The sequence below is a fragment of the Bradyrhizobium sp. LA6.1 genome, assembly GCF_040547805.1.
Taxonomy (GTDB): Bacteria; Pseudomonadota; Alphaproteobacteria; order Rhizobiales; family Xanthobacteraceae; genus Bradyrhizobium; species Bradyrhizobium barranii.
This window is the reverse complement of sequence record NZ_JBEPQK010000025.1, coordinates 53,994-109,318: the sequence shown is the minus strand read 5'-3', so window position 1 is coordinate 109,318 and position 55,325 is coordinate 53,994. Positions and strand designations below refer to the sequence as shown.

The window sequence follows — 55,325 nt, the reverse complement described above, 5'->3', positions numbered from 1 at the left end:
ACTTGATCGACGTCGTCAGAACCTACCTGAAGTGAATCGCATGATCGATCTGTCGCAACTGCTCCAGCAGAGCAGCGCACACACCTGGCTGTTCGTCCCCAGCGCCATCCTGCTCGGCGCGCTGCACGGGCTTGAGCCCGGTCACTCCAAGACCATGATGGCCGCCTTCATTGTCGCGATCCGCGGCACGGTCTTCCAGGCCGTGCTTCTCGGGCTGTCGGCGACGACCTCGCACACCGCCGTCGTTTGGGCGATCGCCCTTCTCGGCCTCTACTTCGGCCAAGATCTCTCCGGAGAACGCAGCGAAGCCTATCTTCAGATCGTGTCCGCGGCCGTCATCCTCGGGGTCGCCGCCTGGATGGTTTGGCGCACCTGGCATGAGCAGAACGAGGAACACGCTCACGATCATCACGACGAACCGCAGGTCGTCACGCTCGCGGGCCGGACTCTGTCGATCGAGATCTTCGAGAAAGGCGTTCCGCCGCGCTGGCGGATCCGCAGCAAGGCCGGCGGCCTATCCTCCGCCGACGTCCGGGTGACGACCGTTCGCGCCGACGGCACCGAGCAGACCTTCGCGTTCGCCGACCGCGACGGATACGTGGAAAGCCTCGGTGAGATACCGGAGCCGCAGGCCTTCAAGGCGCGCCTCGCGCTCGCCGGCGACGTCGCCGAGGTGCTGTTCGAGGAGCACGATCACGACCACATGGATCTCGGCGAACAGGACGACGCGCACGCCCGCGCTCATGCCGCCGACATCCGCAAGCGCTTCGCGGGACGCACCGTCACCACGCCGCAGATCGTACTGTTCGGTCTCACCGGCGGCCTGATCCCGTGCCCGGCGGCCATCACCGTTCTTTTGCTCTGCATCCAGTTGAAGCAGTTCAGCCTCGGCTTCGTGCTGGTGCTCTGCTTCGGCATCGGCCTGGCCATCACGATGGTATCCGCAGGCGTCGTCGCCGCTCTCAGCATCCGGCACGTCGAACGCCACTGGAGTGGTTTCAGCCGCTTCGCGCATCGCGCGCCTTATGTTTCCGCCGCGTTGATCGTCCTGGTCGGCCTCTACACGGGCTGGTCGGGCCTGCACGAATTGATGATCTGAACCGCGGCCGCGTCGATTTGCCGTGCCGAGCGGCCCCACGGGCTCGTTGCAGGAACCTTTGGTCTCAGGTATCCCCTCCCAGAGGATAGGATATCGGACCATGAGCAAGGACCACGTCCACGAAAGCCACCCGGAAATCGTCAAGCGGCTGAAGCGGGCCGACGGGCACCTCCAGAAAGTCATCGCGATGCTCGCTGATGGTCGACCATGTCTCGACCTGGCGCAGCAACTGCACGCCGTCGAGAAGGCGATTTCCGAGGCGAAGAAGACCCTGATCCACGATCACGTCGACAACTGCCTGGACGCTGCCGCCAACGGCGGGTCGGGCAAGTCGACCAAGAGCGTTCTCGCCGAGTTCAAGGCGATCTCGCGCTACCTGTAGCGGAGCAGCAAATGGTCCTGCGTGTACGGACGGCTTCCACGATTCTCGTCGTGACGCTTGCGGCGATTGCAGGCGCCATCGTGCCGGCAAGCGCGCAGTCGGGTTCCGCGAAGCGGGCGGCCATCGTCATGGACGACGAACGCATCAAGCTCGCCGGCATCGAAGTCCGTCAGGCGGGGCCTGCTTCGATTGCCAAGCGGCTGACGGTCCCCGGCACGATCGTTCCCGATGCAGGCCGGGTCGCGCACGTCTCCATCAAAGTTTCGGGCACGGTCGCGGATTTGCGGAAGAACATCGGCGACGACGTCGCGAAAGACGAAATCCTGGGCGTTCTGGAGAGCCGCGAGGTCGCCGACGCCAAAAGCGAATTTCTCTCCACCAAACTCTCGAACGAACTGCAGCAGGACCTCACCGCGCGCGACAAATCGCTATGGGAAGGCCGCGCCGTCCCCGAACAGCAGTACATCAAGTCGCGCAACGCGGCGGCGCAGATCGAAATGCGCTTCGGCATCGCTCGCCAGAAGCTGATGGCGCTCGGCGTCAGCGATGCGGAGATCGCCGGTCTACCGCAGGCGCCGGATGGGACGTTGCGCAGCCAGAACGTCCGCGCCCCCATCTCCGGACGCATCGTCGAGCGAAAGGTGGAACTCGGCACCGCGGTCGGACGAGACAGTCTGGAGACCGAGCTCTTCGTCATCGTCGACCTCAGCCGGGTCTGGGTGGAACTGGCGGTCTCGTCGATCGACCTGCCCCTGGTCAGGGAGGGCCAGGATGTCGCCGTGGCCGTACGTGGAATCGCGGAGACCGGTTCGGGCAAGATCACGTTCGTCAGCCCGCTACTCGACAAGGACACGCGCACGGCCCGCGTCGTGGTCTCGCTCGACAACGCCGGCGGCCGATGGCGCCCCGGCTCCTTCGTCACGGCGAACATTGCCGTCGAAAGGCATGATGCGGCGGTCGCCGTCCCCTTCGCCGCGATCCAGACCGTCGTTGGGCGCAAGGCCGTCTTCGTCCGGACCAAGGGCGGTTTCGAAGCGCGCAATGTCGTGCTCGGCGGACGGGACGGACCGGTCGTCGAGATCGTCTCCGGCCTGGCTGTCGGCGAGACCGTCGCCGCCTCGAACACCTTCCCGCTCAAGGCGGAGGTATCCAAGCCCGGCGACGAGGACTGAGCGATGATCGAACGCATCGTAGAATTCTCAGTGCGCCGTAGATGGCTTGTCGTGCTGATCACCTTGGCCGCGGCTGCCTCCGGCTTCTGGTCGCTGACCAAGCTTCCCATCGACGCCGTGCCCGACGTCACGAACGTCCAAGTGCAGGTCAACGCGGTGGCGCCCGCACTGACGCCGGTCGAGATCGAGAAGCAGGTCACGGTCACGCTGGAGACGGCGCTCGCCGGCATGCCCGGTCTGGAGTCGACACGCTCTTTTTCGCGCAATGGCTTCGCGCAGATCACCGCAGTCTTCGCCGACCGGACCAACATCTATTTCGCGCGGCAGCTCGTCTCCGAGCGTCTCAACGAAGCCAAGGCCAATATGCCGCCCGGCGTCGACATCCGGATGGGTCCGGTCTCGACGGGCCTCGGCGAGATCTACTGGTGGGCCGTTGAATACGAAAAGCCGGGCACCCACGCCCCGATACGTGACGGGCAGCCAGGCTGGCAGGCCGACGGGAGCTACCTCACTCCGGAAGGCGAGCGACTGACCGACGACTTCCAGCGCACCGTCTACCTCCGGACCGTGCAGGACTGGATCGTCCGGCCGCAGATGAAGACCGTGCCCGGCGTCGCCGGCGCCGACGCCATCGGCGGCTTCGTCAAGCAGTACCAGGTGCAGCCCGATCCGGCGAAGCTCGTTGGCTACGGGTTGTCCTTGAAGCAAGTCATCGACGCGATCGAGGCCAACAACGCCAGCCGAGGCGCGAACTACATCGAACAGAACGGGGAAGGATACGTGGTACGCGCCGCCGGCCGCGTCGAGAACATCGAAGACATCGAGAACATCGTCGTCGCGACGCGTGGCGGCGTGCCGGTCCGCGTCAGGGACCTTGCCGAGGTCGCGATCGGAAAAGAACTCCGAACCGGCAGCGCGAGCGTCGACGGGCGCGAAGTCGTTCTCGGCACCGCGCTGATGCTGATCGGCGGCAACAGCCGGACGGTAGCGGCCGCGGCGGACACCAAGATCAAGGAGATCGGCAGGACGCTGCCCCCAGGAATCTACGCCCACACGGTTCTCAACCGCACCCAACTGGTCGACGCGACGATTCACACGGTCGCCAAGAATCTCGCGGAAGGCGCGCTCCTGGTGATCGCCGTGCTCTTCGTCCTGCTGGGAAACTTCCGCGCCGCACTCGCCACCGCCCTCGTCATACCGGTCACGATGCTCGTCACAGCGAGCGGGATGCTGCAGGGACGGATCAGCGCGAACCTCATGAGCCTCGGTGCGCTAGACTTCGGCCTCATCGTCGACGGTGCCGTCATCATTGCGGAGAACAGCCTCCGGCACCTCGCGGAGCGCCAACGCGAGTTCGGCCGCGCCCTGTCGCTGCAGGAGCGCCTGGACACCGTGACGGCCTCCACCGTCGAGATGATCCGTCCCTCCGTGTTCGGTCAGATCATCATCATACTGGTCTACACGCCCTTGCTCGCCTTCTCCGGCGTCGAGGGCAAGACCTTCGAGCCGATGGCGCTCACCGTGATGATCGCGCTGGCCGTAGCCTTCGTCGTTTCGCTGACGTTCGTCCCCGCGGCCGTCGCCATCGCGATCCGCGGACGCGTCACCGAGCGCGAGAACGTCATCGTCCGGACGCTGAAGCGCTGGTACGCCCCGCTCCTCGCGGGCTCGATCGCAAGGCCGTTGCCCGTCGTCGCCGGCGCCGGGCTTCTCTTCGTCGGCGCCGTGCTCCTGTTCGTGCGTCTCGGCCAAGAATTCACCCCGACCCTCGACGAGAAGAACATCGTCATGGAGGTGAAGCGCGTGCCGTCGACCGCGCTCGCGCAGTCGCAGAGGATGCAGCTTCTCATCGAGCAGCAGATCAGCACGCTGGAAGAAGTCTCGTTCGTCTTCTCGCGCACCGGCACGCCCGATCTTGCCGCCGACCCGATGCCGCCGTCCTCGTCGGACACCTACATCATCGTCAAGCCGCAGGACGAATGGCCCGATCCTTCGATGACGAAGGGAGATCTGATCAAGAAGATAGAGGAGGTGACCGCAAAGCTGCCCGGCAACAGGATCGGCTTCTCGCAGCCGATCGAGATGCGGTTCAACGAGCTCATCGCCGGCGTGCGCGAGGATCTGGCCGTCAAGGTCTTCGGCGACGACTTCGAGCGGATGCAGAAGACCGCCGGCCAGATCGCCGACGTCATCCGCAAGATCGACGGCGCCGAGAGCGTGAAGACAGAGGAGACGACCGGTCTCCCGTTCCTGGATATCAATATCGACAAGGGGGAGATCGCGCGGCGAGGCCTGAGTCTGGCCTCGGTGCAGGACCTGATCGCGACCGCGATCGGAGGCACCGACGCCGGTCTGGTCTTCGAGGGCGACCGACGCTTCAAGATCGTGGTGCGGCTTCCGGACGAATTGCGGGACAGCATCCCGGCGCTCGAGGAGCTGCCGGTCCCGCTCCCGCATGCGAATCCGAACGCACCCGCGGCGTCCATCCCGCTCCGGAACGTCGCCTCGTTCGATCAGACCGTCGGCTACAACCAGATCAGTCGCGAGAACGGCAAGCGCCGCGTGGTGGCGACGGCCGAGATCCGAGGTCGGGACATCGGCTCGCTGGTGACGGAGGCGCAAGCGAAGGTCGCCGAACAGGTGAAGCTGCCGCCGGGTAGCTATCTCGCCTGGGGCGGCCAGTTCGAGAACTTCGCGGTCGCGCGCCAGCGCCTCGTCTTCGTCGTGCCCGGCGTCTTTGCGCTGATATTCATGCTGCTGTTCGGGGCCCTGGGCTCGGCACGGGACGCGGCGCTCGTCTTCAGCGCGGTTCCACTCGCGCTGACCGGCGGAATCGCTGCGCTGTGGCTTCGCGGTATGCCCTTCTCGATCTCGGCGGCCGTCGGCTTCATCGCGCTGTCCGGCGTGGCCGTGCTGAATGGTCTGGTCATGCTGACGCAGATCCGGCGGCTGATCCTCGAGGGGGTAGATCACAGAACGGCGATCCGCGAGGGGGCGCTGACCCGCTTTCGACCCGTCGCGATGACGGCGCTCGTCGCCTCTCTCGGATTCGTGCCGATGGCGCTGGCGACCGGTACGGGCGCCGAGGTCCAGAAGCCGCTGGCGACCGTCGTGATCGGCGGGCTCCTGACCGCGACCCTGCTCACGCTGGTCGTTCTACCCGCGTTGTACGCCCGCTTCGCCGTCCCCGCCGCGGGCGGGCAGGCGCAGCGGCTCGGTCGCGCCCCTCATCCACGACCGCGCAGCGGAGTAACGGCCCATGCTGTCAGTCCTTGCTAACCGCACCTACCGTCATCTGTTCGCCGCCCAGGTCATCGCGTTGATCGGGACGGGACTGATGACCGTAGCGCTGGGGTTGCTGGCGTTCCGTATCGCCGGCGAGAACGCCGGGGCGGTGCTGGGGACGGCGCTCGCCATCAAGATGGTCGCCTACGTGCTCGTCGCGCCGGTCGTAGGCGGTCTCGCAGGCCGCTTGCCGCGGCGAACCTTCCTGGTGGCGATGGACCTGACCCGTGCCGCGGTCGCGATCGCGCTGCCCTTCATCGACCAAGTCTGGGAGGTCTACGTCCTCATCTTCGTGCTGCAGTCCGCGTCTGCCGCCTTCACTCCGACATTTCAGGCGACCATCCCGGACGTGCTTCCGGAGGAGCGCGACTACACGCAGGCGCTTTCTCTGTCCCGCCTGGCGTATGACTTGGAAAGTCTTCTGAGCCCGACGCTTGCGGCCGCCTTGCTGACCCTGGTCACCTTCAACGGGCTCTTCTTCGGAACCGTGATTGGCTTCTTCTGCTCGGCCGCGCTGGTGGTCTCGGTAACGATTCCGCAAGCGCCGGCAACGCGTCGCCGCCACGGCTTCTACGACGATACGACGCGCGGCATGCGCATCTACCTGGCGACGCCCCGCTTGCGCGGCTTGTTGGCGCTCAATCTCGCCGTCGCCGCAGCGGGATCGATGGTATTCGTCAACACCGTGGTCCTGGTGAAGGGCGCGCTGGGCGGAACTGACGGCAACGTCGCGCTCGCACTCGCCTGCTTCGGCGGCGGCTCGATGGCGGCCGCGCTCCTGCTGCCTCGCCTGCTCGATCGGCTGCCCGACCGAAGGATCATGCTCTCGTCGGCGGGAATGCTGGCTGCAGTGCTGGTCGTCTTCGGATCGATCATGACGATATCCGGAGGTAACGGAGGCGTCAGGTACGCGCTTCTGCCGACGTGGGCACTATTGGGGATCGGATACTCGGCCGTCATGACGCCGTCCGGGCGCCTGTTGCGCCGGTCGGCCGGCGCTGCGGACCGACCGGCCGTGTTCGCCGCTCAGTTCGCGCTGTCGCACCTGTGCTGGCTGCTGACCTACCCTCTCGCGGGCTGGCTAGGCCCGGCGATCGGACTCGCTGGGACGTTGTTTGCGCTCGCCATCGTCGCGCTCGCCGGCGCGGGCCTCGCTTGGCGGCCCCACAGCGGATCCGGACGTGATCAGGCACGAACACGCAAACCTGCCTCCCGATCATCCGCACCTGGAAAGCGAGAAGCAGAACCACGCCCACGCGTTCGTCATCGACGATCTCCACATGCGGCGGCCGTGATCCAACGCGCCAGCGCCGGTATGTCCGCCATTGCCATGAAAAGTCAGGTGTCCTCCAGCACGATGACACCCCGTGGCTCGGCGAAATCACGTAGAGCCGATCCGGCGCCACGAAAGCCGTGGTGTGTGCTCCCGATGCCGTCGGGGTCCTAATATGTTCACCAGTCTTCGGATCGATCGTCTCGATCACGCCCGGCTCTCCGATCGCAACGTGTGCGCGACCGGAGTGTTGGTTGAAGAACGTCACGTCGGGAGGGCCGGCGATCGGCCAGACGTTCATAATTTTTCCGCAGGTGCTGTCGACCTCCACCAGGGCGCCGTCGTCGCAGGCAGCGTAGCCTGTGGTTGAAGTGATCGATATCCAATCCGTGGCGCCGCCTGATGGCAGCGGCCAATGGATGACGTCGCCGAGATCGGGCAGTCGAGCGCTCACGATCATCGATGGCTCACGGATACAGACGAAAACCCGCTCCGCAGCAGCGTCGGTCACGCACCACCGCGGGCGACCCGGCAGGTCGATCGCCCGCTGCCTGATCTCCTTCAGATCGATGAATTGCAGCGATGGACCTTGCTGGGCGTCGCCTATACAGGCCACGATCCCGATGCCCTTGCGCTTGACGAGGGCGGCACCATTGGGCCGCTGCCCTTACGGAAAGACGCCTTTAAGTTCGTGGGTCGCAGCGTCCAGCCACGTGATCGTCGCGGCACCGCGGTTGGTCGCGAGAATTCCCCCTCGTCAGCGACCGCCCCGGCGGCCCCAGGAAAGCCCGGCAGGTGGCAACGTGCGACTGCGAGTCGTGATCGATGACTTCGAGGCAGTCTCGCACGGTGTGGGCGATAAAGACTCGGCGTGTCTTCGGGGCGAACGCGGCGTGATCGAAGTCGCTGTTCAAGCCGTTCGGTATGGCGATGACGCCATGCGTTTTCAGGGGCATGTGGTTCTCTAGAACGGGTGGAAGGACAAAGGCAGCGTCGATGCGATCAACGACGCACCCGCGAACAACAGCAGCGACACGCCCGACACAAATAAGCCCATCGCAAATCCGGAAAAACCGCTAACGAGGCCGCCGACGAGCGCTGCGAGAGCAAAGACGAAGAAAAGACCATCCATTGGTCGGGCCCCCAAACGCTTGGATGGACGTCCATCCGGCGGGAAGGCTTCGAATGCGCGGTTGCGCAAATGCGCTGCGCTGACACATGAGCGGCTCGCTCGTTGCGCTACGAAAGCACGCGCGTCCAACTCGATTTATGGTCAGGGAGGTGGTCGTCCATGCGCAATCTCCTCGAATACCGAGCATTGCGCAGAGCTTGGACGGAAGCCGTCTGTCGGGGAGTCTGCCCGTCCCCGGAACTTCAAGGTAACAGTACCGGATGAGCACGGCAAGGTGCACATCGTGATCCCGTGATCCCCAGACGCGTCGCACCGAGAGAATCTTCTGCGTGAAACTCGAACAAACTCGAAACCGTTCCGTTAGCTTCAAGGACCAAGCGAGGAGATTTCCATGAAGAGTTCAATACCGACTTCGACGCTCTCCACATTCGTAGGCGCACTCGCGTTTATGGCAATGACGGTACCGACGCAGGCACAAACTGCGGTGCAACCAGCGCAAACGCCCGCGCAGGCGGATCAGGCTCGCGAACAGGACCGGAACCGCGCCGCGAACGAGACGATCGGCCGAGACTGGAAGGCGCAGGAAGGCAATCGCGACAATGTTGGGTCCGTCGGCGCGGACAAGGATCATGAGACCGTCGGCCGCGACTGGCGTGCACATCCTGATCGTCTGGATCGCTGAGCTATCTCGGCAAGCCCGGCGATGGGCCTCGATGCGAGGCGCGCCCTCCGATAACTGACAGCGGAAAGCCGAAGGTCAGACCGGCCCGGACTTCGTTCACGGGGTGCCCGTTCGTTGACGCGTGACGGATGCCCACGTCGAAGCTGAGATTGTCGCTCACTCGGTAAATTAAGCCGACTAGGCCGGATACCGTCGCCATCTTGCCGAATTCATTTTCGTAGAAGACTTCCGCGACCGGACGGACTGTCCAGCTCGAGGGTCCCTCGAGGATCGCGCCAACGAAGACATCAGCGCGATGATCGCGGGTCAACGCGGTCTCGGCGTTGAGGTGGATCGTTCCCCAGTCCCAGCGTTGGGAGACAATGCCGGCCAAGCTTGCGCCCACACCCGAAGCGCCGGTACTGTCGGGCAACAGGACACCGAACTCGGTCGCAACGCTCGGGCCTGTCTTATCCTGGAGGCTTCCCGGCACCAGTACGTGCTTCAGGAACGCTCCCGCAGCGGTCACGTTCGTTGATCCAGATGGCGAAAGCGGCGTCTGACCAATGCCTTCGAGCACGGCCTCCCAATCAGCGGTCAAGCCATAGTTGATCACAGCGGCCGGTGCGATCAAGCTGGTGCCGCTCTCATCACGTAAGCGACCGGCAGGCTGTAGCTCGATTTCCACTTCGCCCTTCGCCGCGACCGCGGCATCGGTGCCATCGAACGGACGATACGCCGATACGGGCCGGGACCACATCATCAGGCACAGCGCGGCGACCCATGCCCCTCCAAGGCCCTTCGAGGTCCGTTGCGTAAGTCGATTGCGCATGGACATGCCGAACTCCCGGCTGCCAGCTTCTTCAGGGTACCGGCTTGAAAATCCAGATCGCAGCGGGTTCAGCCAAGCTCTCTCGGACGGCCACGATCAACCGATTCAACTCCGGAATGAATAGCGACGTTCGCGCGCCCGCTGCGGTCGGAACGCGCGAGATTCTCTGGTACGCCGTGCCGTTGGTTTCAAACACATCGACGTAACCTTCGCCGCAACTAACATACGTGCGGTTGCGCCTGGCATCGACGAAGAGATCGTCGACATCTCCACAGGTGTCGACGGTCGAGATCGATCTGCCGTCGGCTAGCTCCAGAACGCCGAGCGCCGGCGGATTGCGAAACGCCAAGAGGAGCCGATTTCGCTCGAGGTCGATAGCCATCGCATAGTTGCCGCCCTTGTCTACTGGCCAGTTCGCGACTTGCTTTCCGGACTTCCGGTCCACCACCGCCACGACGCGAGCATTGGGAAGGTTAACGAAAATTCGGCCGGAGTTCGGATCGAGTTGGAAGCTTTCCGGGTGCGCTTTCAGCGATGTGCTCTGGACCTTGTTGTGGGTCGTGGCATCGAGATATGCCAATGAGCCATCGCCATAGCCGACGATGACGCGTTGCGCAGCCGCATCGATGCGGATGTTGTCCGCGTCGCTGCCCAGCTCTATTTGCCCCCTCGCTTTATAGTCATTGCCGTCGAGGACTCGGACGGAGCCGTCCCCCGCATTGGCTACAAAAAGCATATCGGTAGACGGCTCATAGCCAACACCTTGAGGCTCGCTGAACCCGGATAGCGGGCGCATCACGCTCCGCGTGGCGAGATCGACGACACCGACACTGTCGTTGCCGAGCTCGGCGACAAACAATCGTTGTCGCTTCAGATCAACCGCCATGTGATCGATACGCCCACGCACGTGGCCGAGCGGGATCTTGGCCTCAAGTTGAAGGGGGCCGCCGTCTTCCGATTGAGCGGACGTCGCGGTACCGTCGAGCACAATGCCGGTCAGCACCACGACCAATAACCGAAACCAGCGGGACATCTGTGCTCCCTTGCGCTCACCTAGTGCACCGTCACCGAAGTCGGGTTGCAGCACCGGATAGGCGATCAGGCCGACCGACCGGCAGATTGCGATAGCCTCGAGCGCCTGCCCCTTGGTCGGCCACTTTTTGCCGTCGACGAGCTCGCGCTCCATTTGGCCGACCCGGGCCACGGGACCGCCGAAGCCGAGAAGCCAAGTCGAAGGAAATAGCGCACAAGCTCGCCCATCCTACCGCGCTCGATGCTCGTCGTTGTCGTCGTCATCACCTGTCACCATCACCGTGAAATGCGGGCTCCAAGATACCGTCGAGTGGTCCGCCAAGCCCGGTCGGCGTCAATTCGAAGTGTTTGCCGCTCTGCGTAACCCGATAGCAGCTATCTTCCGTTTCTTTGAGAAAGAGGCAGAGCTCATCCTTCTCAATACGCCATTTGCCGACCTGCTTCACACCCATCGAGTAACTCCGCAGTGTCCCATCGCCCTCATAGACGAACCGATAGTGAACCTCATCCGTAAGCTGCTTTCCCGTGAAGGCCTTGCGAATCTGCCCTCCGGTCAACGTCCGAAGGGTCTCGGCCGCGACAAAGCCATCGAGGGCGACCAAGCCGCCCACACCGGTAGCGAGTGCCGCGATGAGACACGTCGTAGCCAAGTTGCTCACCGGACCGCCCTCACTTTTTGCAGGACTTGAGACACATCTGGTACTCGGTCTTGCATGCCGGTCCCGCATAGTTCTTCATGCATGCGGCCCGCTGCTCGGCGCACACTTTGCAGGTCTGCGCCTGGACAGTTTGTCCGCCTGCAAACAGAGCAGCCAGCGCGAACAGCCCTGCAATTCGATTTCGCATTAGTGGTCTCCTCATCATGTGCTTCTCAGGTTTGCCTGGTGTACTGTTCGTACAGTCCGGCAGCGTTGTCCCACCGGATGGCTTCCATGTAGACGTCGACGTAGCGCGCTGCAGCTGCGCCGAAATCCATGTGATAGGCATGCTCATACATGTCGAGCACAAGGACCGGACGACCGCCGGCGAGCGTCGTCGTATGATCGGCGGCCCACTGGTTGACGAGCCGTCCGTCGCGGGGTGAGTAGGAAAGTATCACCCACCCCGAACCCCCGCCTTCCGCCTTACCCATCGCCGAAAACTCCGCTCGCCAGCGCGCCATGCTGCCGAAGTCCCGCGTGATCGCGTCGGCGAGAGCACCGCTGGGGCTCTCGGCGCCGCCGAGCCCGTCGAAGTAGACCTCATATAGGATCATCGAGTTGGACGCGATCAGCTCTTCACGCTTCAGACCGTTGATCACGAAATTCGGCGCCTGGGCGAAGTCCAGTTCGGCGAGCTGCGCCCCGATGGCGTTTAGCCGCTTGACGGCGCCGACGTAGTTGTTTTCGTAGTGACTGACGAGCACTTTTTCGGAGATGCCGCTGATCGATTTCGGATCGAACGGCATGGGTTTGGCTTGGTAGGGCATCTTCGAATCCTCCGTTCGCTCTTTGGCTCAGCTCTTCGTGCTGGCGGTCTTGTCGAGCGCCGCGCGCAGGCCTTCTGCGAGCTTGACCGCATCATCGTTCGCCCAGAAATGCATGAAGAAAAGCCGCGGTTGCTCGTCCAGCATGTGGCTATGCAGCGCCGTCACCTCGATGCCGTGCGTCCGCAGCGCCAGGATGACTGGATTGACCTCGTCGCTGGTCAGGACGAAATCGCCGGTGATGGCCGCCTTGCCTCCCCCCGTCGGCTGGAAATTGATGCCGATGGCGACGCCCATGGCGCCGACCGGGGTCAATGGCATGCCGTCCTCCGTGATCGGATCGCGCCGCTTCACGTTGTACTGGTAGACGCCTCCATTGGCCTGACCCTTAACGCCGATGATCTGGTCGAGCTTCGCCGTGTCGAGATCGACGGCGGGCGGCGGGCTCGCCGGCGCCGGGACGGTTAGCGGCGTCTTGCTTTCGGCCAGGGCGTCGTGGATGGCCGAGGCGAGCTTGAGGGGGTCTCCATGGCCGGCGACATGCATGTAGAAGGTCGCCGGACTCGCCCGCAGCAGGTGATTATGCACGGCGGTGATCTCGAGACCGCTCGCGATCATCTTCGCCATCACGGGATTGATCTCGGTTTCGAGCAGTACAAGGTCACCCATGACCATGGCACCGCCATGTGCGGGCTTGAACGCGACCCAGCCGCCCAGCGCCAGCGCCGGCTTGATCGTCACTCCGTCCAGAGTCACCGCGAGGTCTGTGCGCGGGAAACCGAAGCGGTGGACGTCGTCCGAGATGGCGGGCTTGCGGCCGAGCGTCTCATCGACCTTCTGCCAGTCGACGTTCTGCGCATGGGCCGCCGGGATGAACGGTCCCGAAGTCGGCGCTAGGATACAAGCGCCGATGCCGATCACTGCCAAGATTGCTATTCTCATCGCGATGTTCCTTGCTCAGTCTTTTTGTTCTTTGATCTGGCCGCTGCTGTCGACGACGAGCCGCACTTCCTTACCGTTCTTCACCGCCTTCGCGGTGGTGCCTTCCGCGGTCGACTTGATGTCGCTGACTTGCGAGTAGCCGGCCGCCTGAATCTTGGCGACGAGCTCTTCCTGAGTCAGGGCATGGGCAGGCGACAGCCCCGCCATCACCACCAGCAAGGTGGCTACCCGATATATCGTCAGTGTCCGCATGTTCGTTCTCCTGGTCATGTCCCAGCCCCAGGTGAAGTCGGTCTGTGCTGCCCCTAGATGACGCCCACCAAGCGCAACAGAACCCCCGTGATGCAGGAAGCGGCCAGAACGACGAGCATCCCGACCTTGAAGCGGAAAATGGCCGTGGCTGCCGCGAGCGACAGGGCGAGCGCCGGCCAGTCGATGCTGGTCAGCACCGGCGCGTCGAACGACAGCCCGAATTCGTGCACTGCGACCGTCTGTCGAAAGATCGTGTGGAGCGCGAACCAGATCGACAGATTGAGGATCACTCCGACGACGGCGGCGGTAATGGCCGAGAGCGCGCCGGCGAGCGCCTTGTTGCCCCGCAGCGCCTCGATGTACGGCGCCCCGACGAAGATCCAGAGGAAGCAGGGAGCGAACGTCACCCAGGTCGCCAGAAGTCCGCCGAGCGTTCCCGCCAGCATCGGCGACAACCCGCTCGCCTCGCGGAAGGCGGCGATGAAGCCCACGAACTGAACGACCATAATGAGAGGCCCGGGGGTCGTTTCCGCCATGCCGAGACCGTCGAGCATCTCCCGCGGGGTCACCCAGTGATAGTATTCGGCGGCCTGCTGCGCGACGTAGGCGAGCACGGCGTACGCTCCGCCGAACGTCACCATCGCCATCTTGCTGAAGAAGATCGCGATTTGGCTGAAGACGTCGTTCGGCCCCAGCGCGATGAGGATCGCGAAAACGGGAACGAGCCAGATCGCAAGCCAGGCGGCGCCCACTCGAAGCGTGCGCGCGGTATTTGGCGTGACGTGATCAGGCAACCCCTCGCCGAGCATGCTGTCGATCACGGCGGAGTTCTTGCCGCCATGTTCAAGCGCAGCGAACTCCGGCCGGCCAAGCCGGGCGCCGACGAAGCCGATGAGGCCGGCGGCGGCGATAATCAGCGGAAACGGCGCCCCGAAGAAGAAGATCGCGACGAAGGCGATAGCCGCCAGCGCAACCATGATCGGATTGCGGAGCGCGCGCTTGCCGACGCGGACCACGGCCTGGATCACGATGGCGAGCACCGCCGCCTTGAGGCCGAAGAACAACGCCTCGACGAATCCGACATTGCCGTAGGCGGCATAGATGTAGCTGAGCCCCATGATCGCGAAAATGCCGGGCAGGATAAACAGACCTCCCGCCACGATGCCGCCCGTGGTCCGGTGTAGCAGCCAGCCGATGTAGGTGGCGAGCTGCTGCGCCTCGGGACCCGGCAAAAGCATGCAGTAGTTCAGCGCATGAAGGAATCGGCTCTCTGAAATCCAGTTTTTCTCCTCGACCAGGATGCGATGCATGACCGCGATCTGGCCGGCCGGCCCTCCGAAGCTCAGGATCGCGACCCGCATCCAGACGAGAAGCGCCTCATTGAAGGAGATGCCGTGCGCGTGCTCCTGCGCGCCGACCTTCTGGTTTGCCGCGAAATCGGTCATTGCTTCACCTTGTTGGTCGGCCAGTTGTGGGTCTCCTTCGTCGCGTCGCGACACCATCTGTAGAACGCGTCGTAGAGGAGAAAGCCGGCATTCAACTGTTCGAGGTCGTCGTCGAACATGCGCGATAGACCGAGCGAGGCTGCGAGCAACCCGGGCGCCTCCGGAGAGAGATCGAGACGTCCGGTGTCGGCGGCGCGGACCATCGTCGCGAGCCGCTCCATCGGCGGCGTCGACAGACCGAACTCCTTGACCATCACGTCGAAGGTGCAGAGTTCTCCGCAATGGCTCCAGAACACGTTCTCGACGTCGAAAGGCGTGGCGTCGAAGCGTTCGGCCACGGCGTCCACCTCTGCAGGCGTCACGAACAGAAAAACGGCGGCGGGATCGACGAAACGGCGGATCAGCCATGGGCCGGCGACCCGGTCTATCTTCGGACGAGCTCGCGTGACCCACACCGTGCGATCTCGCCCGTCTCGTTTAGGGATCTTGCTGGCCGGAACAGTCGGATGGTTCGCTTCCTTCCAGCCGACGTGGCCGCCTTCGAGGACTTCGGCGGCGACGTTGCTGCACCGCAGCCATGCCGCGGTGCCTTCACTGAGCTTCTTGCCCTTGTGGCAGACCACGACCACCGATTTGCCCGTCAGGCGAGACGCCCAATCCTGAACGTCGAGGTGCGAGCGCCGCACGGCCCCCGGAATCAGTCGCGGGTCGGCCGAAAAGTCCTCGTCGATGCGAACGTCGACAAGCGTCGGCGCCGCCGCCGTACCTATCAGTCGAGACAATTTGTCGGGTGAAATCGTGGTGTATGATGATGACATGCTGCGCCCTTGGTGATCCAGGACGCGATACTTGGGCATGTCGCCTCGCGGGGAGATCGCACATCCCCGAGCCCCGAATAAAAGCCCAGACGGCCGGACTGTCAACCCGCGTCTTCGCGAGCGCTCCGAGAATCATCGAGACGACGTCACGAAGATTTCAATCCCTATCGGAACCACGATTCGGAACAGCCTGCTGGCACCATCGAGGCCATTCGACGGCTCGCCGCGGCGGACATCTTGAAACGTCCGGACGGATTCACGTAGAGTGTCTCCGAGGGGAAAAGCAGACTCCCCGTGAGACTTCGGTCCAAGCTCTGCGCAGCACGCAATTCGTGGAGCTCGCGCATGGACACCGAAAAACGACCCTCTCCCCGACGTACCGTCGCCATCCTCTCGCGAGGAGATGCCGTCGCGCGTCGAGATACTCCCCCGAAAATCAGCCGCTTTGTTGACGTATTCGAAGCGCTCGCCGCCGTCGGCGTCGATGCGCGTCCCACGATCTACGACGAGTGCTTTGCGGACGCCGTCCGGGAACAACTGCTCACAGTGGATGGAGTGCTCGTCTGGGTCAACCCCATTCAAGATGGCCGAAACCGCGCCGCTCTCGACGCCCTGCTGCGGGACGTCGCGGCGCATGGCGTCTGGGTCAGTGCCCATCCCGATGTCATCCTGAAGATGGGCACCAAGGAGGTTCTGTACCGTACCCGCTCGATGGGCTGGGGAAGCGACACGGCGCTGTATCAAACCGCTGCGGCGATGCGCGCCGAGTTACCGACGCGGCTCGCCGCCGGTCCGCGCGTGATCAAGCGCAACCGGGGCAATGGCGGCCAAGGCGTCTGGAAGGTCGAGAGTCTGCCGGCCTCCTCCACGATAAGGGTGCTGGACGCGACCAAGGACACGCCCGAGGAACTGTCGTTGGACGATTTTCTCCGTCGCTGCGCGGAGTATTTCGAGAACGGCAGCGTGATCGACCAACCGTTCCAGCCTCGCCTGAGCGAGGGCGTCGTGCGTTGCTACATGGCAGGCGATCGCTGCGCCGGCTTCGGCCACCACAAAGTCAAAGCCTTGGTCGATTCGCCGGCCGCGCGTTCCGAGGCTGGACCACGGCTCTATTCGTCCAACGCAGACCCGCGCTTCCAGCGGCTGCGTCGGTTGATGGAGGACGAGTGGACGCCGCAGCTAACCTCGTTGCTCGATATCGCGCAAGACGACTTGCCCATGATCTGGGACGCCGACTTCATGCTCGGCCCCGTCCAGGCTGATGGGAGCAACAGCTACGTGCTCGGTGAGATCAACGTCAGCTCGGTGCATCCTTACCCGGGCGAGGCGCCGGCGGAGATCGCGAGGCGAGTTGCCGACCGCTTGCAGCGCAAGCATTGACGCCATGCTGACGGTCAGCGGGCTCAAGCGCCTGCACATCTCCGTGTCATTCGACTTGCAGGACGGCGAATGCGTCGCCCTGCAAGGGCCTTCCGGGGTCGGGAAGACCTTGCTGCTTCGCTCCATCGCGGATCTCGATCCCAACGAGGGAACTGTCAAGCTGGACGGAGCGCTCAGGGAGGCGATGCCGGCCCCCGCCTGGCGAAAGCGAGTGACCTACCTCGCCGCCGAGCCTGGCTGGTGGTCGGACATCGTGCAGGAGCACTTCACGGTCTGGGATGATGCCCTACCCCTGGTCACGCGCTTAGGGCTACCGGACAACTGCGGACCTTGGCCGATCCAAAGACTTTCGACCGGCGAGAGACAGCGATTGGGGCTTGTGCGGGCGCTCATGCTGCGATCGCGCGTGCTTCTGCTGGACGAGCCAACCTCGGCGCTCGACTCTGCATCCGCTACGGCCGTGGAATCCTTGATAGCCGAACGCATTGCGGATGGAACGAGCGTCGTTTGGAGCACCCACGACAACGCTCAAGCCCGCCGCATCGGGGCGAGAATATTTGCGATGAGTGCCGATGGTAGCATCGTGGAAAATCGGCCGTGACCTACATCCAACTGGCATACGGTGATTTGGTGCTGCCCGCCCTCCTTGTCGTCATGGACGGCGCTCTCTCGCTTGTCCTCCGCCTCAAGCTTGAAAAACAACTGGCCATCGCGACCGTGCGGATGGTGCTTCAGCTCGTTCTCGTTGGATACGTGCTGACGTTCTTGTTTGCTGCGGTGTCGCCGCTCTGGACCGCCCTCGCCGCCTTCATCATGGTTCTCTTCGCCTCGCGGGAGATCGTCGCGCGGCAGAAGCGGCGCCTACCGGCCATTTGGAGCTACGGCTTGGGCGCGGGATGCACGCTGCTCGCCGCCGGTACCGTCACGATGTTTGCACTTTTGACCGAGCTGCGCCCGGATCCCTGGTATCACCCGCGCTATGCGCTGCCTTTGTTGGGCATGATCCTGGGCAACACCATGACCGGGATAAGCCTGGGTCTGGACGCACTGACAAATAGCCTGGTGCGCGAACGAGCCGCCGTAGAAGCTTGTCTCGCACTCGGCGGCACCCGGCATCAGGCCCTGCTGCCGGTCATACGGGACGCGTTGAGAAGCGGCTTCATGCCGATCATGAACAGCATGGCGGCGATCGGCCTTGTTTCCCTGCCGGGTATGATGACCGGCCAGATTCTTGCGGGCTTCGAACCAGTAGACGCTGTTAAATATCAGCTCTTAATCATGTTCTTGATCGCCGGTGGAACAGGATTGGGAACCCTCGCTGCTGTGATGGGAGGCGCTCGCCTGTTCACCGATCACCGACATCGATTACGCCTCGATCGAATTCCCGCTGAAAAGTCCGCTTAAAAGCGCCGGTCACTCTCCCCTGCCTATTTCGCTTCGCCGTAGGTGATTTGATCGAACAGCGTCACGCTGTCGGCTTTGGTCCACAGCCCGATCTTGCCGGCGCCGGCGAAGGTTGAATCCTCGACCTCGAACAGTTGTTTGCCGTTGAAGGAGACGCGGAAGCGCGAGCCGCTGAAGTCGATGCGCAGGCTGTGCCAGGTGTCGGCCGGAACCTTGACATCGGTTCCGTATCCTCCCTTGCGGCCGACGATGTCGAGCGGGCTTCGGACGCCGTTGACGGTCTTGTAGAGAACGACGTTGTCCTCGAGGGCATTGGCCCGGGTCACGTAGTAGTTGTTCGCGTCCTTTGCCCGCCAGACGATACCGGCGGCGCGGTCCTGCGATCCCGCGACGGCCTTGAATTTGATCTCGACAAAGCCGTCCTTGATGCTGCTGTCGTTCTTCAGCAGCAGCGGGTACGTCGCCCGGCCGGATTGCCTGAGCACCTTCGATTTCGACGGCGCCGTCTCGTCGCTTTCGACCGTCCATTTTGGGTCGCCCGATCCCGTGAGGGTCGAGGTCCACCCCTCGGGGGCGGCACCCGTCTGCGTGCTCTCGAAGCTGATCGCATGGTTTGACATGTCACTCACTCCAATGAAGAAAAGCATGGTTGCGATGATGGCGCTGCGGCGTTGAAGGTAAGGCATTGGGCGGGTACCCGCGCTATCGGACCGACCGGGTCACTCGAAGAGTTTCACCGGGCCCTTGATTGCCTTCCAGGCGTAATGTCCGCCCGCCATGTACCGGGCATCAAATCCCGCCTTGCGTAGTGCCGAAGCCGTCTGACACCCGATGTGGAAGCCGTAGACGCAGAACGTGACGACGGGTTCGGTCTTCGACAAGGTGCCGATCCAATCGTCGAGGCGTTCGGGGTCGCGCCATACGGCTCCGTCCATGATGTCCTGGGCTTTCGTGGTGTAGTGCTTCGGGCGCGTATCGATGATCTGAACCGGCGTCCCCGACTTCATCATCTCCCGCACTTCCTCGACGGAGATCGACGGTACGTCGGCAAACTCCTTTTGCTCGAGGGGCCGCGGTGGCGCGACCTTGCTGGCATCCTCGTAGCGCTGCTTCACGGCGGACCAATCGATGTTGCGCATGAAGGCGGCTACGTAGGCGCCGGCGTTCGCGCCGAACGCCAGGTGGAAGGCGTGCTCGTACATATCGAGGGCGAGGATCGGGACGCCGCCAGCGATGCTTTGACTGTGTTCCGACGCGATCTAATTGATGAGCCGACCGTCTCGCGGAACATAGGTCAGCAGCACCCAACCCGAGCCGCCGGCCAGCGCGGACGCGATGCTGACGAACTCCTGGCGCCAGCGATCCACCGATCCAAAATCCTTTGCGATCGCGCTTGCAAGGTCGTCCGGCACGACGCGTCCGTCGCCGCCGAGGCTTGCAAAATACAATTCGTGCAGAAGCGTCGAGTTGAGCGCGACAATCTCGTCGCGCTTCAGCCGGGCGAGAGTCGGGTTGGGAGCGTCACCGAGATCGAGGCGCTCAATCTCCTCGGAGATGGTGTTCAAGCGATTGAGGGCCCCGCCGTAGTTGTTTTCGTAGTGGCTTTCGATGAGGCGTGCGGAGATCCCGTTCAACGTCCAGGGACGACAATGAAGCGGTGCCAGTTGGTAGCGCATCGTAATTCTCCTTTTGGTCGTCTGGATTTTTCAACTAATGGATGGTTGATACTTCGAGGCTTTCGAACAGGGTCATGCTGTCGCCCTGGGTCCACAAGCCGACCTTCCCGGCAGGACCCGGAAACCTTCTGTCGTTCGCGACGAAAAGCTCCTTGCCGTCGAAAAATACCGTGAGGCGGTGCTCGTTGGCAGCGACACCGAGCGTATGCCGCGCCTCGCCCGACACGTTGACGTCCATGCCTCCGATAATTTCTCGCCGCCCGGCGGCGACGCGATACAGGATGACTTTGTTCTCGAGCGCGTCGGCGCGAACGGCCTAGTAGTCGCCAGGCGATCTGAACCGAACGACCAGGCCGGCCGCTTGGTCGTTCTTGCCGGTATTGGTCAGGAAGCGCGTCGACACGTAGACGTCACGTTCGGAGAAGGGCCGGTAAAAGGCGAACGCCAGACGGTTTTCATTTGGCTCGGGGCCGGTCTGCGCCAACCCACGACCGGCGTCGTTATCAACGACCGACCAATTGCCAGGGCCGCCGTCGCCTGAGGCGATGAAATCGAAATCGGCAAGCCGTTCTGCCATATCGAACATGATGGCATCGGCCGAACTGCGCGATGCCGTCGGTCCGCACGCAAACAAGAGCACGCAAATCGGCAGCAGGCAGAGGGAAGAGCACGTCTTCACGGCTTTGCGCCCCTGAAGGGAGGCGTTGCCGGCTCGGGGTGTGGTTTGCCACCCGACAGCCGAGGGTTCGTCGGACCTGGCCGACGCCATTGGTGGCGGAGCGACATCCGCAGACGTCCGCTCAGAAGCAGACCGCAAAAGAAAATCAATGGGAGGAATGGGAGGCCGGGTTTCGTCCATGTGTGCAATTCCTCGACAAGTCGAGCGATGCACAGTTCTTGGACCGAAGCCTCAAGGGGAGACTGCAATTCCCCTAAAGACGTCATAATTCAGCAAAGCGATAAATGCAACATAGCTGTTATCGCCAAAGATGTTCCTTATCACCGCTGCACGCAAAAGTTTGATGAGCACAAGCGGCGCTACCGCGCAGCATCTTCTATAATGATCAGTGAAAACAAATTTGAGAGAACGGTACGCGTGAATGTCCGATTTGCGCCAGAAGCGGCCCCTCGCAACTCCGAAGCGGCACCGCACCAGAAACGACGCCGAGCGCTGCGGCGACTTGTTCGAGATGACTCCTGAAACTAAGAGTGTCCGGCCGTTCTGATCGCACGGTTGCGTTCTGTCCTGAACCACAAATGTATGAGCATCCAGTCCTGCATTATTGTGCCCCGCGCAAGCGTCGAGGCCCAAGAGCGCGCTATCGCGCACGAAAGCGCCCAAAAATCGTAGGTTGGCGCACAAAATCGTACACATGGCGGAGAGAGTGTCAGTCAATCCCCATTGAAAGATAATGCATTTTCGATCTTCTTAGACCAAAACCCACCGTTTGAGCTACCGCCGGAAATGGAATTCCGCCTTCGACGAAAGTCTGTCCCGTCCAATGGACCGTCATCGACAACGCTGCCATCAGGCGACTAGCGCAAAAGGTGCGTCACTCGATCGGAGTACTCTCCGCAACGTCCGTCGCCGTTGCCAACAACGTTGGCGCTATACAAGGTTGGAGAGTCCATCACTTAGGCCGGCTTTGCGAAGTCCGTTGAGAAAATGATCCCGGTCGATGGGATCTCTATACCTATCGGCGCGCATCCGAGCGAGTTCGAGCGTGTTTAGGGGCAGAGCTTCACCATTCTCAGTCAATTCCAGATATCTCTCTCGAACGAATGCGTCCGCTTCGAAACTTGCTTCTCTCGGTCGATTTGTTTGCGCGTAGCACGCCGCAAGGAGCGCGCGCGACCAGCGGTCGCTCGATCGCGCTTCCCTGAGAACTTTGATCGCCTGTTCGTATTCGCGAGCCGAATAAAGAGCCAGCGCGTGGTACCAATGGTAGATATTGGGTGGAAATGGGTTTAGCCGTTTGGCCGATTTGATCCATGTAAGCGCTTCCTGCCAGTGCCCCCAGTAGATTAGAATATTTGCAAAAGCGGCGGCGACATCAGCGTCGTTCGGATTGAGCGCCAGAGCGCGTTTGAAATGAGTCTCGGCCTCTTGATCACGGTTTTGCAGGAAAAGAAGCTGTGCGAAGACGCTGTGCGACCAGGCGTCGTGCTCATCCAGATCGAGCGCGATCTCGATCTCGCTACGAGCCTCATCCAGCGAGGGCGCGGCGGGTGATTCCAGAAACGCGGCGCAGACTACCGTCCAGGCAATATTGGCGTGAGCGCGAGCATAGGCTGGATCGAGCCCTATGGCCTTCTGGAAGTAGCCTCGCGCCTCCTCCATGCTCCTGACGGTCAATTGACGCCATTTCTCGTTCCCCAATAGGACGAGATCGTAGGCCGTGATGTTCGAGGTCTGCTTGCCTCTCGCGATCTCGCGGCCCGCGTCCTCAAGCCGGCCGGGCAGCGCCGAAACGATCTTGCCTACGATTTCGTCCTGGATGGCGAATATGTCTTCGATCTCGCGGTCGTAGCGCTCGGTCCAAAGGGTGAAGCCGCTCGCAGCATCCAGAAGCTTGACGGTCACCCGCACCCGCTTCCCAATCCTGCGCGCGCTCCCTTCCGCTACATATCGCACGCCGAGTTGGCGGCCGACCTCTCTGATGTCGGACGACCTGGCCCGGTAAGCGAAGCTGGAATGGCGGGCCACGACGAGGAGGGACCGGAAACGCGATAATTCCGTAATGATGTCTTCTGTGATCCCGTCGGAAAAGTAGTCCTGCGCGGGATCGCCGCTCAAATTCAAGAATGGCAGCACGGCGATCGATGGTTTGTCGGAGGTCGCGGACAGGAGCCATGTTTGCCGGCTAGCATCGGACAAGTTGGTGGCCGGCGGGCCGACATAGCGGTAACCGCGACGCGGCAGCGTCTCGATCCAGGTACTGCCCCCTTCGACGGCTGCAAACGCCCGGCGCAGAGCCGCTATCTGCACGGTCAGATTGCTTTCCTCGATCGCCAGCCCCGGCCAGGCCGCCTCCATCAATGCGTCCTTGGCAACCGGCTTACCCGCCTTTTCCAGAAGCAGCCGAAGTAGCGCGACCGCTCGCCCTCCGAGAGCAACCGGCTCGGCCCCGCGAAACAGCGTGTCAGCGTCTGCCTCAAGACGAAATGGACCAAACGCGTAGATCGTCGCCATTGCCTAGAGACACCATTTTTAGCGAAATTTGCAACTTTTTCCGATCGGATTCAGGAAACGATTTGGCGCTCCGTGAGATGATGGCATGGGCATTGGTGGCGCGGAGCAAATCGGATGGAGCGGCGGCAGACATATGACGACTTGATGGGCAAATCGCACTCCGAACCTCGGTCCACCCCACAGCTACGGCTCAAGGGCAATGTGGTCATCGAGGGGAACGCCGGCTACGACGAGGCGCGCAAGGTCTGGAATGGCGCTATCGATAAAAAGCCGGCCATGATCGCCTACTGCGCGGATGCCCAGGATGTGGTTGAGGCCGTGACGTTCGCGAGATCCCGCGCGTTCCCGGTGGCCGTTCGCAGCGGAGGCCATAATGTCGCTGGCCTGTCGGTCTGTGACGGCGGCATGGTCATCGACCTGTCGCGGATGAAACGCATCGACGTCGATCCGGTCCGTCGGACCGCGCGCGCGGAGGCAGGCCTCGATCTGGGCGAATTCGACAGGGCGACACAAGAGCACGGCCTGGCGACCACCATGGGCGTCAACAGCGATACCGGCATCGCGGGACTCACGCTCGGCGGCGGCTTCGGCAAGCTCGGACGCAAATACGGACTGACCTGCGACAACCTGATTGCCGCCGACGTGGTGACAGCCGAGGGAAAGATCCTACGGGCTAGTGCGACCGAACACCCCGACCTGTTCTGGGGCTTAAGAGGCGGCGGCGGCAATTTTGGCATCGTGACTGCGTTCGAATACCAGTTGCATGCGATCGGCAGGTCACTGCTCGTCGCGTCAGCGCTTCATCCTTACGATCAGGCGCACGAGGCCATGCGGTTCTATGATGAATTCGCCCGAAGCGCTGCCGACGAGATAAACGTCGATGCAGCCCTCGTAAGGCTGCCGTCGGGCGATCGGTTCTTCAGCATCTCCGGTTGCTATGTTGGTTCGCATCATGACGGTGAGCGCGCCCTTTCACCGATCGCCAAATTCGGCTCGCCCGTTGAGACGCGCCTCGCAACTGTCCCTTATGTTGAGATTCAGTCGAGCGGCGATGCCCTGTTTCCGCGAGGACGTCGCTATTACTGGAAGGCGCAGTTCCTGCGCGAGATCAGTGCTGGTGCGATCGACGCGCTGCTCGACGCCTATGCGATAGCCCCCAACACCTCGTCTTTGCTGGTTTTCCAGCACGTCGGCGGCACAATTGCACGGGTTCCGGTATCGGACTCACCCTACGCAAACCGCGATGCGGCGTTCGACTGCTTTCCGATCGCGATCTGGGACGATCCGGCCGATGACGACGCGAACGTGCGTTGGGCGCGCGAGCTGTGGAGCGCCGTTAGGCCCTATTCGACCGGGGGCGTCTATGCCAACAACCTGGGTGATGAGGGCGAGGACCGGGTGCGTGACGCCTATGGTGAAAATTACGCACGCCTTGTCGCGCTCAAGAACAAATACGATCCGACTAATTTCTTCCGCCTGAACCAGAATATCAAGCCAACGGTATAGTTCACGGCGTCGGGGAAAATCCAAATGCGAAGCCGCTGGACCATTCTTGCTGCCCTGTTCGTCGCTCGTGCCGCCATCGCCTTTCAGTTTCAGAGCGTCGCGGCCGTCGCGCCACAGCTCGGCCAGAGTCTCGATGCGAGTCTGGCCGATATCGGTGTTCTTATCGGGCTCTATTTTGCGCCGGGCGCGGTACTTGCGCTGCCCGGCGGCGAGATCGGCCGCCGCTACGGCGACAAGGTGACGGTCCTTGCCGGACTCCTGATGATGCTGGCAGGCGAACTGCTGATGACCGCGTCAACGTCGTGGAGCGTGCAGATCGCTGGCCGGCTGACTGCCGGCATCGGCGGTGTTCTCCTGAACGTTCTGATGACCAAGATGCTCGCGGACTGGTTTGCCGGTCGGGAAATCGCCACTGCGATGGCCATTTTCATCAACTCTTGGCCGGCTGGCATCGCACTCTCTCTCATGCTGCTGCCGGCAATCGGAGCCATGCTCGGGCTCCATGCCGTCAACCTTGCCGTCGCAGGGTTGATCCTGATCGGCCTCTGCCTCATCGCGTTAGTCTATCGCGCGCCAGATGCGTCCGTTGCGGTCGAAGGCGAGCGCAGTAACCTGACCGCCGACACGATCTGCGCCGTGATTGCCGCCGGCTTGATCTGGTGTCTTTACAATATCGGGTTTGCGATGATTTTCAGTTTCGGCCCATCGATGCTCGTTGAACAAGGCTGGTCCAGTGCAGCAGCCGGATCAACCGTCAGTATCGTGCTCTGGCTCGCCGCGCTTTCGGTTCCCTTCGGCGGCTTCCTCGCAGATCGGACCAAGCGCGGCGAGGCCATCCTCGTCACAGGCTGCATCGCCTTCGCCCTCCTGACACTTCTCCTGTCGCGAAGCGGCACGGTGCTTCCCATCGTCGTTGCCCTTGGAATCCTCTGCGGCTTGCCCGCCGGTGCGATCATGAGCCTGCCTGCGCGTGTGCTCGAGCAGAAGACGCGGCCGATCGGAATGGGAGTATTCTACACGGTCTTCTACGCCGGCATGCTGGCTGGACCGGCGGTCGGAGGAAAGCTCTCCACGTCGGTCGGCTCCGCGAGCGCCGCGCTCGACTTCGGCGCCGTCGTGCTCCTGGCTTGCCCTGCCGTCCTGTGGCTCTTCCGCCGTATCGGCCGGTATCGGCCGGCCGTTTCACCGACTTGAACGCGCGGGACGGAAGCCTGTGAGTTAACGCCTCAGCCGACGTTCCATCATTGTCGAGGTGAGCAAGCCGATACTGGGCCGAGGCTGACCGCCATTTCGTCTAGGCGTTGCTGTCGCGCTTTGCGCCGGCCGAGTAGGAGGCTGCCTGGGCGGGGACCTACGCCAACTCGCGGGGTTCGACGGGTCGCAGGGGTGGAGCGGCCCAAACACACTGCTGCTGACGACAGGATGAAAACTCTGATTTCTCCGCCTTACTCGTAAAGCGACCGATTTGCGGCGGAGAGCAAATCCGAATGTGCATCGGAAAAGCGATAGGCAAACTTGCAACGGCCCGCAGGTCGATCGCGCTTTCAACGAAAACGTTGCATCGCGATCATTCAATCACGTTGACCAACGCTACCGTGACGCGGTCGATTGGCCGCGAGGCGTCAACCGCCTTCAGCAAAGGGGGAAGGACTCGAACCCGACCGTGGTGTTGTTCCCTTTAGCGATCAGCCGCCGGACGACCGCTAGACTCAACGTCTTCCATAGCGGTTTCTACACCGATCCGCGCTCGCAGGCTCGAGTTCTGCTGGCGCGCTTGAAATGGTGACCACTCTGATCGCGCAGATGTCCGATTTGCTCGCCCCGATATTCAAATCTACGACGCGCACGTAGGCGACCTGTACCAGTGGGTCTGTGCGCAGTATCTCGTTGGTGTGAAGGGTGCAGAAACAAAGGCAAAGCGCAGTTAGGACCCGCTGATGAAAGAGAGGTGTGATTTAGTTTGAAAATCAACGGTCGTTCCGACACATGCGTCAATAAACCTTCATTGAACCCGCAGTGGAATTTCGTCTTGTCGGAACAGCTGGATCATGATGGCAGACCGGAGGGGTGGACGGGCCGCAGATTGTGTCAGAAGGAGCCGCGACAGCTCGATCGCGCTAGATCGGCTCTTGCTGCTTTGCACGCCCGCTACCAGCTCTCGCCGAAGGGCCGAATTTCAACGTTAAACGACCATGCGCTGCGATCCTGGATCCTGGTGTACGAGGTGCCAGATCTCGCTGGCGATCGCTTGCGGCTTGATGAAGAAGCCGTCCGGCCGCTCCGGCCACCGCTTTCGCGTCCATTCGAGGTCGATCACGGCATCGATCACGACATAGCCAACGTGGACTCCCTGCGGCCCCAGATCCCGGGCCATGGACTCCGCCAAAATCCGCTGCGCCGCCTTGGTCGGCGCAAAGCCGGCGAAGCCGGCCTTGCCGCGTAGCGCCGAGGTGTTGCCGGTCGCAATGATAGACCCCGCACCGGCTGCGACCATCGCTGGGGTAAATCGCCGGGCCAGGAACAAAAGCCCCATCGTGTTGACCTGAAAATTGCGATTGAGGATCGCCGGGTCAATCTCCCGGAAGGTGCCGAAGGCACCGCCGACGGCGTTGTGGATGACGACGGCGGGATGCCCGAGATCACGCTCCACAGCGGATGCCACCGCATCCACCTGCGCGGGATCCGATACATCACAGCGAAATCCCTTCGCGCCAGGCAATTGCGCTTCGAGCGTCGCAAGACGCTCCTCGTTCCGCGCGAGCAGCGCTACGCTATAGCCGCCCTCTGCAAACTTCCTGGCAAGGGCCGAGCCCGTACCGGGGCCGACACCTGAGATTAGGCAAACTGGCGCGGTCATGCGGGCAGACCTCCTTCGTGCAGCCGGCGGCCTTTACGCCGCAGCCCTGGACAGCAACTTCTCGACATATGGCCCGAGATCAGGACGGAAGTGCTCATGCGCGACGAGCCGGTCAAAATGAGCGAACGCCAGAGGGTACTCACTCCGAACACCGGCGTGCAGGATCTTGTCGAGGCTCAGTCTGTTCAACTGTTCAACCCACGCATGCTCGTTCGCGAACAGCGCAAGTTCGGCGGCAAAGCAGATGTCGGCCAACGTGATCCCGTTCCCCACCAGCGTATCCCGCCGCGGCGACAAGGCCTGTTCGATCCCCGACGCATAGATCGCAAACGCCTCCTTCGCGCGCGCGTGAATGGTCGCATCGACCGTGCCGGCCGACAGCGCAAGGAGATAGATCTGTCCCTCGCAAAGACCAGGCTGACATCGGGAAAGCCGTCTATCCTGGACGCTTCATAGGCGTCCCTTCCGTAGAGCTGGTACGTCGCTTCGCCAAGGCGCGCCACAGCACGCATGATGCTGTTGGATTCGAAGATTCCGACCTTGCCGGCAGGCCCGAAGGCGGCCGGCACGTTGCCGAACGGCTGCGCCGCCAAAAAAGCATCGGTCTTGAAGAGCTGCGCGCCGGTCAGCCCGACCCGCCCCGTTCGTGCGAGAGATGACAGCGACTGGCGTTCCTCCTCGACCAGAGGACGTGCGTCATAATCCCACAGCCAGCCTTTGAGCTCCCTGGCGGGCGCCCCTCTGACCTCGACATCCACACCGCAGAACCGTGCGGCAATGGTTGCCTTCCAGACAGGCGGGTTCGGCAGATAGGAGAATATGCGCAAGTCGGCCATCGTGGATTTCTCCTGATGAACTTCGTCCTCACGGCCTAAGCGTCGGAGCAGCCGGATGCTCTACTCCGAGCTTGCGTCGAGAATGTCGCCGAACGGCTCCCAGCGGGAACCGGTCCAGCGCTGAAGCTGAAGCTGCGTCCAGATCATGTTGTTGCTCTCACTGGTATTGATCCTGACGCCGGGCAAGGCGGTCGGCAAAACAAAGTCCTTCAGCGACTTTGCCTGCTTGATGATGTTCTCGCGCGAAAGATCGTCGCCGCATTGCCTGAGGATCTGCTCGAGCACCATGCCTTGCTGGTACCCGGTCAGATAGCTGGTGTTGGTGATGTCGGAGCCAACCAGATATCGCTCGAAGAAGGTGCGATAGGCCTTGACCGCCTCATCGTCAGTCCATTTCTGGTCATTCGGATCCTTGTTCGGGGTCCCGACGATGACTCCGATGGAGTTTTCCAGGCCCGCCGGTCTCAGCGTGCCCGCGACCGAAGACGAAGGGAAGTTGATCAGGATCGTCGCCTTCCACCCGGTCTCGGCTGCGCGACGGATCGCCTGTGCCGCGAATTTCGGCGTCCCGGCCACGAACAGTGCCTGCGCGCCGGAACTCTTGAGTGCGACGACCTGCGAGTCGACCGTCGGCTCCGTGACCTCGTAGCTGGCGGTGACCACACGCTTGTCGAAATCCGCGCCCAGCACCGCCTTGAAGGCGTTGACGTAGTCGCGACCGAGATCATCGTTCTGGTAGAGGATTGCGTATTTCGCCGCGGGCAATGCACGCGTCAGGTATCTTGCGTAGATCTTGCCTTCGGTGTCATAGCTGACGAGGCCTGTGGTCGTCAGCGGATAGTCCTTGACGTTGGTGAATTTGCTCGCGCCGGTGACGATCGCAATCGTCGGCACCTTCTTCGTAGCGAGATATTTGGCCACCGCCGAGTTGCCCGCCGTGCCGAGCTGGCTGAACATGAAGGCGACCTCGTCGCTCTCCACCAGCCTTCGCGCGTGCTCGAAGGCCTTGGGCGGGCTGTAGGCATCGTCCATCATGACGTAGTCGATCTTGCGGCCGTTGATGCCGCCGCGATCGTTGATCGATTGCACGTAGGCCTGCACGCCCTGTCCGACCTGACCGATCGAGGACGCCGGTCCGCTCAGGGGAAATATGCCGCCGATCTTGATCTTCGTCGGTGTGACACCCGACGCATCGCCTGCCCAGCAAGGAGTAGAAATCGCAATCACAAGTGCGCAGGCGAGTCGCGTGCTCCAGGACATCGCAGATTCCCTCCACTATTGATTTACGCACGTGGTGCTTGCCGCAAGGCGTGACAGACATTCAGCGGCCGCGTCAGGCCGCCAGCTTGAGTATCTTGACGATGTCGCCGGGCTCACGGATCGGCTGCGGATTGGCCCGCGTGAAGATCGACAACATTGCGTTCTTGCCAATGAGCTCGAAACGGTCCTCGGCTACGCCGACGTCGGCGAGCCGCCGCGGCAGATCGAGCTCCGCGATGAAGGCTGCAAAGGCTTCGCCCGCATCGCGACCGGGCGCGCCGAGTGCGGCGGCGACCGATCTCTGCGCCGTTTGCGTGGCCGGCAGATTGTACCGCAGCACGCTCGGCATCATCACCGCCGTACAGAAATAATGCGGAACATCGCAGGTCCCGCCGAGGACATGGCCGATGGCATGGCTGGCGCCCATCGGAACGCGCGACTGCAAGCCGAAGGCTGACATCCAGGACCCCAACTGACAGCTCAGCCGCGCCGCCTCGTCGTTTGGATTGTCCTTGGTGCGCCGAAGCCCGTCGTACAGATAGCGCAATCCCTGCTGGCATACGGCATCGACGAGCACATTGGGACGGCTGGAGCAGATCGCCTCAATGCCATGGTCCATCGCGCGTGTGCCGGAACCCAGCCAGAGCTTCTCCGGCGTGTATTTGGTAATCGCGGGATCGAGGATGATGCTTCGCGGCATCATCATCGGATGATTGAATATCTGCTTCAGCTTGCGGCTAGTGTCGGTGACCAGCGCACCCGAATTGTATTCGCCGCCGGAGAGCGTGCTCGGGATCGCGATCATCCGCACATTCGGGGTTCGGAATGGCCCGAAGCGGCGGTCCGGCGTGGTCTCGAACCCATCGAGCCCCATCGGCCCAAAAATCTCGTGCTCCATGCACATCAGCACGATCTTTGCCGCATCGACCACGGAGCCGCCGCCGATAGCGACGACCAGGTCGGCCTGGGCATCCTTGGCCTGCCGGGCAATCTGCGTCACCACGTCCCGGGTCGTATGCTGCGGCACGCCGTCAAAGGTCGCGGCATGGCGTTCACCGAGCGCCGTCCGGATATTCTCGATTTCGTCGGTCGTGGTGTTGAGCGTGCGGCTCGCGATCAGATAGACGCGCTTGGCGCCCAGCCGTTCGGCCTCCTCCCGCAGCGCCTCGGCCGCCGGCTTGCCGTAGATCACGGATTCCATGGTGGGATATTGATGGCTACCAACGACGGGCATGCTCTTCCTCCCTGGTTTACTTCTCTCCGCACCGCCGCGGCGTCAGCATCCCGACGCCGCCAGCTATCCCCGGTCTTGGCGTGCTCTTCGCCGCTCGTCAGGCGACCGCGCGCGCCCGCTGCGTCTCGATCTCGCCGTCGAGAAAGCCGGTCAACCGCTGGCGGATGATCGCTTCGGCCTCCGCCATGATGCGATCGATCAGCTCCTTGACCGTCGGAATGTCATGGATCAGCCCGACCACCATGCCGCAGCTCCACGCACCCGCATCCATCTGGCCATCGACCATCACCTTGGGATAGACGCCAGCCACCTGGTCGAGGATGTCGTCGATCTTCAGGCTTGCGCCCTTCTCACGCTCGATCTCGAGCAGCTCGTTGACGCCCCTGTTCTTCAGCACCCGCTCGGTGTTGCGTAGCGCACGCATGACAAGCACGGTGTCGAGCTCGGTCGCCTTGACCAGCGCCCGCTTCACATTGTCATGGACCGGGGCTTCCTTGGTGGCGACGAAGCGGGTACCCATGTTCATGCCAGAGGCGCCCATCGCGAGCGCCCCGACGAGGCTTCGTCCATCCGCCATGCCGCCGGAAGCCACGAAGGGGATCTTCAGCTCATCCGCCGCCCGCGGCAGCAGGATCATGTTCGGGATGTCGTCCTCACCGGGATGGCCGCCGCACTCGAAACCGTCCACGCTGACGGCGTCGCAACCGATCTTCTCGGCTTTGAGCGAATGCCGTACCGAGGTGCATTTGTGGATCACCTTGATGCCGGCCGCCTTGAGCGCCGGCATGTACGCCTCCGGGCTGCGACCCGCGGTCTCGACTGCCTTGATCCCGCCCTCGCGAATGGCTGCGATGTATTCCGGATAGGGCGGCGCCGACAGCGTCGGCAGGAAGGTCAGGTTCACGCCGAACGGCTTGTCCGTCATGTCGCGGCAGCGCGCGATCTCCTTGGCGAGGAGCTCCGGCGTTTTCTGCGTCAGGCCGGTGATGATGCCGAGGCCGCCGGCATTGGACACCGCCGCCGCCATCTCGGCGAAGCCAACATAATGCATGCCGCCCTGGATGATCGGATGCTGGATGCCGAACAGTTCAGTGATTGCTGTTTTCACGCCAAAACTCCGTTTCCGATCAGTGGACGATTTCAAACAGGCCCGCGGCACCCATGCCGCCGCCGATGCACATGGTCACCACGCCGTATTTCGCCTTGCGCCGCCGGCCCTCGATCAGGAGGTGGCCGGTCAGCCGCGAACCCGTCATGCCATAGGGATGGCCGATCGCGATCGAGCCACCGTTGACGTTGAGCTTGTTGGGATCGATGCCGAGCTTGTCGCGGCAATAGATCACCTGCACCGCATAGGCTTCGTTGAGCTCCCAGAGATCGATGTCGTCGATCTTGAGATTGTGGCGCTTGAGGAGCCTCGGGATCGCCGCGACCGGGCCGACGCCCATCTCGTCGGGCTCGACGCCAGCGGCGACGAAGCCGCGGAAGATGCCCAGCGGCTTCAAACCCTTCTGTGCCGCGATCTTGTCGCTCATGATCACGCAGGCCGAAGCGCCATCCGAAAGCTGGCTGGCGTTGCCGGCGCTGATGGTTTTGCCTTCGAACACCGGCTTGACTTTGGCGAGGCCGTCCGCCGTGGTCTCCGGCCGCGGACCTTCATCCCGGCTCAGTGTCACCTGCTGATAGCTGACCTGCTTGGTGTCCTTGTCGACCACGGCCATCCTGGTCGTGATCGGTACGATCTCGTCGTTGAAGCGGCCGCCCTGCAGCGCGGCGCCGACCCGGCGCTGGCACTCCAGGCTGTACTCGTCCTGCTTGTCGCGCCCGATCTTGTAACGCTCGGCGACCACTTCGGCAGTCTCCAGCATCGACATATACATCTCCGGCTTCATCGCCATCAACTCATCGTCGACGGCGTGGAAGCGGTTCATGTGGTCGTTCTGCACCAGGCTGATCGACTCGATGCCGCCACCGATCGCGATCTCGACGCCGTCGAGCATTACCGAGCGGGCGGCCACCGCGATTGCCTGCAGGCCGGACGCACACTGCCGGTCGATCGTCGTGCCGGCAACGGTCACCGGAAGCCCGGCGCGGATCGCGCCCTTGCGCGCAACGTTCATCACCATGGTCCCCTGCTGCATCGCGCAGCCCATCACCACGTCTTCGACCTCGCCGGGCGCGATGCCGGCGCGCTTCACCGCCTCGGCCATGACATGGCCGGCGAGCGTCGGTCCGTCAGTGTTGTTGAGCGCGCCGCGATAGGCCTTGCCGACGCCGGTGCGTGCGGTGGAGACGATGACTGCTTCGGGTGACGACATGCTTGCCTCTCTGTCTCAGGCGGCCGCGTCGAGCTGCGCGTAACGCAACACGTGGTAGGCGGGATCGCCGAACTGGATATTGATGGAAGAGATCCGCTTGAAGTAATGACCGACATTGAGCTCGTCGGTCATGCCCATGCCGCCGTGCAACTGCACGGCCTGATCGGCCACGAATTTTGCGGCATAGCCGATCTTGGACTTGGCGCCCGAGGCGAGCCGCGAGACGCCGGCCTCATCCTCGCCAAGGCTGAGGCTGAGATGCTGCATCAGGGACAGCGCCTCCTGATGCGCGATGAACATGTCGACCATCCGGTGTTGCAGGACCTGGAAGCTGCCGATCGTGACGCCGAACTGCTTTCGCGTCTTGGAATACTCCAGCGTCGCCGCGTTCAGCTCACCGATCGCACCGACCGCCTCGGCACAGAGCGCGCCGATCGCGCGGTCGCGGCAGGCCTCCAGCGCGGCAACGCCCTCGCCCTCCTTGCCCAACAACTCCCCGCGCACGCCCCGAAGGCTAACCTCGGCTGCCTGGCGGCCATCGATGGTCCTAAAACTCTGCAGATCGAGGTTCGCGGCGCGGCGATCGACCACGAACAGGCTGACGCCGCCGCGATCATGACGATGGCCCGAGGTCCGGGCGGAGACGATGAGATAATCCGCCCAGGGTGCGGCCAGCACCGCGGTCTTCTCGCCGGTGAGAACATAGTCGTTGCCGTCCCGGCGCGCCGTCGTGGTCACGGTGGCGAGATCGAAGCGCGAGCCCTTCTCGGTCCAGGCCAGTGCCCAGAGCTTCGCTCCCGCAATAATGTCGGCGATGTAGGCCTGCTTCTGCCTGTCGGAACCCGCCTGCTCGATCAAGCCACCGGCCACTACGACCGTCTCGACAAAAGGCTCGACGACGAGATGGCGGCCGAACTCCTGCATGATGATCATGGTCGACAACGGTCCGCCCCCGAGCCCGCCGACATCTTCCGAGAACGGCGCGGCGAGCAGGCCGAGCTCGGCGAATTCCGCCCATTGCTTGCGGCCAATGTCGTCCTCGCTCGCGACGATCTTGCGGCGCGCATCGAAATCATACTTGTCGCGCAACAGGCGCTGGACGCTGGACCGCAACAATTCCTGCTCTTCCGTGAACTGGATATCCATCCGATCCTCTTGTGGCGCTATTGCTAGAGACCGAGCACTGCTTTGGCGATGATGTTGCGCTGGATCTCGTTCGATCCGCCGTAGATGGAGAGCTTGCGCGCGTTGAGATATTTCTCCGCCGCGGTGTGGCCGTAGTCCGGACCCGGCATGAAATGGTTGGCGCTGACCGGATGCTCGCGGATCGCCAGGCCGTAATTGCCGATCGCGCGATGAGTCAATTCGGTGATGTTCTGGAAGATCTCGGTGCCGCGGATCTTGAACAGCGAAGCCGCCGGCCCGGGATCGATGCCGCGCGCCATCTGGGCCACGACGCGTAGCTCGGTCGCTTCCAGCGCCAGCACGTCGAGCTCGACGCGGGCGATGTCCCTGATGAATTCCAGATGCGCCGGATCGTCCTCCGGAATCTCGGCCTTCACGATCTCCTTCAACCGCTCGATGTAGCGCGTCGAGCGGCCGATCCCGGCCATGCTGGTGCGCTCATTGCCGAGCAGGAATTTTGCGTAGGTCCAGCCCTTGTTTTCCCCGCCGATCAGGTTTTCGACGGGAACGCGGACGTTCTCCAGGAAGACGTCGTTGACCTCGTGCGAGCCGTCGATGGTGATGATCGGACGCACGGTGACGCCCGGCGACTTCATGTCGATCAGGAGGAACGAAATGCCGGATTGCGGCTTGGCCGTCGGATCGGTGCGGACCAGGCAGAAGATCCAGTCGGCGTGCTGGGCCAGCGTGGTCCAGGTCTTGTGGCCGTTCACGATGTAGTGGTCGCCGTCGCGCACCGCCTTGGTGCGGACGGTGGCGAGATCCGAGCCCGAGCCCGGCTCGGAATAGCCCTGGCACCACCAGTCTTCGCCCGACAGGATGCGCGGCAGGAACTTCTTTTTCTGCCCCTCATTGCCGAAGGTGTAGATCACCGGGCCGACCATGGTGACGCTGAACGCCAGGGGCGGCATCGTGCCGGCACGGCTGGTCTCCTGCTCGAACAGGAAACGGCGGGTGATCGACCAACCAGGCCCGCCGTGCTCCTTGGGCCAGAGTGGCGCGATCCAACCCTTCTTGTGCAGGATGCGATGCCATAGCAGCATCTGCTCCTTGGAAAGGTCGGTCTCCGGATTGGGGACGCGCATCGCGGCCGGATAATTGTCCTTGATGAAGGCGCGGACTTCGTCGCGAAACGCCGCGTCTTCAGGGGATAGCGCGAGCTCCATCGGATGCGCTCCCTACCACTTCTCGCCGAAGGGACGGATCTCGAGCTCGAACGTCCAGGCGCTCTTGGGCTGCTGGTAGAGCTGCCAATAGGACGCGGCCACCGACGCGGGCGGCATCAACAGGTCCGGATTGTCGAGCGCATCGGGGCCGAGCGCTTCGAGCCGGCGCTGCCGCACCCATTCGGTATCGACGCCGGAATCGATGATGAGGTGCGCGACATGGATGTTCTTCGGTCCGAGTTCGCGCGCCATCGCCTGCGCGACGGCCCGCAGGCCGAACTTGGCGCTGGCGAAGGCGGCATAGCCGGAACCGCCGCGCAAGGACGCAGTCGCGCCGGTGAAGAAGATGTTGCCGCCTCCGCGCGGCAGCATCAGCCGCGCTGCCTCGCGCCCGGCAAGGAAGCCGGAGTAGCAGGCCATTTCCCAGACCTTGCGAAACACCCGCTCGGTGGTCTCGAGGATCGGGAAGTTGACGTTGGCGCCGATGTTGAAGATGCAGACCTCGAGCGGCGCTTGCTTGTCGGCGTCATTGAGGAAGGAGATGATCTCCTCCTCCTTGCGCGCATCGAGCGAGCGGGCGTGGATCTCGCCGCCGGCGGCCTCGATGTCCGCAACCAGGGGCGCGAGCTTGTCGCCGTTGCGCCGACCAGCAAAGACCGTGAAGCCTTCCGAGGCGAACTTCTTGGCAATCTCGCCGCCGATGAAGTCGCCGGCGCCGATCACCGCAACCGTCCTGTTTCTCTTCTGCAAGGGACTTCTCCAGCCTTGTGAGTTATTGAGGCGATCTCGCCCGCTTCAGTTGCGCAGCGATTCCGCCAGTTTGTGCTTCAGGAGCTTGCCAGTCGAAGTGGCCGGCAGCGCGTCCATGAGGATGATCTCTGACGGCCGCTTGTAGGAGGTGAGCTCCGGCGCGACATGCGCCATCACGTCCTGCGCAGTGGCCGACGAGCCTTTGAGAAGCTGGACGAAGGCCACGATCTCTTCATTGCCCACGACCGGCCGCCCGACCACGGCGCATTGCACCACGTCGGGATGGGTGCTGAGCACCGCCTCGATCTCTGCCGGATAGACGTTGAAGCCAGAACGGATGATCATCTCCTTGGTGCGGCCAACGATGAACATCGCATCGCCCTCGAAGCGCGCGAGGTCGCCCGTGTTGAACCACCCGTCCGGGTCGATCGCTTTCGCCGTGAGGTCGGGCGCGCGGTAATAGCCGCGCATGACGTTCGGTCCGCGGACATGCAGCTCGCCGATCTCGCCGTTCGTCACGATAGCGCCGTCCCGCGCCACGATCCTGGCTTCGATACCCGGCACGAGGGTGCCGACAGAATTGTCGCTGCGCGGCGCCGCGGGCCGCACACCGGAAATGCCGGGCGAGCATTCGGTGATGCCAAAGGCGTTGCCGAGCGGAAGACCGAGCTCGTTCTCGACCCTCGCCTTGAGTTCGAGGTCGAGCGGGGCGCCGGCGACGCTCATCAGACGCAGCGCACCGCGCTCCAGCCTCTGTAAGCCCGCCATCTGCATGTATTCCAGCAGCCGCTGGTAGGTGGCGGGCACGCCGTTCAGAAGCGTGATGCCTTCCTCGGCCAGCGCCTTGGCCAGTGCAGCGGGATTGTATTTGGTAACCAGCCGGGTCACGCCGCCGACCATCAGCGTCATCGTCAGCAGCGAGATGCCGACAATATGCGAGATCGGCAATACGCAATATTGCACGTCGTCCGCCGTCATGTTGCGCAAGGTCGCCGTGGTCCTGGCCGAGAACAGCAGGTTCCGGTGCGTGAGCATGACGCCCTTCGGCGTTCCGGTCGTACCGGACGTGTAGATGAGGACCGCCACTTGCCGCGCGCCGTCGGCCTCGACCGGCTCGGCCTGCGTCTCCCGGTTCAGGGCAGAAACGCCGATGTCGCGGAGCGGCCCGACGTCCTGCACCCGAGCGTCGTAACGCATCGCGTGCGCGGCCGCCTCTTCGGAAATCTCGGCCGTGAATAACATGCGCCGGGCGCCGCTGTGATCCCTGATCTGATCGAGCTCACGCGGCGACAGCCGCGGATTGGCGACGATCGCCCAGGCATCGAGGCGGCTTGCAGCGAACAGGAGGCAGGCGAGCGCGATCGAGTTCTCGCTGACGATCATCATGCGATCGCCAGCGCGGATACCGAGCGCGCGGAGCGCGTCCGCCGTGGCACCAACCGCCCGGTCGAGTTCGCGATAGGTCAGAGTGGCATTGTCTTCGATCAGAGCCGTTCGGTCAGGTGTGGCGTCAACATAGTGGTCCACCACCTCATGGATGCGATGCGGCAATGCGTTCGTTATTTCGGCCGCAGCCTGCTGCCAGTTCGACAATGACACCTCCCGTTGAAAGGCCCTTTGCGGGCTCGGTTCGTTCTGGATGCCTCCCGCGCGGTCAGGCGCTCTTGCGCTGCTGCGCGGTCGATTGCGCGAGGATTTCATCCTCGACATCGCGCAGACTGTCCTTGCCGAAGTAAATCTCGCTGCCGACGAAGAACGTCGGAGAGCCGAACGTACCGCGCGCCACGGCAGTGCTTGCATTCTCGATCAGCTTCTTCTTGACGTCGTCCTGCTGGGCGCGGGCGGTGATGCGGTCGATGTCCAACCCGGATGACAGGAACGCTTCGCGGAAGACCTGCGGATCGTCCATCTTCTTTGGCTCGATCCACATGTGGTGATACGCAGCGCGGAAATAGGGCTCGAACAGGCCCTCGAAATCGGCCGCAACGACGCCGCGCATTAGCATCAGCGTGTTGACCGGGAAGAACGGGTTCGACTTGAACGTCGTGATGTTGTGACGCCGCAGGAAGCGCTCGGTCTCGAGCGCATTGTATTCCGGCTTGTTCTTGATCCCGCGCAGCGACTCCGCGGGCGACATGTTGCCGGTCGCCTTGTAGACGCCGCCGAGCAGCACCGGCACGTAGTCGAACTTGACTCCCGTTCGCTGCTCGATGGCGGGCAGTGCAAGCTCGGCGAGGTAGGCGTTGGGACTGCCGAAATCGAAGTGAAACTCGACCTTGAGCGGAGCTGCCATGGAACGCCCTTCCCTTCGATGGCGGTGGTCGTTCGCCACCTGATTGACCGTTGCGCGAGTCCTAAAGTTCTATTTTAGAACTGTCAATATGATAATCATCATTCAACATCGAAAATCTCGCGGAAAATGCCGCATCCTATTGAAATGCAGCGAGTTCTGATTTAAAATTTACTCTCGTAGATGCCGCAGATTCGTCGGAGACGTTGATGAAATGGGATGCTCTCGAAGAGGAGCCATGCTCGCTGGCCCGCACCGTGGCGGTCATCGGCGACCGCTGGAGCCTGCTCATCCTGCGCGAAGGTTTTCTTCGGATTCGCCGATTCGACGAATTTCAGTCGTCGCTTGGCGTCACCCGGCACCTGCTAGCCGACCGGCTGAAGAAACTCGTTCGCTTCGGGGTGCTTCGCAAAATTCCCTATCAGGATGCACCCAAGCGCTACGAATACATCCTGACGCAGAAGGGTCTCGACCTCTATCCGATCATCATGTCGATCGTGCACTGGGGCAACATCCACATGGTCGACTCGCGCGGACGGCCGTTGCTGCACGAACACAAGAACTGCCACAAGATGTTCGACCCCGTCATGGTCTGCTCCGAATGCGGTGAGCCGCTGAGCGCAAAAGCCGTCCACGTGCATCCGGGCCCCGGCGCGCGGAAATCCTCACCTGCGCGTGCGAAGGCCGTCGCGCACGAGACGAAATGACAGCCGGCCGAACAAATGCATCAGCGGCCTGATAGATTTCGATGTAGCGGCTGCTCTTCTGCTTGGCGAGACGCACGAATACCAGAACGAGGAGTTCAGGTATCGGTCGGGAGTTCCAACACCAACCGAGGTGCTTGCCAGTGCGACAACGACGGCCCTTGTGGCCGGCGACGCACGTACGTTGGTCGAGTCTCGAGAGGCGGAAAGCCTGCCTGCGTCTCCGACAGGTTCAAATCCCGGACCTGCAACCATCTCAAATTACTCTTCGAGTCAGCGGCTTGAGATCCCTGCGACTTGCGGTATTCAGCTTGGAAGTCTTCGAATTTCCGGAGTGCTTTCAGCACTCATTCGGACGTTTTGCCCGCTTTCCAGGCGATTGAGATCACTACAGAATTTCTCTTTGTCGGAATGCCTTTATCGATCGTCCATCAAACGCTGAGGACACCGCCGCTTTTTCGGAACGGACGGTCATCTATGGAAGGAATCGATCCCACGTTTGATGGCCGGAACGGCGAAGCGATCCCTATTGCACGGACGGGGAAGTATGCCTGGCACGGCTCGTGCGACGAGCAAGCCGACATGGCGGCCGGAGTATAGTCGCCGCCCGCGCTGATCCAGATCAAGGATGCGGCGCTTGCCCAGCAGGGTGAGTGTTCGTGCACGCGCTAGTTGCTCGCCGGGCGAGCCGATGTGTGGCCGAGCCGGATCCGGCAATGGCTCATCAGATATTGGAGCCGTTGAGAGGCAAGACCTAGCGCGGCCATCTCGGCGCCGTCGGCGCCCTCACCGCCTGCATTTCTGGCGAGTTCAGTCTTGAGGATGCCGTCAATTCTCCGTTCAATTTGGTCCAGTTCGGCCTCGCTCTTCGCCATCCTGATTTCGTTGCCAAGCTCGTAAAGCGGCTCCAGCATACTTTCCGGTCCGCTGCCTGAGCGGGCGAAACGCCAGGCTGCCACGAGGATGGAGATCAGAGAGCCGAGCAGCAGCGACCCGTAGTAAAGCTTGTCATCGTATTTGTCGAAGAAGCTCTGCTGGTTGCCATTGTAATAGGTCGCAGCCCCCGGATGGATCGGGATCAACGCGTCCGCATCCGTGCTCGGCGCCGCGGCCTGGGACAATATCGGAAACTGTGACAGCAGATCCCGTTTTGCATCGACCAGCGACTGCGCCAGATCGGTAATGGCGTCGACATTGACTGACTTGTTGGCGACGAGAAAATACGACAAGCGCAGCGACGTCAGGTCATCGGAGGGAACCGGCGGAGCGCCCCGCAAGGTGCCCTTCGGGATGTCATAGCTCTCGTAATACTGCGCGATGTTGGCGACCGCGCCAGCCGACTCGATTTCGATCAGTTTTGGCCCCGACCCTTTAGCGCGTTCCTGGTGAAAGAACTGCCTGACTTTGGCGAGGTATTTCTCCGTTAGCGGAACAACGGCCAGCAACGCGTGAACTTTTCCTGATGCGAGCGACGCCGCAGCGTCGTTGATGGCAACATTCTGAAAGGTGACCTTGGCGCGGTCGAATTGATACACCTGCTTGAGGGCCTCAACTGTCGGAGCGTTGACGGCGCCGCCGACGACACCAATGGTCGTATCGTGCAAGTCACCGAGGCTGTCGGCGCTGACAGCCGCGGGCGTCACGATCAGGACCACCCCATGGGTCAGGACCAGAACGCTCCGCGCGTCCGCCAGGCCTCTGGTGTCGCCGCGAACGACTGCAAGATTGGCGTTGCCCGCCGCCAACAATTCGGCGGCCTTCGCTGAACTTCCGGCATCGCTGACCTTCAACAGGACATGAGAGTTCGACGCCGACAGGCGCGCTGATATCGCCGAGATCAGCGCCAGCGACTCGCCATCGGCCGACCCGGCAGCCACGGTGAGCACAACAGGCTTTGCGAAGTACCGATACGCGAACCATCCGCTGCCGATCGCCGCGGCCGTGGCTGCTCCGACAATCAATATCCTGAGCCATCGCGGCCACAGATTGATTGCGAGCGTGCTCATGACATCACGATACGAACGCCAGGATCAGGCCGCATACCCCCAAGGAAACATTGATGCCCGCCTGCCCCTCCACCGAGAGCGGCTGCAGTGCAATGGTGCGGTTTGAACCACCAAATAGCCCGTTGGCAACTGTACGCTTCGCAATGGGCAACATCAGCAGGTCTCCTATCATCGAACACTAGACCTAACGAATGGCGCTCTTCTCTCAATCGGCCTTCATCCGAACTCCCAGTTTCGCCCGCTCATCCTTGAATACGACAGCGATGGCTTCGATGATGAATTTGTCAGGATTTGCCTTACAGTACTGGATCACCTCATGCTCCACGACCTTTCCCTTCCTGAGATCCAGGTAGTGCTTCTTGGCCAGACCGTTGTACCAACCGCTGTACCAGGACGTCAGGGCGTCCGCGTCTTCCTGGTAGGTGCCCGCGAGTTGGGCGCATGTCAGTTTCTGCACATCGATGAAGCCGTTGCTGTCGACGTAGGTCGACAGCGGCGTCTGGGCGAGAGCACCGGAGCAAGCGATTGTCATAGCAACTGCAAGAAGGTAACAATACCGCATTCTGAATCCTCTATCTCTTGTTCGACTTGGGTGTTCCGCGGCAGGCGCGCTTTGCTCAAGGAACCGATCGCAGTTGAAGCGCTGACAGACCAAGTGTGACATCCAGCGCGACCGAGCCCTCGACTGACACAGGTTGCAGTGCGAAGCTTCTGTTGGATCCGCCGACCAGAACGTTTGCCCCAACACCAACGCCCAACGCCACATCACCGCTTGCACCAACATAGGTGCCAGCCAGAGCGCCGGCAGGAACGCCGGCGCTGGGCGCCAGAACGCCCCACGCCAAGACGCCGCCACCGATGATCCCAATATCAATTCCCACCGTGTTGAGGGCACCCTCGTAAAGTTGTGGGGGACCGGGCATGGATGGCACGAAGCGGCACTCCATCGACTGGTGTCCAACGATAATGAAGCCAATGCTCGGGTTAAGCCTACAGCTAAGCATACCAGTCTGGGTCCATGTCGGCGTCTGGGCCGAAGCAGGACCGGCAAGTGCAACCAACGTTGCACAAAGAGCCAATGCCTTAGGACTCATAATAAACCCTCCCCGCATCTTCCATTTCAAAATCGATAATTGATGCCGCCGCGGAAGGTATTGAGCTTGTCAGTGCTTACGCCCGTGCCGACCACCTGCGTGAAAAGATATTCACCCTTCAAGGACCAGTTAGGTGTGAAGCCATATTCGATGCCCAGGCCTGCAACGATGCCAGGGCGCCAGGCGGAGGCCGCGCAATTCAGGAGCACACCAAGCGTACCGCAAGGCAAGCCCGCAACTGAGGTGCCATTGGCGCTCGATTTCACAAATGCCGCACCGCCGGTTACGTAGAACAGCGAGTTATTCAAAGCGACGCCAACGCGTGCTCTTGCCGTTCCAATGGCGCTGACCTTGGACGCGATATCGAGCGTAATACCCTGCCCGATGCCAGCGATAGCCGGATTTGAGATGCCGTTGCCCTTGATGTTCGCCCAATCGAGATCACCCTCGAGGCCGATCACCACATATCCCTGCTGGATCTGGGCGCCCATGGTGCCGCCGAGCATCCCGCCACTGATATTGAAGCTTGTACGGTCGAACCTGTTGGAGACGAGCGTCAGCGGATCTTGCGAGCCCCAGCCGTAACCTCCGTTCACGCCGACATAGAGGCCGGTCCAGTTATAGACCTGGGCCACCACGGGCGCGCTCCTATAGGCCTGCACAGGAAGGTCTGCCGCAAAGGCGCCGGTAGCACTGACTGCAGCAAACGCTGCTCCAATAATAAACTTCTTCATGTCGTTCATCACGAAAACTCCGCTCCAAAATGGCCAAGAGGCCGACGAGGGCCAGCTGCCAAGCCGGCCTTTGCGTTAGCTAGCAAAGATCAGTATGCCGCAACGACGGGTCCACCGAATTTGTAGTTCACTCGCACGGTGATCAGATCCACATCTTGGCTGATCCGATTGACCACAGCAGCAGCGCCTGCCGGTACCGAGAAGGAATTGTTGGCATTACCCATGATCAAGCGATCGTATTCAATGGCGGCCGACCAGTTCGGCGTGAAGCCGTATTCGAACCCAACGCCGATGGCGCCGCCCCAACGGGTTGAGGTCGCATAGTTCAGGCCAACGCCTCCAAACGTGGTCGCTTGAAGAAGGTTGTTGTTCGTCACCGCCGCGCCGCCTTTCAAATACAGCAACGCTGCGTTCCAGGCGTAGCCAACCTGGCCGGTGAAAAGGCCCAAGCTAGTAACCTTGGAAGAATCGGCAAGAAGCGGATCAACAACACTCACGTGTGAACTGCGCATGCTTGCCCAGTCGCCCTGGCCTTCCAGACCGAACACAAACTGACCAGCCTGCCAACGGTAGCCGACCTGTCCACCGATGACGCCTCCCGACTGACTGTGGCAACCGTCGGGAATGACCGCGCCACCTGCCGGTACGACACCCCAGCAATTACGGCTCGTTCCATAGCCGCCGTTACCGCCGATGTAGAAGCCGGTCCAGTCGTAGACCGCAGCCATCAAGGGGGCCTTGACCGGGGCGTAAGTTCGCTGCGGCAGGTCGGCAGCGAACGCAGGGGCTACGAATGCAGCGAACGCAGCAGCGGCGAGTACGATCTTTTTCATTTTTGAATCCTTTGGAAACACACATCAGCCGCAAGTTCGCGGGCCTGTACCGAAAGTATTTGGGTCAACTACCGGTCGCTATGTAAAATCGGACAACCTTCGAAAGAAGTTGGCCCGTTGCAAATTCGGTACACTGCAGCGCGACGCTTCCGTTTCGGCAGCATCAACCGACCTCAAGGCCAGTCTTGAAGCCACATGCTTCGTCGGAAACCGGTCACTGAACAAGGCGGCCTACCATGTGGTCGAATGCCATTTCGCAGGCGGTTGCGTCCGCGCTTCTTTTAGGCGCGCTCGGAGGCGCGAATTGCACTTAGCGAATTTGCGCGCTGCGGCCGATGATGCCGGCTCAAGCGCATCGCGTCATCCCGCTCTTTGCACCCGCGACCTCGCCACCGTCTCCGATGGGCGCTCTCCAAAAAGGGCTTTGTATTCCGAGGCAAAACGACCGAATTCAGTAACGCCGTGTTCGCTCATGATGTTTGTGACTTTACTTGACGGCACACATTTTCCGCGGAGTGCACGGCGGACCTTGTTGAGTTGACGTAGCTTAAGATAGCTTGCCGGCCCGACGCCCAGCTGCTGCCGGAACGTCCTCAACAGCGTCCGGCTTGTTACGTCAGCAGCGAGGGCCAGGTCAGCAACCTGAAGCCCTCCCCATTTCTGACCACGGGCATACTTCAAAGCTTTTGCCACGGTGTCGCTGGACAATCGGGACTTCTCCGTTGGGAGACACATTTCGTTGTCCGAGCCCGCAATTGCACCGATCAATGCGTTTAACAACCGATCAATACCAAATCCGTGGAGCGTCGGCGCTTGCTCCTTGCGCACGAGGGTCGCTGTGCTCGCTGTTGCCGCAGTCAAGCAATTGAGAAATTGTTTCGGGGACGAAATGGCGCACTTCTCTTTCTCGAGCCATGTAAGATCGCTTCTTCCGGTCCTGATAACAAATGTTTCAAAGAGCCCAACAGGCATCGAAATCGACATCCAACGATGGATGCCGCACGACGCGAACGTAAACTCGCTCCGAGGCGGAAGCACCACGAAGTCGTGAGGCTGAAGGATTTGACCATCAAAAATCAGGCGATCAGCAATTTTCTCATCCTGAAAGATAAAGCTCAAAGCATCTGGACACGAAATGCCGTGCAAGATCTTGGAGCCACCCTCCAGGCCAAACTGCAAGACGATCGAGCCCAATTTGCAATGATCGACCGACCAGGGAGCTTGACTGGCACTAGTCAGCAGGAAATTCCCCGTCGCTCCAACAACCATGTCGGAATATTCGTCAAAGCTAAGGCTGTGTGATGCTACGTCGCTAGCAGCCGCCAACGGAAGAGTCCTCCCACCCGGTTTCCTGCGGGCTCCTTCGCTGTCTGCGCAGGCGCAAAGGTCGATCTGTGGGCGCCGATTGTTCCGCCAAGCCGAGTATTGCCGCGAGGATCAGCGCTCCGCCCGTTGCTCACCATCTTCCCTTCCGATTGTGCTTGAGAGCCCGTGAGTCACGCTCGGACTCGCGCCGGCCAACGACGCCAGTACGAGTTCGGACGCTCAAGCAACCTTCAGGGCCGCATGACTGGTCCAGATGCCATCAAACACGCTTGATAGCAGGCGGCTGCCAGGTGCCGTTGCCGGGCGGCAGAATCGAAGGTGCCGTGGGCCTCGGCCAGTACAGGCGCATCACGAGATAGATTTTGTCAGCCGGCGCCGGAAGCCAATTTGCTTCCTTGTCCGCGCCGGGGCTGTCTTTTTGAATGTACAGCGTCAGAGAACCGTCTGCGTCGGTTTTCATCGCCGGCAACATCGGAGAGTTGATGAGGTAGCGATTGATCGGGTTCTTGACCAGGAGTTGGCTCTTGCCGTCATACATCGTCACCGACCAGAAGGAGTTCACCGGCGGCAGTTGTCCCGCCGGGAAGGTCAGTGTGTAATTGTGCTTGCTGCCGTCAAGCGTCTGGCCGTCGCTGTCAACCCGCGTGAACGGATAGGTCGCTTCCGCCGGGTCATTGCCATAAATGCCGGCCTGAGCGGCGACGGCACGCTTCAACCAGTCGCCATTGTAGTGGGCGCTATCTCCTGGGAGACCGCTAACCCGCCAGCCATTGATCGCCTTGCCTGCATTGGCGACGGCCTCGTCGACCTTTCGCTGGCCCTCCTTCATGCCGAGGCCGAGCTCCAGCTTATGCTCCATTGGCAGGTCCTTGAAGTTGAAGCTCTTCCCAGGACCAACGCCGATGCGCGCCAGCTTGACGCGTATCTCCTTCTCATTACCCTGCGCCGGCGCGAATTGCAGAGCGAAGTCGAGATAATCGAAGAAGTTGGTCTTCACGAGTTCCTTGTCGATCTTGGGAAATTCGATGGTTGGCGCGGCCGCTGGCGGCGTCTGCTTCAGATAGGCCGAGAGCATCTGCACCTTGTAGCCAGCCTGCACCTTCTTGACGTTGTCGAGATCATCCGGGCCAAAGAGCTGGGTGCGATAGCCCGCGAGGGCAAACTTTGTGCTCGAGCGAAACACCTGCTTGATGCCCGCCGGGGTATCACCCTTCCAGTCAGGCCCGACCACCATGTAGTCGCCTGCATCGCTCCCTGTGGCTCGGGTACCGATATAGCCGTAATTGTAGGTGTTGCCGTCACAGAGCATGACCGAGTAGTAGCGCTTCGGGTCGATCGCCGGCACCGAGAGCACCACCGGCTCCGCCCGCAAATCCAGCCAGACGAAGGAATAAGGCGTGTCGCTGTTCGGCGTGACGATTGCCGTGTCCTTGTAGGTGTAAACGTTGGGCTCGTTCTTGATTTGGTTGAACGGCGCTTTGAACTGCCCTGAATTCCGATCTACCGCGTACTCGTACATGATGGCATAGTTCATCACGATCGGCAGACCGTAGATGAAGCCTTCCTCGGCGATGTCCTTGGCCTCCAACAGCCTGGGCCAATCGGCCTTGTTCTGCGCAACTGCCGGGCTGTACTTCGCCGTCATGGCGGCGAGCGCGGCGATCGCCGCGGTAGAGCGAAGTAACTCTCGCTTCGTCAACATTTTCCGGTGCTCCTTTGCTGTTCGATTGAGTTTTCGAAACTATCCGCAGTCGATGTCAGGAAATCCATTGCGGTTTAATGGTGATGTACCGACCAACATATTGGCCGCGGCCTCGGTCTTGCGCAGCAGCCGGCAGTCACGCCTGCGACCGGCACATTCGCGCTTGCGATCGACGCGCTAGCGAAGAACCTGCAAGATTGCAGTATACTCATGATAGCGACGCCCCGCCTGCGCTTGCCATCAGGTCATTTCGAATTGTCGCGCGGATCCCTAGTAGCAAGGCGGATAGGGATAATAGCCACAGCGCGGCGGGTAGTAATAAGGATAGGCAGCCACAGCAGCCGCTCCGACAGCCGCGGCCCCAGCAACAGCAGCGCCGCGATAGTAAGCGCCGCGCCAGGCCGTTCTGCGGGCGACACCAGCAAACGACAGCGGCGTCAGCGGCCGGCCAATGATGTCGATGAAGATCGATGCCGGCCCATCCGCTCCTGCCAGATCACCTTCGAGCACATCGACGTCGAAAGTCAGCTTGTCGCCTTCGAGCTTCGGCGACTTCAGCACAACCACCGCGTCGAAGACAGCCGATCCGTCCTTCTTGAATCCGGACACCGTAGCGTTCGGCGGATCCTTTGCGAAATTGTCGCTGCCGTTGCCCCAATCCTCGACGATCCGCGCCGTCAGATCATGTCCGGCAGCCCGCACGGGGCGATCCGCAAATACGATGGCACTCGGAGAAACTCCGGCGAGAACGAGCTTTCCATCCTTCAGGCTGGCGCCCTTGGAGTTGAGAACAAACAACGACGGAACGACCTCGGGCTTCGACTGTCCGATGGATTTCTCCAACGGCATGTGCGGCTTCGGCTCGGCTGCCGATTGAGCGGAAAGGAACGTCGGCACACACGCCATGCCAGCAGCGGCAATGGCGAGAAGAGCGGCACGCTGTATCGTCATTGGTTCACCTTTCTATATCCTGTCCGCACGGCGGCAGGCCGAAGTCGTGCCCTCAAACGGGGCCCCTCGGCTGCCGGATCCCTGTGTCCCGTGTCATGCTCTCCGCCCCAACTCAGACCATCGTTGCCGGCATCCGGTGAGCACCGGGAAGTGGTTTTCACGCCGCTATTTCGCGGCAACCGGGGACGATATCTTGCCATTTCACGCCAATGGCTGCGGCCTTCGCTAATTCTTGCTGCCGGATCGCTATCGAATTCTTACAGATAAGCCGCATAGGACCGGACCCAGAGCACGATACGGGCGATGAGCCCGATGGGACCCGCATTTTCGGCGAACACTGTCGCCGCGCCCGACGTACCGAGGCGCAAGATGGAGCGGTTGGCGTCCGCTGGAAGCGAAATCACCGCGGGATACGCGCTCGTACCGCCGATTGATCCGACACGAGCGAGCGTCCCTGATACCGCAATCTGCCCCTGCCCGACCCCCTCCGGAATCTCCGTGATCCTGGCCTCGTAGATGCGTCCAGGGTCGTTGTCGAAAACGAGTCTCACCCGCGCGCCGGGCTTGATGGTGCCAAAGCCATTCTGCGAAAACACACCGACAATGGAAATGTCGGACTCTACGATAAAGGACATCGCCGCACGCGCCCGCAGGGCGCGCGCACCGACCGCGAGCGCCACGACGCTGGCGTAGCCGTCCGAGGGCGCCTTGACCGTCGTCTGCTCAAGCTCCCATTTTGCGTCATCGAGTTGCGCATGAGTCTGCACCACGGTGGTGTTGACACCGCCGATCGACGATTCGAACGAGGCCCTCGCGCTCCGCTGTTGCGCCTTTGCGGACTGCAACTGGGCAATCGTAATATCGAGTTGCTCGCGCGTATCCTGTTCACGAAACGACGTGGCGGCTCCGCTGTTCGTCAGGGAGGCAATATCGTTCAGCCTCTTTTCATGAAAGGCGACCTGCTTTTCAAGACCCGCCACGTCGGCATTGGCCTGATCGTAATTCGCCTTCAGCACCTCAGCCTGATGCTGAGCGGCGATTAGTGCAGCTTCAAGCTGACGGACCTTGTATCGAAACGGCGTCGGGTCAATTTCGAACAAGACCGCGTCGGCCTTTATCGGCACGTTTGGTTTGACGGGGATCGCAATCACCTCGCCACTGACGTTCGGCGTCACCTCCACGACACGTGATACGACCACGACGCGCCCGTTCGGGCTGAGATAATTCAGCATCGCCATGAAGACGTGAAGACGGCGAGAATGGCAATGCCTGCAAGGGCCGCGACGGCTCCGGACGACCAGGTCAGGCGTATCAGCTTGAACTTCGAAAATGCCAGCCAAATCAAGACAAGGTAGCTGACGAGAATGATGAACATCGCTTGTCCTGTCGTAGCGGTGGCGGGCTGACGCTAACGTTCTTCAGTCAGTGCCATTAGAACGGTTTTTTCCCTTGTCTAGGGCGCACGACGTTACTCCGGCTTGGCTGGGAAGATGTCTTGCCATTTCGCGCCAGTCGCGACGGCTTCTGCTGATTGCCCGCATGCGGCTCCTTGCCGAGTCGGGACTTGTCATTTCTTTGAACAGCTCGCTGCCGCCGATAGATGACAGGCTGTATCTTTGTCAAACGCATGAAGACACGGCTGAAGCTACTCGTTCCCGCATAGCCGAGGCGCAAGGCGATGTCCGATATACGCTCGTTGGAATCTAGAAGCAGGAAGCAGGCTGTATCGAGGCGCACTTCCGCAACCAAGTCACTGTAGCTGGTGCCCATTCCGGCGAGATGACGCTGCAACGAGCGCGGGCTCAACCCCAGTTGGAGTGCTGTGTGTAGAAGGGCTGCGTCACCGTGACACAGTGAGGCAGCAATCGCTGCCCGCACCGAGTATCGGGAAGGTATTTGAACTGGCTTCATGGGACCGAAGACATCTGGTGAAGAGCCGTGACGCCTCGTCTAGCCTTCTTCTTGCTGGAGCATGAGTGGGGAATCGTGAGCGGTCTTGCCATAAGCCGCCAAGCCGAAACCGAACAGCGCGCCTGCTCCCAGCGGTCAACCCAGACCCTCCCCCCTTCCGCCTCCAAATGCATCTGGCAACATTTTGCAATACGCGCCAACCGAGAACTGTTAGGCTTTCGACAGTTCAGCCAAGCCGCATCTCGAAACGGGAGAGGCCGCCGAAACTCAAATTCTGCACGAAAGACAGAAAATGACCATTCCTTTGACCCGTTGCCAATTCATCATTCCTGTCGCTGCCATTTGTGACGAGATCGGGGCTCCAACAGAAGCGTTGCTGACCAAGTTTCGCCTTCCAGCTTCTTTGGAAGAGAAGGCCGACCGCTATATCCCAATCCTGCAAGCGGTACGTTTCGCGGAAGCCGCACAGCGGTCGCAAGCCATCACAGACATTGGATTTCAAGCTGCGCGCCGGCTGCAATTCTGCCACGTGAGCGAAAAGATGCGCGCCATCATCCGCTTCTCACCGACGCTACTTGTTGCCCTGCGGCAATTGTGCAAATGGGCGTCGCTTGAAGACACGACTGTGAGTGTGTGGCTGGAGCGCAACGGCGATCACGTGAGAATTTGCAGCAAGATCGCGGGCACGGCCAAGATGCCGCATCTTGAGCATTCGCAGTGGCTTCAGAATGTTTACATGATGCAGATCGTAAGGCAATTTTCCGGCCCCCATTGGGTTCCGGCGACCATGGCCTTCGAGGCCCGCTATGAACCGAGCCTTGAGACTCGGTCGTTCTGGCAAAATACCCGCTTCATGTCGGATCAGGATTCCTCGTGGATCGATATTCCCGTTTCATTTCTGGATCTCCCCAATCTCGCCGTCGAGACGTCGGCGCCTTCACATAGCGACGACGTTGGGCCGTCCGGCCACGAAATCGTCTCAGCAGTCAAATTGATGCTGCCGTCCTACCTGGACGATAGAATTCCAACTATCGCAGAAATCGCAGAGATGGCCGGCATCAGCATCAGGAGCTTTCAGCGCAAACTTTCAAGCGCGGGCGTTACATATTCTGACTTGCTCGATGGCGTCCGCTTTGAGAATGCCGCTAAACTTCTGCGCGACACGAATGCCAAGATTATCGATGTCGCATTTTCCTCGGGCTACACCGACCCTGCGCATTTCACTCGCGCTTTCCGTCGATTTTCCGGAATTACACCGAGAGAGTTTCGCGGCAAATGGAAGCCGCAATAGGCGTCGGTCCCGTGATATGAGCTTCCAACGCGAAGCTCGGCTTTCGATCGGCGTATACTGGTAATTTTCGGCAGCATATGTCCGCTGCTGAGCGTGAGGCCTCGGCCTGTCGCCGCATGCAAAACCAAAGATATTACAGTTGCGAACCGACGCCTTGGTGGACGGCCACCGGCAATATCAAGTGGGGCTCAACGTTCCCGTAAGACCTCGAGTCGTGGGACGATTTGGTCGCGTTGATGGAGGTCAGCCCACTTCGACGGGCGCACGAAATCGCTGAAAGTCGTAGGATCGCAAGCAATATCGCAGATTGGTGGCGGAAGACCCTACCGCCTTTCCCCACACGGAGCGAATCTGCGATATTTCCTCCGATCGTCCGCCTAAAACTCAAAACCTTGTCGAACGGTAGGTTCAAATCGGGGATAGGATTTGAACCTATGACCTTCAGGTTATGAGCCTGACAACTACCAAAGGGGCTATTCGACACGCTGGCCCGCGCGCCAGCCCATCTCCCAGAAGTCTGCCTCGAGTCGGGTGGCTTCCTTGAAGATCGCAATCAACTCTGCCTCGCGGGCCGGCCGGCGATCGCGGCCGCTTCTGGTTCGTCCAGTATCCCTTCGGTTTCGCGCCCCATCTGGTCGAATATGAACCGTTTTTTTCGGGCAAGCGGTTGCTGCTCACCCCGAGCTTCCGCGAACTCTACAAGGCGCAGCTGGTGGATGAGGGCGAGAGCATCAAAGTCTCAGACATGACTTTTCTGTTCACCGATCTGAAGCAGTCGACCCCGCTGTATGAAAGCGTTGGTGATGTGAACGCGTATTTCTTGGTTCGCCAACACTTCGAGATCTTGAACAGGATCATCAGTGAGCGATCCGGCACCATTATCAAGACGATTGGCGACGCGGTCATGGCCGGGTTCGAGCGTCCCCAGGACGCGGTGTGCGCCCTCCATCGAGATGATCGAAGAGCTGTCGCGATTCAACCGGACTGCTTCGCGACCGCTGGGCCTCAAGGTCGGTGTCCACAGGGGGCGGGCGATTGCGGTGACGCTCAACGACCGGATCGACTATTTCGGACAGGACGTGAATATCGCCGCACGCGTGCAAGGTCTCGCAGAAGTCGACGAAGTTTGCATCAGTGCAACGGTGATGGAGGCGCCAGGCGTGGGTGATATCGTCAAATCAAGCTCGGTGTCGCGCAACTACGAAAACCTGAAGGGCATCGGTCAAAAGATGGAAGTCCATCGCATAACAATCAGTCCCATGCCGACATACGCGATCGCAGCAATGCGGCGAGGCGAAGGCCGACGGTTCTCACGGAAGAACCTGTTGCGAGAGTACAAGAGCACGATGCGCGCTGCGTTAAGTCGCGATGGCTCGCGTCGCTCTCTCGCCGCAATGACCTACGGCTTCGATCCAGGAACGTCTGCAGGGCGCCATTACGCAGAGGAAGCGTTCGCCCGGGCCCGTTCACGCGCCTCGCGCGCACGCTCGCGACGTTCGCGACGGCGCTTCGCCCGCTCGGCCGGCTGCGGCAGCGGCGGCAACGGCGCATCTACGGCCGGTACCGTCTCTATCGCCAGGTCGGCGACCGGGCGCGCCTCCATGAGTTCCAGCACCGTCCGCCCCTCGGCAGTGATCTTCCAGCCGCCACTCTCGCGCGCGACGAGGCCTTGCGAAAAGATGTCCAGGTCCGGCACGCGCGCCGCCAGCCGCTTGGTGCGGTCGGCCCAGTCCCGACCGCTGGTCGCCAGGATCGCCATGTCGCGCTTGAGGTCGGCCATCACGGCAAATCCATCCGGGTAGCTCACCAGGATCTTCAGCACCGTGACCTGAAAATTCACCCCCGCCTCCTCGCCCGGTCAGCGCCACATGGTCGGGGCTTGCGAGAGAGCTTGACGCCCGACCTGCTTGAGAGTTTCGGGCGACACCTCTCCGCGGGCGGCGGCTTCCAGTATCTTCGTGGCGACGTGGGTGCGCGCTCCGATCTCGCGGCGCGAAACGCTCTCGCAGACTTCGTCGAGAACCGCGCGCAAAAGCGCGGTGGTGGAGGTGTCGAACATGAAATGCCCCTATGCGGGAAAGCCCGATCCTAGCGCAATTTTTCGATTTTGGGATTCGGAATCTTGAACAAGGTGAGCGGTCAGAGTAGCTGCCCCAATTCCCCCAAAGACAGGCGACCCAGTCCCGAAACCACGGAGGACAAGGTCGTCTCTACCGGCGGACCTGCGCTGAAAACCGGTTCGCAATATTGCTCTCATTCAGCGCAACCTCCGGGAGAGCGCAATCGAAAGCTCGTGAAGCGCGGTGGGGCGGCCACCGGCGGAGCACCCTCTGTTCGACTTCGCAGCCACCGGGGCTGGCGCGCAGGCCGGCCACTCAGTGCGACCGAGCGGCAATGGTATACGAGCCCTGCTCCTCGGCTCCGTTCGCGGCGGACCGCTCGCTAACGGCCTGGTGTTTCACGTCGGACGGCTTCGAGGCCAGATCGCACGCGCGCGCCCAAACGTCGCCATTGTTGCTTTCGTGCATGAGTCGTTCGGTCATTCCGGTCGTCGAGGGGATGACTTTCCGTTCCCGATTACGCAGGCGACGCCGGTCCCTCACCTGTGCCATCATTGGCCGTTTCCCACCGGCGCCGGTAAAGATGCTGGCCATAGTGCCGCCGCCTCAGCAGCGCCATGGGGCTGAAGAAAGGGACCGATCATGTCATCCGAGCAACCCGATCCAGAGCCATCGGAAACCACGGCGCAGCAGATCAACGATCTCTTCGACTCGGCGGAACTCTCGAGGGCGCTCGAGACGGAAGAGTTCAAGCAGTTCCTCGATTGCATCCCCATTGCCATCGTGGTGTCGAAGTTCTTTCGCGGCGATCAGCGCATCTGTTACGCGAACAAAGCATTTGAAACTCTAATCGGCCAGGACGTGAACGATTGCCGCGGCAAGGGCTGGTCGATTCTGGCTGGGTTCAGGGACGAAAACGATTCAAACGTCACGCTGGATCTGTCCGTGCTGAAAAGCGAAGAAGAGTTTCTCGGCACCTTCCGGGCGGAGCACCCAAGGGCGCTTGTCGTCGAAGCGTTCTCCGGTCTCATTCAAAACGAGGACGGGACCGAGAAATTATCGCATCGCCGCGCTGATCGACATAACCGACAGGGCGCGCGCGGAACGGGAGGAGTACGCACGGCAGATTCGCGACAAGGATATCCTGCTCCGGGAACTGCAGCACCGCGTGAAGAACAATCTTCAACTGATCGTCGCGCTGATGCGGCTCGAGGCCCGCAACGAAAGACGGGGCGAAAAGGTCAACCTGCAGACGCTTGCCGGTCGCATCGAGTCCTTGCATCTGCTTTACCAGACGCTTTCGAACGACGGCGCCGGCGATGAGATCGACCTCGGCCACTACTTGAGCCAGATCGCCGCCGCGGTCATGAACACCTGCGCCGTCGAGGAATTAGGCTCGAGCAGAAAATGGAATATGCGCCTGTCTCCGTCAACACCGCGCTGTCGGTCGGACTAGTTGTAAATGAAATCCTGACCAACTCCTTCAAACGTGCATTCGATGGTCGCGAACAGGGCGTGATCACGATCGAATGTCTGCGCCGGAGCGACAACCGGTATCGCGTCTTCGTCGCGGACGATGGAGTTGGATTGCCGGAAGGCATTTGCTGGCCGGTTCCGGGAAAGATCGGCGCACTTATTGTTCAAACGTTGAAGGAAAATGCGAAAACGGACTTCAATGTCGAGTCCGCGCCCGGCCGGGGCGTTCGGGTGACGATGAATGTCGATCGAAAGCTCGTGGCGCGAAATCCTTCCTAATGTTGGCGCGACCCAGAGTCCGTCGGGATCGTCCGCCAGCGAGAACAACTGAAAGTTCGGCGGGCTTGGGGACGCCATTTGCCCGAATCGATGGCGGCATCAACGAGGGCTCG

Annotated in this window: 57 protein-coding genes and 5 pseudogenes (2 of these 62 cut by a window edge); 19 read left to right on the top strand and 43 right to left on the bottom strand. The window is 61.6% G+C overall.

All coding sequences use genetic code 11. The features are described from left to right. The 6 genes from ABIB99_RS39850 to ABIB99_RS39825 all read left to right on the top strand — a co-directional run. On the top strand, positions 1-35 hold the end of the coding sequence (locus tag ABIB99_RS39850) for a metal/formaldehyde-sensitive transcriptional repressor (RefSeq protein WP_354121991.1). The gene continues 244 nt to the left of window position 1, outside the view; only the last 35 of its 279 coding nucleotides appear in the window; its start codon lies off the left edge, out of view; it ends in the stop codon at positions 33-35. Positions 36-40: 5 nt separating this feature from the next. Beyond that, positions 41-1,099: a nickel/cobalt efflux transporter gene (locus tag ABIB99_RS39845; RefSeq protein WP_354181146.1), complete on the top strand. Its 1,059-nt coding sequence runs from the start codon at positions 41-43 to the stop codon at positions 1,097-1,099. Positions 1,100-1,199: 100 nt separating this feature from the next. Further along, positions 1,200-1,481 (top strand): metal-sensing transcriptional repressor, encoded by a 282-nt coding sequence (locus ABIB99_RS39840; protein ID WP_354121934.1) that lies wholly within the window; start codon positions 1,200-1,202, stop codon positions 1,479-1,481. Between the two features lie 11 nt (positions 1,482-1,492). After that, positions 1,493-2,653, top strand: coding sequence for an efflux RND transporter periplasmic adaptor subunit (locus tag ABIB99_RS39835; protein ID WP_354121935.1), 1,161 nt, complete (start codon positions 1,493-1,495; stop codon positions 2,651-2,653). A 3-nt stretch (positions 2,654-2,656) separates the two neighbouring features. Continuing rightward, a complete protein-coding gene (locus ABIB99_RS39830; protein WP_354121936.1) occupies positions 2,657-5,932 on the top strand; it encodes an efflux RND transporter permease subunit in 3,276 nt (1,091 codons plus the stop codon). Next, complete coding sequence (locus ABIB99_RS39825; protein ID WP_354181143.1) at positions 5,913-7,385, top strand: MFS transporter; 1,473 nt, start codon at positions 5,913-5,915, stop codon at positions 7,383-7,385. Before ABIB99_RS39830 ends, ABIB99_RS39825 begins: the two co-directional genes overlap by 20 nt. A 790-nt stretch (positions 7,386-8,175) precedes the next feature. Here ABIB99_RS39825 and ABIB99_RS39820 read toward each other — a convergent pair. Continuing rightward, positions 8,176-8,412 (bottom strand): hypothetical protein, encoded by a 237-nt coding sequence (locus ABIB99_RS39820; protein ID WP_354121938.1) that lies wholly within the window; start codon positions 8,410-8,412, stop codon positions 8,176-8,178. Between the two features lie 385 nt (positions 8,413-8,797). On the opposite strand from ABIB99_RS39820, the gene ABIB99_RS39815 reads away from it, so the two are divergent. Next, a complete protein-coding gene (locus ABIB99_RS39815) occupies positions 8,798-9,025 on the top strand; it encodes a hypothetical protein (RefSeq protein WP_354181141.1) in 228 nt (75 codons plus the stop codon). Position 9,026: 1 nt separating this feature from the next. On the opposite strand, the gene ABIB99_RS39810 is transcribed toward ABIB99_RS39815, so the two are convergent. From ABIB99_RS39810 to ABIB99_RS39775, 8 genes are all read right to left on the bottom strand, one after another. Then, entirely contained in the window at positions 9,027-9,842 is an 816-nt protein-coding gene (locus ABIB99_RS39810) for a hypothetical protein (protein WP_354121940.1), read from the bottom strand. A 25-nt stretch (positions 9,843-9,867) separates the two neighbouring features. Then, positions 9,868-11,022 carry a YncE family protein gene (locus tag ABIB99_RS39805; protein ID WP_354181139.1) on the bottom strand — a complete coding sequence of 385 codons (1,155 nt, stop codon included), beginning with the start codon at positions 11,020-11,022 and terminating at the stop codon, positions 9,868-9,870. Between the two features lie 109 nt (positions 11,023-11,131). Then, complete coding sequence (locus ABIB99_RS39800; RefSeq protein ID WP_354121942.1) at positions 11,132-11,527, bottom strand: hypothetical protein; 396 nt, start codon at positions 11,525-11,527, stop codon at positions 11,132-11,134. 212 nt (positions 11,528-11,739) lie between these two features. Beyond that, on the bottom strand, positions 11,740-12,336 hold the full coding sequence (locus ABIB99_RS39795) for a superoxide dismutase (RefSeq protein WP_354121943.1): 597 nt from the start codon (positions 12,334-12,336) through the stop codon (positions 11,740-11,742). Between the two features lie 27 nt (positions 12,337-12,363). Next, positions 12,364-13,275: a DUF1259 domain-containing protein gene (locus ABIB99_RS39790; protein WP_354121944.1), complete on the bottom strand. Its 912-nt coding sequence runs from the start codon at positions 13,273-13,275 to the stop codon at positions 12,364-12,366. 15 nt (positions 13,276-13,290) lie between these two features. After that, positions 13,291-13,527, bottom strand: a complete 237-nt coding sequence (locus tag ABIB99_RS39785) for a PepSY domain-containing protein (protein WP_354121945.1) — start codon at positions 13,525-13,527, stop codon at positions 13,291-13,293. A 53-nt stretch (positions 13,528-13,580) separates the two neighbouring features. Then, a complete protein-coding gene (gene chrA / locus ABIB99_RS39780; protein WP_354121946.1) occupies positions 13,581-14,972 on the bottom strand; it encodes a chromate efflux transporter in 1,392 nt (463 codons plus the stop codon). Continuing rightward, a complete protein-coding gene (locus ABIB99_RS39775; protein ID WP_354181135.1) occupies positions 14,969-15,790 on the bottom strand; it encodes a chromate resistance protein ChrB domain-containing protein in 822 nt (273 codons plus the stop codon). The genes chrA and ABIB99_RS39775 overlap by 4 nt, the downstream gene beginning before the upstream one ends. Positions 15,791-16,135: 345 nt before the next feature. Between ABIB99_RS39775 and ABIB99_RS39770 the strand changes: the two genes are divergently transcribed. Genes ABIB99_RS39770 through ABIB99_RS39760 form a run of 3 tightly spaced genes read left to right on the top strand, consistent with a single transcriptional unit; the run spans position 16,136 to position 18,574 of the window. Beyond that, on the top strand, positions 16,136-17,170 hold the full coding sequence (locus ABIB99_RS39770) for a Cj0069 family protein (protein ID WP_354121948.1): 1,035 nt from the start codon (positions 16,136-16,138) through the stop codon (positions 17,168-17,170). Positions 17,171-17,174: 4 nt separating this feature from the next. Further along, positions 17,175-17,771: an ABC transporter ATP-binding protein gene (locus ABIB99_RS39765; protein ID WP_354121949.1), complete on the top strand. Its 597-nt coding sequence runs from the start codon at positions 17,175-17,177 to the stop codon at positions 17,769-17,771. Beyond that, positions 17,768-18,574 (top strand): ABC transporter permease, encoded by an 807-nt coding sequence (locus ABIB99_RS39760; RefSeq protein WP_354121950.1) that lies wholly within the window; start codon positions 17,768-17,770, stop codon positions 18,572-18,574. The genes ABIB99_RS39765 and ABIB99_RS39760 overlap by 4 nt, the downstream gene beginning before the upstream one ends. A 23-nt stretch (positions 18,575-18,597) precedes the next feature. On the opposite strand, the gene ABIB99_RS39755 is transcribed toward ABIB99_RS39760, so the two are convergent. The 6 genes and pseudogenes from ABIB99_RS39755 to ABIB99_RS39730 all read right to left on the bottom strand — a co-directional run bounded on the left by ABIB99_RS39755 (position 18,598) and on the right by ABIB99_RS39730 (position 23,443). After that, entirely contained in the window at positions 18,598-19,194 is a 597-nt protein-coding gene (locus ABIB99_RS39755) for a 3-keto-alpha-glucoside-1,2-lyase-like domain-containing protein (RefSeq protein WP_354121951.1), read from the bottom strand. A gap of 99 nt (positions 19,195-19,293) precedes the next feature. Continuing rightward, complete coding sequence (locus ABIB99_RS39750; RefSeq protein WP_354121992.1) at positions 19,294-19,713, bottom strand: thiosulfate sulfurtransferase GlpE; 420 nt, start codon at positions 19,711-19,713, stop codon at positions 19,294-19,296. Continuing rightward, a pseudogene (locus ABIB99_RS39745) lies at positions 19,690-20,250 on the bottom strand (superoxide dismutase); the annotation flags it as partial. The pseudogene ABIB99_RS39745 and the gene ABIB99_RS39750, both read right to left, overlap by 24 nt. A gap of 34 nt (positions 20,251-20,284) precedes the next feature. Then, positions 20,285-20,488 (bottom strand): hypothetical protein, encoded by a 204-nt coding sequence (locus ABIB99_RS39740; protein ID WP_354121952.1) that lies wholly within the window; start codon positions 20,486-20,488, stop codon positions 20,285-20,287. Positions 20,489-20,566: 78 nt separating this feature from the next. Further along, positions 20,567-21,109 (bottom strand): hypothetical protein, encoded by a 543-nt coding sequence (locus ABIB99_RS39735; protein ID WP_354122501.1) that lies wholly within the window; start codon positions 21,107-21,109, stop codon positions 20,567-20,569. A 750-nt stretch (positions 21,110-21,859) separates the two neighbouring features. Beyond that, entirely contained in the window at positions 21,860-23,443 is a 1,584-nt protein-coding gene (locus ABIB99_RS39730; protein ID WP_354121954.1) for a winged helix-turn-helix domain-containing tetratricopeptide repeat protein, read from the bottom strand. Between the two features lie 114 nt (positions 23,444-23,557). Here ABIB99_RS39730 and ABIB99_RS39725 point away from each other — a divergent pair, with 114 nt between their 5' ends. Continuing rightward, positions 23,558-24,949: an FAD-binding oxidoreductase gene (locus ABIB99_RS39725; RefSeq protein ID WP_354121955.1), complete on the top strand. Its 1,392-nt coding sequence runs from the start codon at positions 23,558-23,560 to the stop codon at positions 24,947-24,949. Between the two features lie 24 nt (positions 24,950-24,973). Next, the gene (locus ABIB99_RS39720; RefSeq protein WP_354121956.1) at positions 24,974-26,143 is read left to right on the top strand and encodes an MFS transporter; all 1,170 of its coding nucleotides are present in this window, start codon (positions 24,974-24,976) and stop codon (positions 26,141-26,143) included. 988 nt (positions 26,144-27,131) lie between these two features. Here ABIB99_RS39720 and ABIB99_RS39715 read toward each other — a convergent pair. The 11 genes from ABIB99_RS39715 to ABIB99_RS39665 all read right to left on the bottom strand — a co-directional run bounded on the left by ABIB99_RS39715 (position 27,132) and on the right by ABIB99_RS39665 (position 38,848). Continuing rightward, positions 27,132-27,806 carry an SDR family NAD(P)-dependent oxidoreductase gene (locus ABIB99_RS39715; protein ID WP_354121957.1) on the bottom strand — a complete coding sequence of 225 codons (675 nt, stop codon included), beginning with the start codon at positions 27,804-27,806 and terminating at the stop codon, positions 27,132-27,134. A 33-nt stretch (positions 27,807-27,839) separates the two neighbouring features. Next, complete coding sequence (locus ABIB99_RS39710; RefSeq protein WP_354121958.1) at positions 27,840-28,103, bottom strand: hypothetical protein; 264 nt, start codon at positions 28,101-28,103, stop codon at positions 27,840-27,842. 599 nt (positions 28,104-28,702) lie between these two features. Continuing rightward, a complete protein-coding gene (locus ABIB99_RS39705) occupies positions 28,703-29,902 on the bottom strand; it encodes an ABC transporter substrate-binding protein (protein WP_354121959.1) in 1,200 nt (399 codons plus the stop codon). Between the two features lie 73 nt (positions 29,903-29,975). Beyond that, the gene (locus tag ABIB99_RS39700) at positions 29,976-31,136 is read right to left on the bottom strand and encodes an iron-containing alcohol dehydrogenase (protein ID WP_354121960.1); all 1,161 of its coding nucleotides are present in this window, start codon (positions 31,134-31,136) and stop codon (positions 29,976-29,978) included. 97 nt (positions 31,137-31,233) lie between these two features. Further along, a complete protein-coding gene (locus ABIB99_RS39695) occupies positions 31,234-32,244 on the bottom strand; it encodes an NAD(P)H-dependent flavin oxidoreductase (protein WP_354181127.1) in 1,011 nt (336 codons plus the stop codon). 19 nt (positions 32,245-32,263) lie between these two features. Next, entirely contained in the window at positions 32,264-33,454 is a 1,191-nt protein-coding gene (locus ABIB99_RS39690; RefSeq protein WP_354121962.1) for an acetyl-CoA C-acyltransferase, read from the bottom strand. Positions 33,455-33,469: 15 nt separating this feature from the next. Then, entirely contained in the window at positions 33,470-34,600 is a 1,131-nt protein-coding gene (locus tag ABIB99_RS39685; protein ID WP_354121963.1) for an acyl-CoA dehydrogenase family protein, read from the bottom strand. Positions 34,601-34,623: 23 nt separating this feature from the next. After that, complete coding sequence (locus ABIB99_RS39680) at positions 34,624-35,805, bottom strand: acyl-CoA dehydrogenase family protein (RefSeq protein WP_354121964.1); 1,182 nt, start codon at positions 35,803-35,805, stop codon at positions 34,624-34,626. A 12-nt stretch (positions 35,806-35,817) separates the two neighbouring features. Further along, a complete protein-coding gene (locus ABIB99_RS39675) occupies positions 35,818-36,555 on the bottom strand; it encodes an SDR family oxidoreductase (protein ID WP_354121965.1) in 738 nt (245 codons plus the stop codon). Positions 36,556-36,600: 45 nt separating this feature from the next. Beyond that, positions 36,601-38,148 (bottom strand): class I adenylate-forming enzyme family protein, encoded by a 1,548-nt coding sequence (locus tag ABIB99_RS39670; protein ID WP_354121966.1) that lies wholly within the window; start codon positions 38,146-38,148, stop codon positions 36,601-36,603. A 61-nt stretch (positions 38,149-38,209) separates the two neighbouring features. Continuing rightward, the gene (locus ABIB99_RS39665) at positions 38,210-38,848 is read right to left on the bottom strand and encodes a 2-hydroxychromene-2-carboxylate isomerase (protein WP_354121967.1); all 639 of its coding nucleotides are present in this window, start codon (positions 38,846-38,848) and stop codon (positions 38,210-38,212) included. Positions 38,849-39,054: 206 nt separating this feature from the next. On the opposite strand from ABIB99_RS39665, the gene ABIB99_RS39660 reads away from it, so the two are divergent. Then, on the top strand, positions 39,055-39,552 hold the full coding sequence (locus tag ABIB99_RS39660; RefSeq protein ID WP_354121968.1) for a winged helix-turn-helix transcriptional regulator: 498 nt from the start codon (positions 39,055-39,057) through the stop codon (positions 39,550-39,552). 665 nt (positions 39,553-40,217) lie between these two features. On the opposite strand, the gene ABIB99_RS39655 is transcribed toward ABIB99_RS39660, so the two are convergent. The 12 genes from ABIB99_RS39655 to ABIB99_RS39600 all read right to left on the bottom strand — a co-directional run bounded on the left by ABIB99_RS39655 (position 40,218) and on the right by ABIB99_RS39600 (position 50,106). After that, the gene (locus ABIB99_RS39655) at positions 40,218-41,555 is read right to left on the bottom strand and encodes a TAXI family TRAP transporter solute-binding subunit (RefSeq protein WP_354121969.1); all 1,338 of its coding nucleotides are present in this window, start codon (positions 41,553-41,555) and stop codon (positions 40,218-40,220) included. Between the two features lie 4 nt (positions 41,556-41,559). Continuing rightward, entirely contained in the window at positions 41,560-41,709 is a 150-nt protein-coding gene (locus ABIB99_RS39650) for a DUF992 domain-containing protein (RefSeq protein WP_502916683.1), read from the bottom strand. Between the two features lie 51 nt (positions 41,710-41,760). Continuing rightward, positions 41,761-42,087, bottom strand: a complete 327-nt coding sequence (locus tag ABIB99_RS39645; RefSeq protein WP_502916684.1) for an HdeA/HdeB family chaperone — start codon at positions 42,085-42,087, stop codon at positions 41,761-41,763. A gap of 85 nt (positions 42,088-42,172) precedes the next feature. Then, positions 42,173-42,649 carry a DUF992 domain-containing protein gene (locus ABIB99_RS39640; RefSeq protein ID WP_354122500.1) on the bottom strand — a complete coding sequence of 159 codons (477 nt, stop codon included), beginning with the start codon at positions 42,647-42,649 and terminating at the stop codon, positions 42,173-42,175. 26 nt (positions 42,650-42,675) lie between these two features. Continuing rightward, positions 42,676-43,392 (bottom strand): outer membrane protein, encoded by a 717-nt coding sequence (locus ABIB99_RS39635; protein WP_354121971.1) that lies wholly within the window; start codon positions 43,390-43,392, stop codon positions 42,676-42,678. 80 nt (positions 43,393-43,472) lie between these two features. Continuing rightward, positions 43,473-44,216: an outer membrane protein gene (locus tag ABIB99_RS39630; protein WP_354121972.1), complete on the bottom strand. Its 744-nt coding sequence runs from the start codon at positions 44,214-44,216 to the stop codon at positions 43,473-43,475. Positions 44,217-44,576: 360 nt separating this feature from the next. Next, positions 44,577-45,542 carry a helix-turn-helix domain-containing protein gene (locus ABIB99_RS39625; protein ID WP_354121973.1) on the bottom strand — a complete coding sequence of 322 codons (966 nt, stop codon included), beginning with the start codon at positions 45,540-45,542 and terminating at the stop codon, positions 44,577-44,579. Between the two features lie 259 nt (positions 45,543-45,801). Continuing rightward, positions 45,802-47,244 carry a DUF1254 domain-containing protein gene (locus tag ABIB99_RS39620; protein WP_354121974.1) on the bottom strand — a complete coding sequence of 481 codons (1,443 nt, stop codon included), beginning with the start codon at positions 47,242-47,244 and terminating at the stop codon, positions 45,802-45,804. Between the two features lie 270 nt (positions 47,245-47,514). Then, on the bottom strand, positions 47,515-48,195 hold the full coding sequence (locus ABIB99_RS39615; RefSeq protein WP_354121975.1) for a hypothetical protein: 681 nt from the start codon (positions 48,193-48,195) through the stop codon (positions 47,515-47,517). Between the two features lie 257 nt (positions 48,196-48,452). Further along, a complete protein-coding gene (locus ABIB99_RS39610; protein WP_354121976.1) occupies positions 48,453-49,433 on the bottom strand; it encodes an HlyD family secretion protein in 981 nt (326 codons plus the stop codon). Next, entirely contained in the window at positions 49,421-49,570 is a 150-nt protein-coding gene (locus ABIB99_RS39605; RefSeq protein ID WP_354121977.1) for a hypothetical protein, read from the bottom strand. Before ABIB99_RS39605 ends, ABIB99_RS39610 begins: the two co-directional genes overlap by 13 nt. A 56-nt stretch (positions 49,571-49,626) precedes the next feature. Continuing rightward, positions 49,627-50,106, bottom strand: coding sequence for a helix-turn-helix domain-containing protein (locus ABIB99_RS39600; protein ID WP_354121978.1), 480 nt, complete (start codon positions 50,104-50,106; stop codon positions 49,627-49,629). Positions 50,107-50,398: 292 nt separating this feature from the next. On the opposite strand from ABIB99_RS39600, the gene ABIB99_RS39595 reads away from it, so the two are divergent. Beyond that, the gene (locus ABIB99_RS39595; protein ID WP_354121979.1) at positions 50,399-51,397 is read left to right on the top strand and encodes an AraC family transcriptional regulator; all 999 of its coding nucleotides are present in this window, start codon (positions 50,399-50,401) and stop codon (positions 51,395-51,397) included. A gap of 473 nt (positions 51,398-51,870) precedes the next feature. On the opposite strand, the pseudogene ABIB99_RS39590 reads toward ABIB99_RS39595, so the two are convergent. Continuing rightward, positions 51,871-51,972, bottom strand: a pseudogene (locus ABIB99_RS39590) (thiaminase II); the annotation flags it as partial. Positions 51,973-52,142: 170 nt separating this feature from the next. On the opposite strand from ABIB99_RS39590, the pseudogene ABIB99_RS39585 reads away from it, so the two are divergent. Together ABIB99_RS39585 and ABIB99_RS39580 are read left to right on the top strand one after the other, a co-directional pair. Then, positions 52,143-52,268 (top strand): annotated as a pseudogene (locus ABIB99_RS39585) (hypothetical protein); the annotation flags it as partial. An 82-nt stretch (positions 52,269-52,350) separates the two neighbouring features. Then, positions 52,351-52,578 (top strand): annotated as a pseudogene (locus tag ABIB99_RS39580) (adenylate/guanylate cyclase domain-containing protein); the annotation flags it as partial. Between the two features lie 254 nt (positions 52,579-52,832). On the opposite strand, the gene ABIB99_RS39575 reads toward ABIB99_RS39580, so the two are convergent. From ABIB99_RS39575 to ABIB99_RS39565, 3 genes are all read right to left on the bottom strand, one after another. After that, positions 52,833-53,237 carry a hypothetical protein gene (locus ABIB99_RS39575; RefSeq protein ID WP_354121980.1) on the bottom strand — a complete coding sequence of 135 codons (405 nt, stop codon included), beginning with the start codon at positions 53,235-53,237 and terminating at the stop codon, positions 52,833-52,835. Between the two features lie 18 nt (positions 53,238-53,255). After that, positions 53,256-53,456 (bottom strand): hypothetical protein, encoded by a 201-nt coding sequence (locus ABIB99_RS39570; protein ID WP_247314869.1) that lies wholly within the window; start codon positions 53,454-53,456, stop codon positions 53,256-53,258. A gap of 316 nt (positions 53,457-53,772) precedes the next feature. Next, positions 53,773-54,012 carry a hypothetical protein gene (locus tag ABIB99_RS39565; RefSeq protein WP_354121981.1) on the bottom strand — a complete coding sequence of 80 codons (240 nt, stop codon included), beginning with the start codon at positions 54,010-54,012 and terminating at the stop codon, positions 53,773-53,775. Positions 54,013-54,099: 87 nt separating this feature from the next. On the opposite strand from ABIB99_RS39565, the pseudogene ABIB99_RS39560 reads away from it, so the two are divergent. From ABIB99_RS39560 to ABIB99_RS39550, 3 genes and pseudogenes are all read left to right on the top strand, one after another. Continuing rightward, positions 54,100-54,360 (top strand): annotated as a pseudogene (locus ABIB99_RS39560) (PAS domain-containing protein); the annotation flags it as partial. Positions 54,361-54,460: 100 nt separating this feature from the next. Beyond that, positions 54,461-54,913, top strand: coding sequence for a histidine kinase dimerization/phosphoacceptor domain -containing protein (locus ABIB99_RS39555; protein ID WP_354121982.1), 453 nt, complete (start codon positions 54,461-54,463; stop codon positions 54,911-54,913). After that, positions 54,865-55,212, top strand: a complete 348-nt coding sequence (locus tag ABIB99_RS39550) for an ATP-binding protein (protein WP_247314865.1) — start codon at positions 54,865-54,867, stop codon at positions 55,210-55,212. The genes ABIB99_RS39555 and ABIB99_RS39550 overlap by 49 nt, the downstream gene beginning before the upstream one ends. 99 nt (positions 55,213-55,311) lie before the next feature. Here ABIB99_RS39550 and ABIB99_RS39545 read toward each other — a convergent pair whose 3' ends face one another. Continuing rightward, positions 55,312-55,325, bottom strand: partial view of a class I SAM-dependent methyltransferase gene (locus ABIB99_RS39545; protein WP_354121983.1) — the end only. Its footprint extends 598 nt past the window's final position; 14 of the gene's 612 nt are visible here — the last part of the coding sequence; the start codon falls outside the window, past its right edge; its stop codon occupies positions 55,312-55,314.

Excerpts from the sequence above, each read along its gene's own strand:
- ABIB99_RS39595 (WP_354121979.1), top strand. The coding sequence starts at position 50,399 with ATGACCATTCCTTTGACCCGTTGCCAATTCATCATTCCTGTCGCTGCC.
- ABIB99_RS39795 (WP_354121943.1), bottom strand. The coding sequence starts at position 12,336 with ATGCCCTACCAAGCCAAACCCATGCCGTTCGATCCGAAATCGATCAGC.
- ABIB99_RS39690 (WP_354121962.1), bottom strand. The coding sequence starts at position 33,454 with ATGTCGTCACCCGAAGCAGTCATCGTCTCCACCGCACGCACCGGCGTC.
- ABIB99_RS39805 (WP_354181139.1), bottom strand. The coding sequence starts at position 11,022 with ATGGAGCGCGAGCTCGTCGACGGCAAAAAGTGGCCGACCAAGGGGCAG.
- ABIB99_RS39835 (WP_354121935.1), top strand. The coding sequence starts at position 1,493 with ATGGTCCTGCGTGTACGGACGGCTTCCACGATTCTCGTCGTGACGCTT.
- ABIB99_RS39665 (WP_354121967.1), bottom strand. The coding sequence starts at position 38,848 with ATGGCAGCTCCGCTCAAGGTCGAGTTTCACTTCGATTTCGGCAGTCCC.
- ABIB99_RS39635 (WP_354121971.1), bottom strand. The coding sequence starts at position 43,392 with ATGAACGACATGAAGAAGTTTATTATTGGAGCAGCGTTTGCTGCAGTC.
- ABIB99_RS39845 (WP_354181146.1), top strand. The coding sequence starts at position 41 with ATGATCGATCTGTCGCAACTGCTCCAGCAGAGCAGCGCACACACCTGG.
- ABIB99_RS39685 (WP_354121963.1), bottom strand. The coding sequence starts at position 34,600 with ATGGATATCCAGTTCACGGAAGAGCAGGAATTGTTGCGGTCCAGCGTC.
- ABIB99_RS39735 (WP_354122501.1), bottom strand. The coding sequence starts at position 21,109 with ATGGACGAAACCCGGCCTCCCATTCCTCCCATTGATTTTCTTTTGCGG.
- ABIB99_RS39700 (WP_354121960.1), bottom strand. The coding sequence starts at position 31,136 with ATGCCCGTCGTTGGTAGCCATCAATATCCCACCATGGAATCCGTGATC.
- ABIB99_RS39565 (WP_354121981.1), bottom strand. The coding sequence starts at position 54,012 with ATGATGGCACAGGTGAGGGACCGGCGTCGCCTGCGTAATCGGGAACGG.
- ABIB99_RS39615 (WP_354121975.1), bottom strand. The coding sequence starts at position 48,195 with ATGACGATACAGCGTGCCGCTCTTCTCGCCATTGCCGCTGCTGGCATG.
- ABIB99_RS39715 (WP_354121957.1), bottom strand. The coding sequence starts at position 27,806 with ATGACCGCGCCAGTTTGCCTAATCTCAGGTGTCGGCCCCGGTACGGGC.
- ABIB99_RS39620 (WP_354121974.1), bottom strand. The coding sequence starts at position 47,244 with ATGTTGACGAAGCGAGAGTTACTTCGCTCTACCGCGGCGATCGCCGCG.
- ABIB99_RS39825 (WP_354181143.1), top strand. The coding sequence starts at position 5,913 with ATGCTGTCAGTCCTTGCTAACCGCACCTACCGTCATCTGTTCGCCGCC.
- ABIB99_RS39750 (WP_354121992.1), bottom strand. The coding sequence starts at position 19,713 with ATGCGCAACATCGATTGGTCCGCCGTGAAGCAGCGCTACGAGGATGCC.
- ABIB99_RS39785 (WP_354121945.1), bottom strand. The coding sequence starts at position 13,527 with ATGCGGACACTGACGATATATCGGGTAGCCACCTTGCTGGTGGTGATG.
- ABIB99_RS39705 (WP_354121959.1), bottom strand. The coding sequence starts at position 29,902 with ATGTCCTGGAGCACGCGACTCGCCTGCGCACTTGTGATTGCGATTTCT.
- ABIB99_RS39730 (WP_354121954.1), bottom strand. The coding sequence starts at position 23,443 with ATGGCGACGATCTACGCGTTTGGTCCATTTCGTCTTGAGGCAGACGCT.
- ABIB99_RS39660 (WP_354121968.1), top strand. The coding sequence starts at position 39,055 with ATGAAATGGGATGCTCTCGAAGAGGAGCCATGCTCGCTGGCCCGCACC.
- ABIB99_RS39815 (WP_354181141.1), top strand. The coding sequence starts at position 8,798 with ATGACGGTACCGACGCAGGCACAAACTGCGGTGCAACCAGCGCAAACG.
- ABIB99_RS39770 (WP_354121948.1), top strand. The coding sequence starts at position 16,136 with ATGGACACCGAAAAACGACCCTCTCCCCGACGTACCGTCGCCATCCTC.
- ABIB99_RS39680 (WP_354121964.1), bottom strand. The coding sequence starts at position 35,805 with ATGGAGCTCGCGCTATCCCCTGAAGACGCGGCGTTTCGCGACGAAGTC.
- ABIB99_RS39830 (WP_354121936.1), top strand. The coding sequence starts at position 2,657 with ATGATCGAACGCATCGTAGAATTCTCAGTGCGCCGTAGATGGCTTGTC.
- ABIB99_RS39840 (WP_354121934.1), top strand. The coding sequence starts at position 1,200 with ATGAGCAAGGACCACGTCCACGAAAGCCACCCGGAAATCGTCAAGCGG.
- ABIB99_RS39600 (WP_354121978.1), bottom strand. The coding sequence starts at position 50,106 with ATGAAGCCAGTTCAAATACCTTCCCGATACTCGGTGCGGGCAGCGATT.
- ABIB99_RS39655 (WP_354121969.1), bottom strand. The coding sequence starts at position 41,555 with ATGAGCACGCTCGCAATCAATCTGTGGCCGCGATGGCTCAGGATATTG.
- ABIB99_RS39775 (WP_354181135.1), bottom strand. The coding sequence starts at position 15,790 with ATGTCATCATCATACACCACGATTTCACCCGACAAATTGTCTCGACTG.
- ABIB99_RS39630 (WP_354121972.1), bottom strand. The coding sequence starts at position 44,216 with ATGAAAAAGATCGTACTCGCCGCTGCTGCGTTCGCTGCATTCGTAGCC.
- ABIB99_RS39765 (WP_354121949.1), top strand. The coding sequence starts at position 17,175 with ATGCTGACGGTCAGCGGGCTCAAGCGCCTGCACATCTCCGTGTCATTC.
- ABIB99_RS39740 (WP_354121952.1), bottom strand. The coding sequence starts at position 20,488 with ATGGACGTCAACGTGTCGGGCGAGGCGCGGCATACGCTCGGTGTCGCT.
- ABIB99_RS39605 (WP_354121977.1), bottom strand. The coding sequence starts at position 49,570 with ATGTTCATCATTCTCGTCAGCTACCTTGTCTTGATTTGGCTGGCATTT.
- ABIB99_RS39790 (WP_354121944.1), bottom strand. The coding sequence starts at position 13,275 with ATGAGAATAGCAATCTTGGCAGTGATCGGCATCGGCGCTTGTATCCTA.
- ABIB99_RS39755 (WP_354121951.1), bottom strand. The coding sequence starts at position 19,194 with ATGTCAAACCATGCGATCAGCTTCGAGAGCACGCAGACGGGTGCCGCC.
- ABIB99_RS39640 (WP_354122500.1), bottom strand. The coding sequence starts at position 42,649 with ATGAGTCCTAAGGCATTGGCTCTTTGTGCAACGTTGGTTGCACTTGCC.
- ABIB99_RS39610 (WP_354121976.1), bottom strand. The coding sequence starts at position 49,433 with ATGGCGATGCTGAATTATCTCAGCCCGAACGGGCGCGTCGTGGTCGTA.
- chrA (WP_354121946.1), bottom strand. The coding sequence starts at position 14,972 with ATGACCGATTTCGCGGCAAACCAGAAGGTCGGCGCGCAGGAGCACGCG.
- ABIB99_RS39725 (WP_354121955.1), top strand. The coding sequence starts at position 23,558 with ATGGAGCGGCGGCAGACATATGACGACTTGATGGGCAAATCGCACTCC.
- ABIB99_RS39645 (WP_502916684.1), bottom strand. The coding sequence starts at position 42,087 with ATGACAATCGCTTGCTCCGGTGCTCTCGCCCAGACGCCGCTGTCGACC.
- ABIB99_RS39810 (WP_354121940.1), bottom strand. The coding sequence starts at position 9,842 with ATGTCCATGCGCAATCGACTTACGCAACGGACCTCGAAGGGCCTTGGA.
- ABIB99_RS39720 (WP_354121956.1), top strand. The coding sequence starts at position 24,974 with ATGCGAAGCCGCTGGACCATTCTTGCTGCCCTGTTCGTCGCTCGTGCC.
- ABIB99_RS39550 (WP_247314865.1), top strand. The coding sequence starts at position 54,865 with ATGGAATATGCGCCTGTCTCCGTCAACACCGCGCTGTCGGTCGGACTA.
- ABIB99_RS39570 (WP_247314869.1), bottom strand. The coding sequence starts at position 53,456 with ATGTTCGACACCTCCACCACCGCGCTTTTGCGCGCGGTTCTCGACGAA.
- ABIB99_RS39650 (WP_502916683.1), bottom strand. The coding sequence starts at position 41,709 with ATGTTGCCCATTGCGAAGCGTACAGTTGCCAACGGGCTATTTGGTGGT.